Source organism: Pseudomonas sp. LBUM1666, from assembly GCF_059695775.1.
Window position 1 is genome coordinate 1,221,374 of the sequence record NZ_CP166789.1, and the last position, 56,665, is coordinate 1,278,038.

Sequence of the window (56,665 nt, forward strand, 5' to 3'; positions counted from 1 at the left end):
GTTTTGCGGCAGCAGGTCTGGCACCAGGAAGTACCAGATGAACAGCTGAACCAGCAGCGGCACATTACGGAAGAGCTCGACGTAGCAGGTCGCGATGCCCGATACGATGCGATTCGGTACGGTGCGCATGACACCCAGAATCGAGCCCAGCAGCAGCGCGATGATCCAGGCGGCGATGGCGATGGCGATGGTCCAGCCCAAACCGGAGAGGTACCAGTCGAAATAAATCTCGCTGCCCACGCCGGTGGACTTGAAGAACACGCCCCAGTCCCAGTTGTAATTCATTAGGGTCTCCCCTCAGATCGTTCGATGTACAAATGCCCGCCTGGGGAAGCTCCGTTCCCGCCAGATCCGAAGATCAGGCACACACGAACGGCTCGACAACCACCGGTTCGAGTGTTTCCAAAAATGCCAGCAGGGAGTGACAACCTCCTGAAAGGGCATGGGCCCTGTCAGGAGATAAGGTTAGTCAGAATTCAGGACTTTTTTTCTACAGGCTTGTCGTCAGCCGCTTTATCGGTCGGATTGGCGATCAGGGCCTTGAGCTCGTCGCTCATCGGGAAGTTCAGGTTCAAGCCCTTTGGCGGGATTGGCGACATGAACCATTTTTCGTAGATCTTGTTGATCTCGCCCGACTTGTAGGTCGCCACGATAGCGTCGTCGACAGCCTTCTTGAACGGCTCGTCGCCCTTGCGAACCATGCAGCCGTAGATTTCGTAGGACTGTGGAGTGCCGGTCACCGCCCAGTCATCCGCCTTCTTAGCCTTGGCTGCTTCACCGGCCAGCAGGGCGTCGTCCATCATGAAAGCCACTGCGCGGCCGGTTTCCAGCATCTGGAACGACTCGCCGTGGTCTTTGGCGGAGATGACGTTCATGCCCATCTGCTTGTCGGCGTTCATCGACTTGAGGATGCGCTCGGACGTGGTGCCCGCGGTGGTCACGACGTTCTTGCCTTTCAGGTCGTCGAAGTCCTTGTACGCGGAGTCTTTCTTGGACAGAAGACGAGTACCAATTTCGAAAATGCCGACAGAAAAGGCAACTTGCTGCTGACGTTCCACGTTGTTGGTGGTGGAGCCGCACTCGACGTCCACGGTGCCGTTCTGCACCAGCGGGATACGGGTTTGCGAGGTCACCAGGTTGTATTTGACCTGGAGGTTCGGCATGTCCAGGTCTTTTTTGATGGCTTCGACGATTTTCAGCTGGATATCGTGGGAGTAGCCAACCGGTTTGCCGGAAGCGTCCGCGATATAGGAAAACGGAATGGAAGCGTCACGATGCCCGAGGGTGATAACGCCGGACTCTTTGATCTTCTTCAGGGTGCCGGTGAGCTCGGCGGCGAAAACTGGAGTGCTGATCAGAGCGGCAGCAATGGCTGCGCCCAGGAGATGGGGAACGATGCGCATCAAATTTTCCTCGACATTGTTTTTATATGGAGCCAGTTCATCGGCCCTTTTTGTGCTTCGAATGCTTGCCGGCTCCTGAAGGGTTGGCACAGCGATCATTCGTCCAAGAGTGTAGAGCATGACTCGTGCCAGGCCAGGCTGAATAGATCAACTTATTGATTTATAAGGGGATTAAATATTTATGGCGAGGTTTTAGATCTTGGAGAATCCGGTTAACCGAATCGACCGACAGGTCGCGTTCGGAAAACCGAATGAAATCTAGAGAGCACCGAAATCCCTTGTGGGAGCGAGCAAGCTCGCTCCCACAAGGGATTGGTGGTGTGTTGCAGAATGCAAAAAGCCCCTGAATCTTTCGATTCAGGGGCTTTGCTTTAACCGGATTGCCGATCAGGCCGCTTCGATCTTGCTGCGGTTCTGCTCGACCTTGTTCAGGTAATCCTTGAGCTTTTCCTGTTCCTCCGGGGTAGTGAACAGCCCCAGCTTGCTACGACGCCACAGGATGTCGTGCGCGGCGGTCGCCCACTCATCGCTGCACAGGTAATCGACTTCACGGGTGTAGAGCCCGCCGCCGATGTGTTCGCCCATATCGCTGAGATTCTGCACGCCTTCCAGCATGCGCCAGGTGCGGCTGCCGTAGGTGGTGGCCCAGCGGCGGGCGATTTCGGTCGGCACCCAGTCGAATTTGTCACGGATCAAGGCGCACAAGGCTTGCGGGGTGGTCATGTCTTCACCGCCCGGCAGGGTAGCGCTGGCGGTCCAGCTCGGCTTGATGTCTTTGAAGTACGGAGCCAGTTGCGCCAGCGCCGACTCGGCCAGTTTGCGGTAGGTGGTCAGCTTGCCGCCGAACACCGACAACAGCGGCGCTTCTTCGCCAGTGCCCGACAGCGCCAGGGTGTAGTCGCGGGTAACGGCTGACGGGTTGTCGGATTCGTCGTTACACAGCGGGCGAACGCCGGAATAGCTGTGCAGGATATCGTCGCGGCTGATGCGTTTCTTGAAATGGGAGTTGACGACTTTCAACAGGTAATCGGTTTCGCCTTCAGTGATCGCAACTGCAGCCGGATCGCCGGTGTACTCGCGGTCGGTGGTGCCGATCAGGGTGAAGTGGTTCAGGTACGGAATGGTGAACACGATGCGCTGATCTTCGTTTTGCAGAATATGCGCGTGTTCGCCTTCGTACAGTTTCGGCACGATCAGGTGGCTGCCCTGGATCAGGCGGATGCCGTACGGCGATTCCATCTTCAGGTCGTCACGAATGAACTTGGCGACCCAAGGGCCGGCAGCGTTTACCAGTGCCTTGGCGCGGATCGAAAACAGACTGCCATCGGCGCGTTCCAGATGCAGGTGCCACATTCCCTTGGTGCGACGGGCGCTGACGCAGCGGGTCTGGGTGTGAACGTGGGCGCCTTTTTCGCGGGCAGCCATGGCGTTCAGCACCACCAGACGCGCATCGTCGACCCAGCAATCGGAGTATTCGAAGCCTTTGGTGATTTCGCTTTTCAGCGGGCTGTCCGGGCCGAACTTCAGACTTTTCGAGCCTTCGAGTTTTTCCCGCTTACCGAGGTGGTCATAAAGGAACAGGCCGGCACGGATCATCCAGGCCGGACGCAGGTGCGGGCGGTGCGGCAGCACGAAGCGCATCTGCTTGACGATGTGCGGCGCCTTGGCCAGCAGCACTTCGCGTTCGGCCAGGGCTTCGCGCACCAGACGGAATTCGTAATGTTCAAGGTAGCGCAGGCCGCCGTGGATCAGCTTGCTGCTGGCTGACGAGGTGTGGCTGGCCAGGTCGTCTTTTTCGCAAAGAAACACCGAAAGACCGCGACCGGCGGCGTCCGCTGCGATCCCCACGCCATTGATCCCGCCACCGATGACGGCGATATCGTAGATCTCAGCGAGAGGGGGCGTAGGCAAGGTAGAAGTGGGCATCGGCTAGCCTCGGGCTTTTATGATTTTCGGTATTGGAATTCGAACATTAATGTTCATTTGCGAAAATGGTAGCCCATAAAGTCGCCCACAGCCAGTTAACTTCGATTGAAAATACTGATCGAAGGGCCGTGAAAGGAAAATTTTCGAACATTTAGAGGTGCGGTAAGCCGCGGAAGGTGTGCCGCATGGGCGGCCCTAATCGCGAGCAGGCTCGCTCCCACAAGGGTTGCGCGAAACCTGTGGGAGCGAGCCTGCTCGCGAAGGCGCCGGTACAGGCGCCGAAGATGGAGGGGCGGTTTAAACCACTTCGAGTCGAATCTTGTGCTGACTCAACAACTGCGCCAACGCCGGCACAGGTTGCTGATCGGTCACCAGGCAATCAATCAAACTGATCGGCCCCAGACGAATCATGGCGTTGCGCCCGAATTTGCTGGAGTCAGCCGCGAGGATGACCTGTCGGGCATTGGCAATGATCGCCTGGGACACCCGAACTTCCTGATAGTCGAAGTCCAGCAGACTGCCGTCTTCATCAATACCGCTGATGCCGACCAAGGCGAAATCAACCTTGAACTGGTTAATGAAGTCGACACTGGCCTGACCGACCACGCCACCGTCGCGCCGCACGTTGCCGCCAGTCAGCAGAACGTCGAAGTCGTCCTTGGCGCTGAGCATCGAGGCCACATGCAGGTTGTTGGTGATGATCTTCAGGTGATTGTGATTGAGCAACGCCCGGGCGATGGATTCGGTGGTGGTACCGATATTGATAAACAGCGAGGCGTGATCGGGGATTTGAGCCGCAATGGCTTCACCAATACGCTGTTTTTCATCGCGCATCTGATCCGCACGCATGGCGTAGGCGGTGTTTTCGACGCTGGAATCGTAAGCGGCGCCGCCGTGGTAGCGACGCAACAAATTAGCTTCCGCGAGCTGATTGATATCGCGGCGGATGGTTTGCGGTGTAACGACGAACAGCGTAGCCATTTCCTCGATGCTGACATAGCCGCGTTCGCGGACCAATTCGAGGATTTGCTGCTGACGGGGAGGCAGATTCATGGGGCTTCCTTTGGGCTGCCGTGCAAAATTTGCCCATGATGCCGCAGGAATCTGCTCCCTACCAGTTACATACAGATACGAGTACTCAGCTTGGCTTATTCAGCGCCTTCATGCGGTTCCCAATCGCGGGTGCGGCTGACGGCTTTTTTCCAGCCGGCGTAGAGTTTTTCCTTCGCGGTTTCGTCCAGGGTCGGTTCGAATTCGCGCTCGATCACTGCCTTGCCACGCAAGTCGTCCAGGCTGCCCCAGAAGCCACACGCCAGACCGGCCAGGTAAGCCGCGCCCAGTGCGGTGGTTTCGCGCATTTGCGGACGTTCGACCTGAGTACCGAGGATGTCGGCCTGGAACTGCATCAGGAAGTTGTTCGCGACTGCGCCGCCGTCTACACGCAGGGATTTCAAGCGTTCGCCGGAGTCCTGTTGCATGGCGTCGAGAACGTCGCGGGTCTGGTAGGCAATCGACTCCAGGGCTGCACGAATGATGTGATCCACGCGTACGCCGCGAGTCAGACCGAACAATGCACCACGGGCATACGGGTCCCAGTACGGCGCGCCCAGACCGGTAAAGGCGGGTACCAGGTACACGCCGTTGCTGTCCTTGACCTTGTTGGCGAAGTATTCGGTGTCGTGGGCGTCGTTGATGATCTTCAGTTCGTCACGCAGCCACTGAACAGTAGAACCGCCGTTGAACACAGCCCCTTCCAGTGCGTAAGCCACTTCGCCGCGCGGGCCGCACGCGATGGTGGTCAACATGCCGTGCTTGGATTTCACCGCTTTGTCGCCGGTGTTCATCAGCAGGAAGCAGCCGGTGCCGTAGGTGTTTTTCGCCTGGCCTGGCTCGACGCACATCTGGCCGAACAGGGCCGCTTGCTGGTCACCCGCGATACCGCCGATGGCGATGCCGCTTTTGGTGTGGCCGTAGATTTCGGACGAGGATTTAACTTCCGGCAGCATCTCGCGCGGAATATCCAGCACCTCCAGCATCTTCGCGTCCCACTCCAGTGTGTGGATGTTGAAGAGCATGGTGCGCGAGGCGTTGGTGTAATCGGTGACGTGCACTTTGCCGCCGGTAAATTTCCAGATCAGCCAGCTGTCGATGGTGCCGAACAACAGTTCGCCTTTGCGTGCACGTTCGCGGCTGCCTTCGACGTTGTCGAGGATCCACTTGAGCTTGGTGCCGGAGAAGTACGGGTCGGTGACCAGGCCGGTGGTGTCGCTGATGTATTGCTCATGGCCATCGCGCTTGAGCTGCTGGCAGATCTCGGTGCTGCGGCGGCACTGCCAGACGATCGCGTTGTAGATCGGGCGGCCGGTGGTCTTGTCCCAGACCACGGTGGTTTCGCGCTGGTTGGTGATGCCGATGGCTGCGACCTGGTCGTGATGCAGGCCGGCTTGAGCCAAGGCCTCGACCATCACGGCGCTTTGGGTGGCGAAAATTTCCATCGGGTCATGTTCGACCCAGCCGGCTTGCGGGTAATGCTGTGCGAATTCGCGCTGGGCGGTGCAGACCACGTTCGCGTCGCGGTCGAAAATGATCGCGCGGGAGCTGGTCGTACCCTGATCGAGGGCAATGATGTAGTTCTTATTCTGAGTGTCGGTCATGTCGATTGCCTTGGACGAAAAAAGGGAGTGAGGTCCGGCGCGCGATCTTATGGGCAGGATCACACGCCAACGGTATCAAGAAGTTCTTGGTTTGCCGTCAATGGCCGGTGCTGAGTCCTTTGTAGCAGGTAGGGCGCTGGGCAGATGACGGGCAATCAGCCCGCGATACGCTGCAGCACCGAGGCAGGCACCGACAATCGGTGCAAAAATCGGAATCAGGAAATACGGAATATCACGCCCGCCGGTGAAGGAAATTTCACCCCAGCCAGCGAAGAAAGTCATCAGTTTAGGACCGAAGTCGCGCGCCGGGTTCATTGCAAAACCGGTCAGCGGCCCCATCGAACTACCAATCACGGCAATCAGCAGGCCGATCAGCAGCGGAGCGAGCGGACCCTTTGGCAAGCCATTGTTGTCGTCGGTCAGGGACATGATCACGCCCATCAGGATGGCAGTAATGATCACCTCAACCAGGAAGGCTTGTGCCGTGGACAAGACCGGGTTGGGGAAGGTGGAAAACACCGACGCCAATTCGAGGCTGGCCTGAGTACCACGAACCATATGGTGAGTTTGTTCGTAATCGAAGAATAAATTGCTGTACAGCGTGTAAACCAACAACGCTCCACAGAAGGCACCAGCGATCTGGGCGAGAATATAAAAAGGCAGTTTGCGCTTTTCGAAGTCAGCGAAAATGCTCAGGGCAATGCTGACAGCGGGATTGAGATGAGCCCCGGAAACGCCGGCGGTCAGGTAGATCGCCATACTCACGCCGACCCCCCAGATGATGCTGATTTCCCAAAGGCCGAAGCTGGCACCCGCGACCTTGAGCGCGGCAACACAGCCTGTACCAAAAAAGATCAGCAGCGCAGTACCCAAGAATTCGGCCATGCATTGGCTTGAGAGCGACGGTTGTTGTAAAGCAGTTGTCATTGAAAACCTCGTTTTTGTTGTTGTCTGGCGCTTTTGCATCATGGTCAAAAGCGCGATTTTCACCGAGACAGGATCCCCATCCTGTTCTCGGTCTACTGCTGGGTGCTGCGATAGGAACATTCGTACAGTATTCAGATTCGAAAAAATATAGACAAGAAACGCTGCTGTCAAAGGTCGAAAGTGAACCATCGGTCACAATCGAACTATTAGTCACATGAATGACCGCATCGTTCACGCGGCAGGCCGAAGGTGGACGAACGGCATAAGGCGCCGCCAAGCCTTTGAAATAGCGCCGCAATAGAGCCTTTTATTGATCAATGACCTAGAATCCAGCGCAGTATTTTTCTACTGCCGCCCAGTCTGGAGCTGCCATGACCCCCGCATTGGATTTGTTGAAAAAAGTTCGTGCCGAACATCGCGTGCACAGTTACGAACATGATCCGAAGGCAGCGTCCTACGGGCTGGAGGCCGCGGAGAAGTTGGGGCTGGATCCGGCGCAGGTGTTCAAGACCTTGCTGGCGGCCAGCGAGAAAGGTGAATTGCTGGTGGCCGTGGTGCCGGTCGTCGGAAGTCTGGACTTAAAGGGCCTGGCGCATGCTGCGGGCGTGAAAAAAGTCGAAATGGCCGATCCTGCCGCTGCGCAACGATCCACCGGTTACCTCTTGGGCGGCATCAGTCCGCTGGGACAGAAAAAGCGCTTGCGCACCTTTATCGATAATTCAGCTCAGCCCTTCGCCAGCATTTTTGTCAGTGCGGGGCGACGAGGGCTGGAAGTCGAATTGGCGCCCACGGTGCTGGCCGAACATACCCAGGCGAAGTTCGCTGATATCGGCCGTGCCTGACGCGGACTATCAGCCCGGCGCTGTATGGCGCAAATTAATCGGCTCTGTCACTGGCGCCGCGCTGTCGGCAGCTTCATGCTCGGTGGTCTGACAAAGGGAGAAGGTTATGCAGCTTGAGTTTCATCAGGTCGATGCGTTCAGTGATCGGCCGTTCAGTGGCAACCCGGCGATGGTCTATCGACTGGATGCGTGGCTTGCCGATGAGCTGATGCAGAAGATCGCCGCCGAGCACAACCTCGCCGAAACGGCCTTCGTGGTGCGCGAAGGGCAGGGCTGGCACATCCGCTGGTTTACCCCAACCACCGAGGTGCCGTTGTGCGGTCATGCGACCCTGGCCAGCGCTTACGTTCTGTTTGAAATCTACAAAGAGCCGGTCGAGCGTCTGGACTTCGTCTGCAAGTCCGGCCTGCTGAGTGTGAGTCGTGAGGGTGAGCGCTTGTGGCTGGACTTCCCGGCGCTCATTCCGTCGGAAGTGGGCGTGACCCTGGATGTCGAGCGCGCGCTGGGTGTGGAGGCGGTTGATGTGCTGGGGGCGAACGAGTTGTTCGTGGTGCTGGAATCCGAGCAGGCGGTACTCGAATGTCAGCCGGACATGGCGGCGCTGGCGAAACTGCCGTGGCCGGGGGCCATTGTCACGGCCAGGGGCAGCCAGCATGATTTTGTTTCCCGCTACTTCGCGCCGGCGATCGGCATCAACGAAGACCCGGTGACCGGTTCCACCCATTGCAGCCTGATCCCGTACTGGTCGGAACGTCTGGGCAAGTCGAGCCTGACGGCTTATCAGCGCTCGGCTCGAGGCGGGGAGTTGTTCTGTCGGCTGGAAGGGGATCGGGTGAAAATCGGCGGGAATGCGACGCTCGTTGCAAGCGGAACCCTAATGCTCGGCTAATTCAAAATCAATGTGGGAGCGAGCTTGCTCGCTTCCACATTGGTTCGTGTTTCTCAGTGGGCGTTGCTGTAGCGGCGGACGCCGGACTCTACGACCGGAATCTGCGCCGCGATGCTGCCAGTGGCCTGAAACAGCACCAGGTGTTCAGCCGCGACACGAATGCCGACCTCTGAACCCACCTGATGATCGGCATGGCTCGGGAAAATCGATTCCAGCTGCGCTCCGGTCGGTAACTGCAAGCGATACAAGGTGGACGCACCCTGGAAAGACTTGCCGACAATCCGGACCTTCAACGTGCTGTCCGGTGCATAAACGATATCGTCCGGACGCAGCAATACATCCACTGCACCGCCAACCGGCCAGGTGTAGGCACGATTACCGCGTAACTCACCCAGTTCGGTCTGCACTGATTCGGGGCTGCTCAGCTGACCGCGAATGAAATAACCCTGGCCGATGAAACTGGCCACATAGGGCGTCAGCGGTTCGTGATACAGGTTGTAGGGCGTATCCCACTGCTCCAGGCGACCTTCCTTGAAAACCCCCACATGATCACTCACCGCGAAGGCCTCTTCCTGGTCGTGGGTCACCAGAATCGCGCTGGTACCACGGGCCTTGAGGATATCGCGCACCTCATGGCTGAGCTTGCGTCGCAGCTCGCCATCAAGGTTGGAAAAGGGTTCGTCGAGCAGCAGCAATTGCGGTTCCGGCGCCAGGGCACGGGCCAGTGCGACACGCTGCTGTTGACCACCGGACAGCTCATGCGGGAAGCGCTTGCCGAGGTTTTTCAGGTTGACCAGTTCCAGCAACTCTTCGGTGACGCGATCCTTTTGCGGGTGCTTGCGGATCCCGAAGGCGATGTTCTCGGCCACGCTCAAATGCGGAAACAGTGCGTAGTCCTGGAACACCATGCCGATCCGGCGTTTCTCCGGGGCGAGGGTGAAGCCGGCGCGGGAGATCGTCTCGCCCGCCAACTGGATTTCACCTTCGTGTACCGGTTCGAAACCGGCAATGGCCCGTAGCGTTGTGGTTTTACCGCAACCCGAAGAGCCCAGCAGGCAACCGATGTCGCCGGCATTCAAATGCAGGTTGAGGTTCTGCACGACGCGCTGGTCTTGATAGCCGCAGGCGAGGTTGCGCAGGTTCAGCAGTAATGGATGGCTCATGCGTGGTGGTACGCCGGCTCGACGAGAAACTCGAGCAGGGCCTTTTGTGCGTGAAGACGGTTTTCGGCTTGATCCCACGCGACGGAGCGCTGGTCATCGAGCAGGTCGACGCTGATCTCTTCGCCACGGTGGGCCGGCAGGCAGTGCATGAACAGCACGTCCGGGGCGGCCAGGTCGAGCAGGGCACGGTTGACCTGGAACGGCGCGAACAGCTTCAGGCGTTTGGCGGTTTCCTCTTCCTGGCCCATGGAGGTCCAGACGTCGGTGCTGACCAGGTGGGCGCCGCGTACGGCATCCTTCGGATCGCGGACGATGGTGACCCGATCGCCGGCCTTGGCCACGAACTCAGGGTTGGGTTCAAAGCCTTCCGGGCACGCGATGCGCAACTGGAAGTCGAACTGGATCGCCGCTTCTATATAGCTGTTGCACATGTTGTTGCCGTCGCCGATCCAGGCCACGGTTTTGCCCTGGATCGAACCGCGGTGTTCGAGGAACGTCTGCATGTCGGCCAGCAACTGGCATGGGTGCAGGTCATCGGACAGGCCGTTGATCACCGGCACGCGGGAGTTGGCGGCGAATTCGGTCAGGGTGCTGTGGGCAAAGGTACGGATCATCACGGCGTCGAGCATGCTCGACATGACGATCGCGCAGTCGCCGATCGGCTCGCCACGGCCCAGTTGGGTGTCGCGCGGCGACAGGAAGATCGCCTGGCCACCGAGCTGGATCATGCCGGCTTCGAACGAAATACGGGTGCGGGTCGAGGACTTCTCGAAAATCATCCCGAGCACGCGGTTTTTCAGAGGCTCGAACAGTACGCCGCGGTTACGCAGGTCTTTGAGCTCAACGCCTCGACGGATCACGCTGACCAGCTCTTCGGGCGTGCAATCCATCAGGGAGAGAAAGTGCCTTGCGCTCATCATTGACTACCTTTTTGCAACAGACCGCAGATACTCAAAGCCTTGTTTAACTGAAAAACGGGCGAGACCTGCGGCGTAAGCCGCACGGGGCGACGAAATAGGGGAAGGCGCGATCTTATAATTAAATGTCGCGTCTTACCAATAGGGCTACGGTTTTTAGGGGATTTCAGAGGGGCTACGGGATGACCGCAGTAGCGCTTATGAAGCCTGTTTCCTGACAGCAGCCCGTCATTTGTACACTGGGGTCGCGGGGCTTTGCAATCAAACGGGGCGGGGAAGGCGTAGCAACGGTCGGTTTCTGACCTGTCATTCGAAACATTTGTACTCAGGATTGAGGGATGTGTCTGGTCTGAAACATTTGCTAATGCAAAGTGGCGGGTTATAACTAACGCACGAACGACGCAGGAAGCCTTCGGAATGGAATCGAAAGAACGACAGTTAATGGAATTACTCGGCCTCACGGCTCGCTCGCTGACCCACCTCACCGCGTCCATGACCTCGATGTCCTTCGAGTTGATGCGCAGTGAAGACGAAGTCACCAAGGCGGCCGGCCGGCGGATGATCGACCGCATGGCAACCATCAGCACCGGGCTCGACGAGCACTGGCGGCTGATCGGTGAGCTCACCGGTGTTCATGTCGCTCAAGAGCAGGTCGAAACCATCCAGGAGATCCAGTTGCAGGCGCCGCCGAGGCTGCCGCCGAACTGATCCCCAGCGGTCATCGGCTGGCCTGATAGCCGCCGATTCACAAGACGAACGTCGCTGGCGCAGCAGTGGATCAGGCGCCATAGTTTTGTTCCCGCGGCCGATATTGCCCGCCCAGAACAAGACAGAGACTGGCCATGACCAAGACTCTCCATCACCGTGCGTGCCACCTGTGTGAAGCCATCTGCGGCCTGACCATCGAAACCACCGAGGTCCAAGGCTCGGTGCAGATCACTTCGATCAAGGGTGACGCTCAGGATACATTCAGCCGCGGGCACATCTGCCCCAAGGCCGTCGCCCTGCAAGATATTCAGAACGATCCGGATCGTTTGCGTCAGCCGATGCTACGTGTCGGCAGTGAATGGCAACCCATCGAGTGGGAAGACGCCTTCAACCTTGTAGCCGAACGTCTGGCGGCGATTCAGGAGCGTCACGGACAGAACGCGGTGGCGGTCTATCAAGGCAACCCCAGCGTGCACAACTATGGGTTGATGACCCACAGCAATTACTTTCTCGGCCTGTTGAAAACCCGCAACCGGTTTTCCGCGACCTCAGTCGACCAGTTGCCCCATCACCTGACCAGTCATTTGATGTACGGCCACGGTTTGCTGTTGCCGATCCCGGACATCGATCACACCGATTTCATGCTGATCCTCGGCGGCAATCCGCTGGCCTCCAACGGCAGCATCATGACCGTGCCGGATGTGGAGAAGCGCTTGAAGGCCATTCAGGCCCGCGGCGGCAAAGTGGTGGTGGTCGATCCGCGCCGCAGCGAAACCGCGGCGATTGCCGACCAGCATCTGTTCGTGCGCCCCGGTGGCGATGCGGCGTTGTTGTTCGGGCTGCTCAACACCTTGTTCGCTGAAGGCCTGACCCGAGACAGTCATTTGCCGGTGGACGGTCTAAATGAGGTGCGAGAGGCGGTCGCGAATTTCACCGCCGAGGCCATGAGCCCACTATGCGCGGTGCCCGCCGAACAGATCCGCCAACTGGCGCGGGACTTTGCGGCGGCGCCGACAGCGGTCTGTTACGGTCGTATGGGTGTCTCGACCCAGGTGTTCGGCACCTTGTGTCATTGGGTTGTGCAGTTGATCAACCTGCTCACCGGTAATCTCGATCGCGTCGGAGGGGCGTTGTGCACCGAACCTGCGGTGGACCTGGTGGCGTCCACCTCGGGCGGGCATTTCAATCTGTGGCAGAGCCGGGTGTCCGGGCGTCCCGAATACGGTGGAGAACTGCCGGTGTCGGCACTGGCCGAAGAGATGCTCACTGAAGGAGAAGGGCAGGTCCGCGCGCTGATTACCGTGGCGGGCAATCCGGTGCTGTCGACGCCCAATGGCCGGCAACTGGAACAGGCTCTGGACGGTTTGGAGTTCATGGTCAGCATCGACCTGTACATCAATGAAACCACGCGTTATGCCGACCTGATTCTGCCGTCCACATCGGCCCTGGAAAACGATCACTACGACACCACATTCAACATGTTTGCGGTGCGTAACGTCAGTCGGTTCAATCGCGCGATCCTGGCCAAGCCCGAAGGCGCATTGCATGACTGGGAGATTTTCGTGGGACTGGCCAAGGCCTTTGCTGCGAAGACTGGCAAGGAACTGAAACCGACGATCCCGCCAGCGCAGATGATCGACCGTGGCTTGCGGATGGGGTTGTATGGCGATGCTTCGGAACAGAAGTTGTCGCTGGCGACCTTGTTCGATCACCCGCATGGTGTCGATCTCGGGGCGCTGAAATCCAACCTGACGCCACGCCTGAAAACCGCCAATCAGCGCGTCCAGGCTGCGCCACCAGCGATCCTTGCCGACCTGGCACGCTTTGCAGCCTTGCAAGCACCAGCGGCCGATGAGCTGCTGATGATTGGCCGCCGTCATGTGCGTAGCAACAATTCGTGGATGCACAACTATCACCGCCTGGTGAAGGGCAAGCCGCGCCATCAATTGCTGATGCACCCGGATGACCTGGCCAGCCGTGGGCTCAACGACGGGCAGCGAGTGCGGGTCAGTTCGCGGGTCGGTGTGATTGAAGTTGAAGTGCTCGGCAGTCTGGATATGATGAAAGGCGTGGTCAGCCTTCCGCACGGTTGGGGCCATGCGCGGCCGGGTGTGCAGATGACCATTGCCAGTTGTCAGCCGGGCTCCAGCGCCAATGACTTGACCGACGAGTGTCAGCTCGATGAGTTGTCGGGCAATGCGGCATTGAACGGTGTGCCAGTGACCGTGGTGGCGGCTTGATCAAGTCTGTCGGGGAGACCGAGCAGGGTGCTCGGGTTTCCGTTACAATGCGCCACCGTGCCGACCCCTGAGTCGGAAAGTTCAGCCGAGGTGCTCCATGGATATCATCGAAACGATTAAAGAGCAGATTGCTAACAACACCATTCTGCTTTACATGAAAGGCTCGCCGAATGCCCCGCAGTGCGGCTTCTCCGCGAAAGCCGCGCAGGCCGTGATGGCGTGTGGTGAAAAATTTGCTTACGTGGACATCCTGCAGAACCCGGAAATCCGCGCCAACCTGCCAAAATACGCCAACTGGCCAACCTTCCCGCAACTGTGGGTTGGCGGTGAGCTGGTCGGCGGTAGCGACATCATGACCGAGATGGCTGCAGACGGTTCGCTGCAAACCACCATCAAAGCTGCTGTCGAAGCTGCTGCTGCCAACAAGTCCGAGGCCTAAAACGATTGGCTCCTCCCGTAGGAGCTGTCGAGTGCAACGAGGCTGCGATCTTTTGATCTTCAGCAACTAAAAAGCCCCGTCTCTTTAAAGAGAGCGGGGCTTTTTAATGTCTCGAGTTTAGCGGGCGCTAACTTACTCTTCGCCCATCTGCGATTGCAGGTAGTTCTCAAGACCGACTTTATCGATCAGACCCAGTTGGGTTTCCAGCCAGTCGATATGTTCTTCTTCGGATTCAAGAATATCTTCAAGCAGTTCACGGCTACCAAAGTCGCCAACGGTTTCGCAATGAGCGATAGCCACTTTGAGATCCGCATGACCGGTGCGTTCGATACGCAGGTCGCACTCAAGCATTTCCTTGGTGTGTTCGCCGATCTGCAGCTTGCCCAGGTCCTGGACGTTCGGCAGGCCTTCAAGGAACAGAATGCGCTTGATCAGTTTGTCCGCGTGTTTCATCTCGTCGATGGATTCGTGGTATTCGTGCTTACCGAGCTTGTTCAGGCCCCAATCTTCGTACATGCGTGCATGCAGGAAGTATTGATTGATCGCGACCAGCTCATTGGCAAGGATCTTGTTGAGATGCTGGATGACTGTAACGTCGCCTTTCATGATGGGGTCCTGCCCTAAGTAGCTGTCTATAAGGCAGAGTTTGAGCCGCGTAATTAAGGGTGTCAAACCTAAGTTATTGAAACTTAAGTGAAAATTAATCGGAATAAGAATGTTTGTGTTCCGCGTCTAGAGCGTAAGCGATTGATTTTCAGACATAAAAAAACCGGACATCAAGTCCGGTTCTTTGAAATACGTTATTTACGCGGCAGTAAATTCTACAGGGTAGGGAATCGCGGCCTGGGCCGATTGCAATTTGGTCAGGGTTTCGCGGACCACTTCCTTGGCAAGGCAGGCACATTTGCCGCATTGGCTGGCTACGCCGGTGGCCTGACGGACTTCCTTATAGCTGCAGCAACCTTCATAGATCGCTTCGCGGATTTGACCGTCGGTGACGCCAGTGCAGAGGCAAACATACATAAGTGAAAACCGTCGCTGGTTGTGACTCAATTGCGATGGATCTTAATGTTAACGAGAATGATTGTCAAAGTGGTTTCTGAAAGCTTTGATCAGGGCTGACGAACGGTTTCCTCTCCGCATCGATCACGAGGAAAACCCGTCGACTGCATTTCCCCTGACAAAAAAACCGTTAAGGACAGGGCAAAAACGCAGTGTATGATGGCCGGTCCTTATGAAGCGGGTTCGTGTCACAGGGCTGTCGCCTGAAGGTGGCAGGCTGGCGCAAACCCGGAACTTCACGTTTTTACACCAGGAGATATCCAATGAGCGTACTCGTAGGCAAACAAGCCCCAGACTTCACCGTACCGGCCGTACTCGGCAATGGCGAAATCGTAGACAGCTTCACCCTGTCGTCGGCCATCAAAGGCAAATACGGCCTGGTGTTCTTCTACCCACTGGACTTCACCTTCGTTTGCCCGTCCGAGCTGATCGCTCTGGACAACCGCATGTCTGACTTCAAGGCACGCAACGTTGAAGTGATCGCCGTTTCGATCGACTCGCACTTCACCCACAACGCCTGGCGCAACACCCCGGTCAACAATGGTGGTATCGGCGAAGTTCGTTACACCATGGCTGCCGACCTGAAGCACGAAATCGCCAAGGCCTACGACGTTGAGTCCGAAGGTGGCGTGGCTTTCCGTGGCGCGTTCCTGATCGACGACAAGGGCGTTGTTCGTTCGCAGATCATCAACGACCTGCCGCTGGGCCGTAACATTGAAGAGCTGATCCGTCTGGTCGACGCTCTGCAATTCCACGAAGAGCACGGCGAAGTTTGCCCTGCCAACTGGAAAAAAGGCGACAAAGGCATGACCGCTTCGACCGAAGGCGTCGCGGCTTACCTGACCGAGAACGCTGCTGCGCTGTAAGGCACGTTTGAGGCATAAAAAAACCGGCCGTTGAGGCCGGTTTTTTTATGGGCGGGGTAAACCTGACGACGGCTCAGTCGTTGTAGTCTTCCCAGCCGCCCATTTGTTTCCAGCGATTGACGATGCCGCAGAACAGCTCGGCCGTCTTCTCGGTGTCGTAGCGAGCCGAGTGGGCCTCACGACCGTCGAAGTCGATGTCGGCTGCCGAACAGGCCTTGGCCAGTACGGTTTGGCCGTAAGCCAGACCGGCCAGGGTCGCGGTATCGAAGCTCGAGAACGGATGAAACGGGTTACGCTTCATGTCCAGGCGTGCGACAGCGGCGTTGAGGAAACCCAGATCGAAGCTGCTGTTGTGCCCGACCAGAATCGCCCGTTTGCAGCCATTGGCTTTCAGTGCCTTGCGGATGCCGCGGAAGATGTCGGTCAGCGCTGCTTCTTCACTCACTGCCATGCGCAGCGGGTGATCGAGTTTGATCCCGGTAAATTCCAGAGCGGCCGCTTCGATGTTCGCGCCTTCAAAAGGCTCTACGCGAAAGAAGTAGGTGTGGTCGGGGTACACAAACCCTTTTTCGTCCATGCCAATGGTGGTGGCGGCAATTTCCAGCAAGGCGTCAGTGGCAGAGTTGAAACCACCGGTTTCAACGTCGACAACGACTGGCAGGTATCCACGGAAGCGCTCAGCCATCGGGTGGCGCGAACCACCTCCGCCGCCTTGACCGTCCTGTTCGTCGTCGAAATGGTCTTCACTCACGCGTGTTCCTCCAGCAGGCGCCAGCGCAGTTTTTCACCGGCGCGCAGCGGGATTACGGTCAGCTCGCCAAATGGCAGGCTGGTTGGGGCGGTCCACTCTTCGCGGACCAGGGTGATGCGATCGGTGTTCACTGGCAGGCCGTAGAAACGCGGGCCGTTCAGGCTGGCGAAGGCTTCGAGTTTGTCCAGCGCGTTGCGCTGTTCGAAGGCTTCGGCATACATCTCGATCGCTGCATAAGCGGTGTAGCAACCGGCACAGCCGCAAGCGGCTTCTTTGGCGTGCTGGGCATGAGGCGCCGAGTCGGTGCCGAGGAAGAACTTGTCGCTGCCGCTGGTGGCGGCATCGAGCAGGGCTTCCTGATGGGTGTTGCGCTTCAGGATCGGCAGGCAATAGAAGTGCGGCCGAATCCCGCCCACCAGCATGTGGTTGCGGTTGTACAGCAGGTGATGCGCGGTGATGGTCGCGCCAACATTGGCCGAAGCCTCGTTGACGAACTGCACGGCGTCGGCGGTAGTGATGTGCTCGAACACCACTTTGAGGCTCGGGAAGCGCTCGACCACACGACGCATGTGCTCATCGATGAAGATTTTTTCGCGATCGAACACGTCGACATCGCCACGGGTGACTTCACCGTGAACCAGCAAGGGCATCCCGACTTCGGCCATTGCCTCAAGTGCAGGGAAAATCTTATCGATGCTGGTGACACCAGAGTCCGAGTTGGTGGTCGCGCCGGCCGGGTACAGCTTGGCGGCGTGAATGAAGCCGCTGGCCTTGGCCTCGCGAATTTCTTCGGGCTGGGTGCGGTCGGTCAGGTACAGCACCATCAACGGTTCGAAGCGGCTGCCAGCCGGGCGTGCAGCGAGAATCCGCTGGCGATAGCCGTCGGCTTCAGCGGTGTTACGCACCGGAGGTACCAGGTTGGGCATGATGATGGCGCGACCAAAGGTGCGCGCGACATCCGCGACTGTATTGGGCAACACAGCACCATCGCGAAGATGAATATGCCAGTCGTCGGGACGCAGCAGGGTCAGGCGGTCGGACATGAGGGGATTCCAGGCGGGTCAAACTGAGGGGAATGCTACCGGAAAAGACTCTTCCAGGCACTCGCTATCAAGTTTTGCAGGAAGCTTCCGATATCCAACAGGTATGCCGTAAACATCTGTGTGTCGGTCTTTTTGTTGTAGAAGCCAGTGGAGCCTCCCGTGCGCCAGCGTTATTTAGCCTTGCTCAGCGTGTTTGCCAGCCTTCCTGCGATGGCGCTCACTTTCCAGACCCGTCTGGAGAGCATCGAGTGGACGGTCGAAGGTGACAAGTTCGAATGTCGCCTGACTCAGCCGATCACCGATTTTGGTTCGGGCGAATTCGTGCGACGCGCTGGCGAGCAAGCGACGTTTCGTCTGAAGGCCTATAACTCGATGATCGGCGGCGGATCGGCCACCTTGCTGGCGGCCGCTGCACCCTGGCAGCCGGGGCGTGGCGACATCAACCTCGGTTCTGTGCGAATCGGCAGCGGCAATGTGTTGTTCAACAGTTCGCAAGTTCAGGCTGGCCGCTTGATCAGTGGCCTGATGGATGGCCGCAGTCCGGTCGTTCGACAATACTCGGGCGATGGCCGGGTATCGGAAGTGCGTCTGTTGCCAGTCAAGTTCAGCAAGGCATTTAACGACTATCAGGGCTGCGTGGCGAAGCTGCTGCCGAAGAATTTCGAGCAGGTTAAGCAATCGCAGATCGGCTTCCCTGGCGAAGGCATCGATCTCGACGCGCAGGCCAAGGCGCAATTACAAGTGATGCTGGAGTTCATGAAGGCCGACCCGACGGTCAACCACATTGAACTCGATGGCCATTCTGACAACGGCGGCAACCGCCTGACGAACCGTGATCTGTCGCGGCGTCGGGCCCTGGCAGTCATGGAGTTCTTCAAGGCCAATGGCGTTCAGGAATCGCAGATTACTGTGCGCTTTCACGGCGAGCGTTATCCGTTGGCGCCCAATACCAATTCCGCCAACCGGGCGAAGAATCGTCGGGTCAATGTGCACCTCGCGCGTGTTGCGCCCACCGAAAAGCCGGCCCCTCAGGCCACTGCATCGGCGAGCGCCGCATCGACCTCCTGAACCCGCTGTAATCGTCGCTCACTCGACATAATCTGTCGCTTCGTCGTCATAAGCTGTCGCGCCTCTGTAAATTATCCTGCATGACCGGTAGACTTGACGGCTTTCCGTAGAACCCCGTGGAGTGATGGCATGGCGGACGTAAACAAGGTCGTTCTGGCGTATTCCGGCGGCCTGGACACTTCGGTGATCCTCAAGTGGCTGCAGGATACTTATAACTGTGAAGTCGTGACCTTCACCGCTGACCTGGGTCAGGGCGAAGAGGTCGAACCTGCACGCGCCAAGGCACAGGCCATGGGCGTGAAAGAGATCTACATCGACGACTTGCGCGAAGAGTTCGTGCGCGATTTCGTTTTCCCGATGTTCCGCGCCAACACCGTTTACGAAGGCGAGTACCTGCTGGGTACTTCCATCGCTCGTCCGTTGATCGCCAAACGCCTGATCGAAATCGCCAACGAAACCGGCGCTGACGCCATTTCCCACGGTGCCACCGGCAAGGGCAACGACCAGGTTCGTTTCGAACTGGGCGCCTACGCCTTGAAGCCAGGCGTAAAAGTGATTGCTCCGTGGCGCGAATGGGACCTGCTCTCCCGTGAAAAGCTGATGGATTATGCTGAAAAGCACAACATCCCGATCGAGCGTCACGGCAAGAAGAAATCCCCGTACTCGATGGATGCCAACCTGCTGCACATCTCCTATGAAGGCGGCGTGCTGGAAGACACCTGGACCGAGCACGAAGAAGACATGTGGAAATGGACCGTCTCCCCGGAGAAGGCTCCAGATAAAGCGCAATACCTGGAACTGACCTACCGCAACGGCGACATCGTTGCACTGGACGGCGTCGAAATGACCCCGGCTACCGTGCTGGCGACCCTGAACCGTATCGGTGGCGAACACGGTATCGGCCGTCTCGACATCGTCGAGAACCGTTACGTGGGCATGAAGTCCCGTGGCTGCTACGAAACCCCAGGCGGCACCATCATGCTGCGCGCCCACCGTGCGATCGAATCGATCACCCTGGACCGCGAAGTAGCTCACCTCAAAGACGAGCTGATGCCTAAATACGCCAGCCTGATCTACACCGGTTACTGGTGGAGCCCTGAGCGTCTGATGCTGCAACAGATGATCGACGCGTCCCAGGCCCACGTGAACGGCGTTGTGCGCCTGAAGCTGTACAAGGGCAACGTGATCGTCACCGGTCGCAAGTCCGACGAATCGTTGTTCGATGCCAACATCGCGACCTTCGAAGAAGATGGCGGCGCCTACAACCAGGCCGACGCGGCGGGCTTCATCAAGCTCAACGCGTTGCGCATGCGTATTGCGGCGAACAAAGGCCGGAAGCTTTTCTGAGATTTTTGAAGCCGTAGTGGAACGACCGTAGTGGAACGAGAGTTGTGGCCTTGTCGGTGACAAGGCCACAATTTTCAGAATAGGGGGGAGTTTTCCTGCCGGACATCGTGTTATCAGCGCTCTTTTTGTATCTGTAATACCTTCCTTCTGTTTCCTCTCTCTGAATGCTCTTCAAGCGTTACCTGCTGTGTGTCAGGTAAAAAGAGTGATCAAGAATCGTCAGACCGTGTGAATTCAAATTGTAAGCAATGCAAAGCGTTGGGCCGCTGCGTTTCTTTGCCTGTTTTGATTGCTTGCTTGCGCTTTCCTTCAGTAATGCCTCCGAATCGGTACAGGTGAGAAATACGATCACTTGTGCAGGGCTTCCCTGTGGGTGCCGGTTTTTTTCAATCCAGGCACCGAATTCCATTTTCTTGTTTAGCCACCGCGCATCGACGATGTGCAGGTTTTTTAGCGGCTCGGCCAGGCAAACGTGCTGTAGAGCCGAGAGGCCCGTCTGAATACCGATCCGGACGGGAGGGTCCTTCAGGTTATCGGGCCGCTGACCGCGTTCAGCGTTGTCCATCACTTTTATAAAATGCTTTCCCTTGCCGAAATCGGATGGCGCGTACAGCGACCGGTAGTTGAAGTTGAGTGTGGCAAAGAAAAGGAAAAGCAAATAAAAAGGGAAACTGATCAGGAACCAGACATAGAGCTCCCGCTCCTTATTGTCGAGAAAGGGCAGTGAGACGGCGGCTGATGTTTCAGAAATAGCGGCAAATATTGCAATAACTGTCATGGGGTTGATGATTTTTTTCTTTGATTTGGTCATGTTTTTTGCTCATTGGAATATTGTCTTTTCTCGGTTGATTGGTTTTTTTGGTTTTAATTTTAATAACGAAGTGGTCGGTGTTTATATTGGTGCAGCACTCCTTTTAAGTCTTGGATTTCGAAGGTTTGATAGTAACGGTATTGAACGTGCGGCGGGTACCTCTGTTGTTGGGTTTTAGGCGGTGTTGGGTTGAGTTTGTTGTTGAAGTGTTGCCTGGTGTGATTTTTTGTTACATTCTTGAAATTCGGTGTTTGTGGTATGGGGTTTAAAGTGGTAAATATCAGTTACTTTTAAGGGTAGCTCAATAGTCGGTATTCGTTGGATCGTCTTGCGACGAACCCTGTTATTTGGTTTTCTGGTTGTAAACAGAAACAAAAAAACTGCGAATAATCGAAATGTTTTCAGGTTGATAAAATTTTTAACCCCACGGTATTTTTGGGGATTTTGTAAGACTATTCTTTAATGTTTGTAGGGAATGTCTCTCGGTGTGGGTGGCCGAGGGGGGCGGCATGCCATGGGTGAAACGACTAGGCTATCGTGCGGGCTCTAAAAATTCGAACAGCGAAAATTGGACTTGCCCATGAATAAAGTGCTGATCGTGGATGATCACCCCGTCATTCGTCTTGCGGTACGTATGCTAATGGAGCGTCACGGCTACGAAGTTATTGCAGAGACAGATAATGGCGTGGATGCGTTGCAACTTGCCCGTGAGCATATGCCGGATATTGTTATCCTGGATATTGGAATACCAAAACTTGATGGGCTGGAAGTCATTGCGCGTCTGACATCGACAGCAATGCCCATGAAAGTACTGATACTAACTTCCCAGGCGCCCGGGCATTTCTCTATGCGTTGCATGCAATCGGGTGCTGCAGGGTATGTCTGCAAACAACAGGATCTCACTGAGTTGCTCAGTGCAATAAAGGCAGTATTGTCAGGCTACAGTTACTTTCCGAATCAAGCCTTGCATACCGTACGTTCCAGTTTGGGGAACGCCAGTGAAGCCGATATGGTGGATCGACTGTCGGGACGGGAAATGATGGTCTTGCAACAATTGGCCCGAGGAAAGACCAACAAGGAGATCGCCGACGGAATGTTCCTCAGCAATAAAACTGTCAGTACTTACAAGACTCGTCTGTTGTTGAAACTCAATGCCCGCTCCCTGGTCGACCTGATCGAATTGGCTCAACGCAATGGTCTGGTGTGACTGCCCAAGCGTTTGACGAGGCGCGATGAGCGGGGGGGGATCAGGGGTCGGCACTTAGTAAAAAGCCTCCGTTTCGGGAGGCTTTTAGGTGTCATAGGTCAAAATCGTAATCGGCCAATTGCTTTTGCAGTCGGCGCTCCTCCAGCAGATTGTCGATGGTACGGCGTTTGCTCAGGTTGGTCTTCGCCACTTCAACCACCGGTTCAGCATCATCAGCCTCAACAGGGGTGAAGTCGTCTTCTACATCCAATTGCTCTTTGCCAGTGCTCATAGTGTTACTCCAGGCTAAGGCTGCCTTTGGCGCTCCTTATATCGATAATCTCCCGGCGGGTAAAAAAGATTTTTTCAATCGATAAATCAAAAAACCTAATAGCGCCTCAATCGTCCGAAGTCTTTTGCTTGTATTCGCACAAGTCTTCGATCCGGCAACTGCCGCAGCGAGGCTTACGGGCCAGGCAAACGTAGCGTCCGTGGAGGATCAGCCAGTGATGGGAATCCAGCAGATATTCCTTCGGCACGAACTTCATCAGTTTTTGCTCAACCTCGACCACATTTTTGCCTGGAGCAATGCCGGTACGGTTGCTGACCCGAAAAATATGCGTATCCACGGCCATGGTCAGCTGACGGAATGCGGTATTGAGCACTACGTTGGCGGTCTTGCGGCCGACGCCGGGTAACGCTTCCAGTTCTTCACGGGTTTGCGGCACTTCACCTCCATGACGTTCCATCAGTAAGCGACAGGTCTCGATCACGTTTTTCGCTTTGCTGTTGAACAGGCCGATGGTCTTGATGTATTCCGACAAACCTTCGACACCCAAGGCATAAATCGCCACCGGTGTATTGGCCACCGGGTAGAGCTTGGCGGTGGCCTTGTTGACGCCGACATCGGTCGACTGCGCCGAGAGAATCACGGATATCAGCAATTCGAACGGGGAGGAATAGGCCAGTTCGGTCTTCGGTTCCGGGTTGTCTTCGTGAAATCGGCGGAAAATTTCCAGTCTTTTTGCGGCATTCATGGGCAGTGCGTTTCCTCGAAGGCGGTCAGTGTTGGGGCGTCGAGCGGGTCCAGGCCTGATGTGCGGCGATCAGCAGTCCCAGCAGTATGAATCCGCCAGGGGCCAGGGTGGCCAGGTGCAAGCCACCGTCGGCGGTCAGTAACCAGCCTTGCCAGTCGGCTTGCGCAGTGCCAGTCAGCCATGGCAGATGGCTGCCAAATGTTCCGTTGCCGATGAATTCGCGCAGCACGCCTAGGCCCGCCATCAACGCGCCGAACAGGCCACACAGGCGCAGGCGATCACGCCAGGCGCTCTGGAAAAAACCGGTGTGTTCCAGCACAACGCATTGCAAGGCAATCAATCCTGCATAGAACCCTAGATGTTGGTGCCATTGCAGCGACCAGACTTGCGCGGCGAGTTCCGCGCAGCTGGTCAGTGTGGCCGCCAGCAGGACACTGGCAAGCAAGCGTGTCGCAGGGACAAGTCGGGACCGCAAGGCGCCCATGCTCATTCCAAAGGCACTGATCACCACGATGAACATCAGCCACAAGCCCAGAGCGGACACCAATGAATCCGTGGCACCGATCAGTGGTGCAAGCATCAGTGAATTCTGCAGCGTCGATGACTTATTCATGAGCGCTGCTCCCGATCAACTGTTGCTGATGTTCGTCGAAATAGCGCAACGCGTCATGGATGGCGTTGATGACCGCTCTCGAAGTAATGGTTGCCCCCGCCATTTGATCGAATTGCCCCTGATCCTTTTTCAAGGCCCAGCCATTGTCGGCAGGTTCGGTTCGGGACTTTCCGGAAAAAGCTTGAAGCCAGGCATTGGGCCAGTCGGCGAGTCGACCGCCCAGCCCCGGAGTTTCCGATTGCTTGAGCGTTTTTACGCCCAGCACCTTGCCGTTTGCGCCGATGGCGATCAGCAATTCGATGGAACCCTCGTAACCCAGGGTTTGGCTGCGCAGCAACACGGCGCTAGTCTGGCCGGACTTGGTTGCCAGGTAGCCACCTAGCAGCGTGCTGTTGGCCAACCCAGTGTTTTCCAGGATGAGCGGCTGTTCCAGCGGCTGATTGTCGTAGCTTTCAGCAGGGAGTAGGTCCAGCAGGTTACGACTGTCGATCAGGCGCTGTTCGGCCGCAATGCGCGGCGCGCTGGTGTGCTGCACGAGGTAAGTCGCACCAATCCCCAGGGCTGCCAACAACACCAGGATCACAACGCTCGACGCTTGGCTCATGGCGCACCCCGTTCCAGTCTGGAGGCGGCAAACCGCTCCAGCGCCGGCACACAGAGGTTCATCAACAGCACGGCAAAGGCTACGCCGTCCGGATAACCACCCCAGGTACGAATCAGGTACGTCAGCAGCCCGACGCCCGCGCCGAACAGCAGTCGCGCGCCGGGGCTTTTTGCGCCGGACACCGGTTCCGTGACGATGAAGAATGCACCCAGCATGCTCGCGCCAGTGAGCAGATGAAACAGCGGCGAACCATGGGAGTCGGAGCCCGAGCCGTTCCAGCACAGCAGGCTGATGATGAACAGGCTGGCGAGCATGCCGACCGGCGCATGCCAGCTAAACACCCGTCTTTGCAGCAGAAACGCGCCGCCCGCCAGAAAGGCCAGGTTGACCCATTCCATGCCTCGGCCACCGAAATGACCGAACGCTGGGTTAGCGGTAAACAGTTCATCCATGGTTAGGCTTTTGTTAATCCGCAGGCTGTCCAGCGCCGTGGCCTGGACCCAGGCATCTGGCGTCTGGCTGAGACTGAAGCCGAACACCTGCTGCAAACCGCCGATCAGATCCAGCCCATGGGATGACGGCCAGTGGGTCATCTGTTGGGGAAAGGTCACCAGCACCAGGGCGAAGCCCAGCATTGCCGGGTTGAACGGGTTCTTGCTAACGCCGCCATACAGGTGTTTGCCGAACACGATCGCGGACGCCGCGGCACAGACCGTCAGCCACCACGGGCAATAAGGCGGCAAGGCCAGCGCCAACAGCGTCGCGCTGACCAGCGCACTGCCGTCGCTCAAGGTCGGCTTGAGCGCAAGCTTGCGCAAGCGCAACACGGTCGCTTCAACGGCCAGTGCGGTAACACCCGTCAGAATCAGGTTGATCAACACGCCCCAGCCATACAGCCAGAAAAACACCAGCATTCCCGGCACGGTGGCCAGCAATACCAGCTTCATGGCCTGCTGAAGGCGCTCGTCGACCGATTCAAGGGGCGGCATAGGCATCCACCTGACGCTCGGCTTCATTCACCGCGAGTTCCAGGGCTTGGATCTGCTCAGTCGGCGCTTCGCTGGTTTGGGCTTTCTTGAGTTCGGCGCGGCGCATGGCCAACTGGATCTTTGCCCGATTCAGCTGCGCATTTTTCGCCGGAGCGACGGGCGTCGGGGCGGGCGGTGCAGTGCTTTCCAGTTTCGCCAAAGCCTGTTCGGCAACCTCGAACTGCTGTTGCAAGACGATCAGTTGCGACTGCTGTTCGAAGGTCGGCGGATGCCCGAACGCCTTGAGTGACTTGTTCAGTTGCGCCCGACTCATCGCCAGATCGATCTTGGCCTTTTTCAGCGCGGCATCCGCGTTCGCTGCCTTCTGTGCGCGGACTCGCTCAAGAGCGGCCTGAACCGGATCGAGCGTCGCTACCTCACTGTGCTGGACGGCGCGCTGGGCTCGGGCCTGACGTTCGGCGATTTTCTGTACTTCTTCGCGATGCAGGCGAGCGTTGCGCTGTTCAAATCGGCGTCGCGCGTGATTGCGCTTGGCCGTCCGGGCACGTTGTTCTTCAAGGCTGAACGCCAGGCCGCCGACAATCGGCAGCACCGTGGCCAGCGGCAATGGCCGCATTTCGATGCAATCCACCGGGCAGGGCGCTACGCACAGGTCGCAACCGGTGCATTCATCGACGATCACCGTGTGCATCAATTTCGCCGCGCCGACAATGGCATCCACCGGGCAGGCCTGGATGCACTTGGTGCAACCAATACACTCCGCTTCACGAATATAGGCGATCTGCGCCGGGGCAGTACCGCGACTGACGTCCAGTTCCAGCACCGGCACTTTCAACAGCTCGGCCAGGGCGGCGATGGTCTCGCTGCCGCCCGGCGGACATTTGTTGATCGGTTCGCCGCTGGCAATGCCTTCGGCGTACGGTTTGCATCCGGGGTGGCCGCACTTGCCGCATTGGGTCTGCGGCAACAGGGCGTCGATGCGTTGAATCAGACTCATGTTTTGATCAGTCCGCTGAATCCGAGAAAGGCCACTGCAATCAGTCCAGCGCCGATCAGGTCGATGGGCAGGCCGCGAAAGGGCAGGGGGATATCATTTTCGAGTGTGCGTTGGCGCAAGTCGCTGAACAGGCTCAGTACCAGCCAGAAACCCAGCCCGGCACCCAGGCTCAGGGCCAGGGCGTGGAAGAAGCCTTTGTCGTCCTGAGCGTTGAGCAGCGTCAGGCCGAGTACGCCAGCATTGCCCAACAGCAGGGGCCAGAGGCCAATGAACGCAAGCTTTGGAAGTGACCGGGAAAGCAATTTCAGCAGCGGGCCAATCAGCAGAACGCTTAATGGCAGGAACACGAAAAGGCGTAGCGACGTCAGCTCCAGCGGAATCAGCAACCAACGGTAGGCCGAATAGCCCAGCGTGCCGACGATCAGCATCAAACACGTCGTCGCAAGGCCCAACGCGTGGACTTGCCGATGCTCGTTGCCCAGCAGTGGATCGACGCCCAGCGGCCAGTGCAACACGAGGTTGTTGATCAGGGCAGTGCTGATAAGCGTAAGAACAATTTCGGTCATGATCGTGCCGGAAAGAGCAGGCCTGTGTAACAAGGTTAGGCATTATCCGGCAAGGACGGAGGGTGGGCCAGACATGAAAATCCCACAGTCGCGCCTGGCACGACTGTGGGATCGGTTTACAGCAGAGCCTTACTTGATGCGCTGACCTGGCTTGGCGCCGCTGTCAGGGCTGAGCAGGTAGATTTCTTCACCGCCAGGGCCGGCCGCCATCACCATGCCTTCGGAGATGCCGAACTTCATTTTCCGTGGCTTGAGGTTGGCGATCATCATGGTCAGACGACCATTGAGCTTGGATGGATCCGGATAAGCGCTCTTGATCCCGGAGAACACGTTGCGTTGCTCGTCACCGATGTCCAGGGTCAGGCGCAGCAGTTTGTCGGCGCCTTCCACGTGTTCGGCCTTGAGGATCAGGGCGACGCGCAGGTCGACAGCGGCAAAGGCATCGAACTCGATTTCCGGCGACAGCGGATCCTTGGCCAGTTCGCCATTGCCGGCAGGCGCAGCATCGCCGGTGTCGGTTGCGCTGGCGGTCAGGTCTTCTTTCGACGCGTCGCTCATGGCTTGCACTTTTACCGGGTCGATACGGGTCATCAGTGGCTTGAACTCGTTCAACTGATGGTTGGCGAGCAAGGTCGCGTGGTCGTTCCAGGTCAGCGGCGCGACGTTAAGGAACGCCTCGGCATCGGCGGCCAGCAGCGGCAGCACCGGTTTGAGGAAGATCACCAGTTGGCGGAACAGGTTCACGCCCAAGGCGCAGATGGCCTGGACTTCGTCCTGCTTGCCTTCCTGTTTGTTCAGCGACCACGGCGCCTTGTCGGCGATCCAGGCGTTGGCACGGTCGGCCAGGCCCATGATCTCGCGCATGGCACGGGCGAAGTCGCGAGCCTCGTAGGCTTCGGCGATGCTCGGCGCTGCGGCGAGGAACGCTTCGGTCAGTTCCGGCGCGGCATTGCCCGCCACCAGTACACCGGCGTTGCCTTTATGGATGAAACCGGCGCAACGGCTGGCGATGTTGACGACTTTGCCGACCAGGTCGGAGTTGACCTTTTGCACGAAGTCTTCGAGGTTCAGGTCCAGGTCATCGACGCCACGGCTCAGCTTCGCCGCGTAGTAATAGCGCAGGTATTCCGGCGACAGATGGTCCAGATAGGTCCGGGCCTTGATGAAGGTGCCGCGGGATTTGGACATTTTCTGACCGTTGACGGTCAGGTAGCCGTGCACGTTGATACCGGTCGGTTTACGGAAACCGGCGCCTTCGAGCATGGCTGGCCAGAACAGGGCGTGGAAGTTGACGATGTCCTTGCCGATGAAATGGTACAGCTCGGCGGTGGAATCCTTGCCCCAGAACGCGTCGAAATCAAGTGTAGGCGTGCGGTCGCAGAGGTTCTTGAAGCTGGCCATGTAGCCGATCGGCGCGTCGAGCCAGACGTAGAAGTATTTGCCTGGCTCGTCAGGAATTTCGAAGCCGAAGTACGGCGCATCGCGGGAGATGTCCCACTGTTGCAGGCCAGCATCCAGCCATTCGGCGATCTTGTTCGCCACGGCTTCTTGCAGGGTGCCACTGCGGGTCCAGGCTTGCAGCATTTCCTGGAAGTCCGGCAGCTTGAAGAAGAAGTGCTGGGAATCCTTGAGCACCGGAGTGGCGCCAGAGATCGCCGACTTCGGATCCTTCAGGTCGGTCGGTGCGTAGGTTGCACCGCATTTTTCGCAGTTGTCGCCGTACTGGTCTTCAGTGCCGCATTTCGGGCAGGTGCCCTTGATGAAGCGGTCGGCCAGGAACATTTTCTTTTCCGGGTCGAAATACTGAGTGATCGAGCGCTGGGCAATGTGCCCGGCGTCGCGCAGCTTGAGGTAGATCTGGCTCGACAGCTCACGGTTTTCTTCGGCGTGAGTGGAGTGGAAGTTGTCGAAGTCCACCAGGAACTCGGCAAAGTCGGCGCTGTGTTCAGCCTGGACGTTGGCGATCAATTGTTCCGGGGTGATGCCTTCCTTTTCCGCGCGCAGCATGATGGCCGAACCGTGGGCGTCGTCGGCGCAGACATAAATGCATTGATTGCCGCGGTGCTTCTGGAAGCGCACCCACATATCGGTCTGGATATATTCCAGCATGTGGCCAAGATGGATCGAACCATTGGCATAGGGCAGGGCGCTGGTGACGAGGATCTTGCGTGGCTCGGACATGGGGCTCGGCTACTTGATGAAACGGAGGTCGGCCACTATAAAGCGCCGGCGCATATTTTTCACCCCGTGAGCCTGTTTCGATCTACGACAACTGCTAACCGGCGTCGGGCTCCCTCGCCACAAATGTGTGTCCGGCGTAGGATACCCGCCTGATTTTCCAGTCTTGCTATCGGAGTTGCCCATGAGCGCCGTCAATCGCGCAGCGGTGGAAGCCGTCCTTCGCCAATACACCGACCCTTACCTGAACCAGGACCCGGTCAGCGCCGGGTGCGTACGCGGCATCGACATTCAGGGTGATCGCGTCAGCGTCCAGCTGGAGCTGGGTTACGCCGCCGGTCTGTTCAAGAGTGGCTGGGCGCAGTTGCTGCAAATGGCCATTGAAGGGCTGGACGGCGTGACCATCGCCCGCGTCGAGATCACCAGTGTCATTGCCGCGCACAAGGCTCAAGCGCAGATCCCGGGGCTGGCCAACGTCAAGAACGTGGTGGCCGTGGCGTCCGGCAAGGGCGGTGTGGGCAAATCGACCACCGCCGCCAACCTGGCTCTGGCTCTGGCCCGCGAAGGCGCCAAGGTCGGGATTCTCGACGCGGACATTTACGGACCGAGCCAGGGCATCATGTTTGGCATCCCCGAAGGCACCCGACCCAAGGTCAAGGATCAGAAGTGGTTTATTCCGATCGAGTCCCACGGTGTCGAAGTCATGTCCATGGCGTTCCTGACCGACGACAACACGCCGATGGTCTGGCGCGGACCGATGGTTTCCGGCGCCTTGTTGCAACTGGTCACTCAAACTGCCTGGGGCGATCTGGATTACCTGGTCATCGACATGCCACCAGGCACCGGCGACATCCAGCTGACCCTGGCGCAGAAAGTGCCGGTGGCCGGTGCGGTGATCGTAACCACGCCACAAGATCTGGCATTGCTGGACGCGCGCAAGGGTGTGGAAATGTTCCGCAAGGTCAACATTCCGGTGCTGGGCGTGGTGGAAAACATGGCCGTGCACATCTGCTCCAACTGTGGCCATGCCGAGCATCTGTTCGGTGAGGGCGGTGGTGTGAAGCTGGCCAACCAGTACGGCGTCGAGCTGCTGGCTTCGTTGCCGCTGGCGATGGCCATCCGCGAACAGGCCGACGGCGGCAAGCCAACGGTGATCGCCGAGCCTGACAGCCCGATTGCGATGGTTTACCAGGAACTGGCCCGCCATGTCGGCGCGCGGATCGTGTTGCAGGAAGCGGCGACACCGGCTATGCCGAATATCACGATCAGCGACGATTAATGACCTGAAATACGATCCCCTGTGGGAGCGAGCCTGCTCGCGAAAGCGGTGTAACAGTCAGCATATTTGTTGAATGTTAAACAGCCTTCGCGAGCAGGCTCGCTCCCACATTTGTTTTGTGTGTTGCTTTAGATCCGCAACCCGCCATCCAACTCCAGAATTCGACCGGTGAAGTAGTCGTTCTCGAAAATGTACGCCGCCGAATGGGCGATCTCTTCAGGCTTGCCCATGCACTTGAGTGGTATCGCGGACGTTATTTTCTCCAGCGCCTCAGGCTTCATGCTCAGCGTCATTTCGGTTTCGATAAAGCCCGGTGCAATGCCTGCCACACGAATGCCGTAGCGTGCCAATTCCTTCGCCCAGGTCACGGTCGCCGCGGCGACACCAGCCTTGGCGGCGGAGTAGTTGGTCTGGCCGGCGTTGCCAGCGCGGGAGATCGACGAGATATTAATGATCGCGCCGCTGTTGTTCAGCTCGATCATTTTGGCCGCGACTTCACGGGTGCACAGGAATACGCCGGTCAGGTTGACGTCGATGACCGACTGCCACTGGGCCATGCTCATCTTGGTCATCTCGCCGTCCTTGACCTTGATAAGCAAGCCATCGCGCAGGATCCCTGCGTTGTTGATCAGGCCATGGATCGCCCCGAAGTCTTCGGCCACCTGGGCGACCATGTGGGTCACTTGCTCTTCATTGGCAACATTGCACAGATAAGCGCGAGCCTCGACGCCTTTAGCCTTGCAAGCGGCGACGGTGTCGTCGAGCTTTTCCTGGTTCAGGTCCACCAGCGCCAGCTTCGCGCCTTTACCGGCGAAATACTCGGCCATGGAGCGGCCTAAACCCTGGCAACCGCCCGTGATAATGATTACTTTGTCAGTGAGTTGCATTCGCATGCCCCAATAGCAGGTCAGAGGAGTGGTTTCCTTTTAGAGAGTAGCCTCTCGATCTGCACCTGATGCGGCCTGGCTGCACATGAGAGCTGCCCCCGATGGCGAACTGGAACTTATCCCCAGGCGCCTGTCCGTTTTTTTGACGGATTCTATATAAGGAGTCATAAATTGAGCGTTGAAGCGGCCAAGAATGCCCGAGAATTGCTTCTCAAGGAATACCGTGGAGTACTCTCGACACACTCCAAGGCGATGCCCGGTTTCCCGTTTGGCTCCGTGGTTCCGTACTGTCTGGATGAACAGGGCCGGCCGCTGATCCTTATCAGCCGCATCGCCCAGCACACCCACAACCTGCAGAAAGATCCAAAATGCTCACTGTTTGTGGGCGAGCGCGGGGCCGAAGATGTGCAAGCCGTTGGTCGCCTGACCTACCTCGCCGAAGCGGAAAAGCTCGAGGACGAGGCTGCCATCGAAGCGGCGGCTGAGCGTTACTACCGCTATTTCCCGGATTCGCAGAGCTACCACAAGGCCCACGATTTCGATTTCTGGGTGCTCAAACCGGTTCGTCACCGTTACATCGGCGGCTTCGGTGCGATTCACTGGGTCGATCAGTTAACGCTGGCCAACCCGTTCGCCGGAAAGGCCGAAGCGAGCATGGTCGAGCACATGAATGCCGATCACGCCAAAGCCATCGCCCACTACGTCGAACTGGCGGGCCTGCCGAAAACCGAGCCGGCGCAACTGGCGGGTATCGACACCGAAGGCATGCACCTACGCATTGGTCAGGGGCTCTATTGGTTGCCGTTTCAAGCGCCGTGTAATACGCCGACACAAGTGCGCGAAGCCTTGGTTTTCCTGGCTCACGCCGAACATTGGCCGAAAAATGAAGTGGCCGACGCTTGAATTCACGAAACGGCGACGTCATCTAGGGATTACTGGCAAGGCATTCTTGCGTTGAGGAACCATTTGATGCGCCCTTTTTTATTGCTCTTTGTACTGTTTCCGGTGTTGGAGCTGTTCGTATTCGTCAAGGTCAGCGGGGCGATCGGGTTTTTCCCGGCCCTGCTCCTGGTCATTCTCGGCTCGATGCTCGGCGTGTTCGTGCTGCGTATCGCTGGTCTGGCAACCGCATTGCGTGCTCGTGAAAGCCTGAACCGCGGCGAGTTGCCGGCCCAGACCATGCTCGAAGGTTTGATGCTGGCGCTGGCGGGTGGTCTGTTGATCCTGCCGGGCTTCGTCACTGACGTGCTGGGTCTGATCATGTTGCTGCCGATCTCTCGTCGACTGTTGGCCAATAAAATGCGCCAGCGTGCCGAAGAGGCGGCAATCCGTCAGCGTGCGTTCGCCGACGACCTTCAGCCACGTGGCGGTCCTGTTCCCCGCGAGCCTTTGGGCCGTGAGCCGAACGTGATCGAAGGCGAGTTCGAACACCGCGACTCCAAGTAAATCGTTTCACCTGCACGGCACCTTCGGGTGCCGTGTTCGTTTTCGGGTCATCGATGTAAAAAATTTCGATCCCCACCCTTGTAATAAGCTTATGCGCCCTTATGTAACGGTCACCGCAAGGTTTCTGGCGATCACGCCAGACAGACTTCCGCGGTTCGCTCGACGAACCGCACCCGGCACCGCCGGATTTGTTAAACCCGCCGGGAATACACCGGCCGATGAAAACCACAATTAGGAGAGATCGACAATGAAGCTTCGTCCTCTGCATGACCGCGTCGTCATCCGTCGCAGCGAAGAAGAAAAGAAAACCGCTGGCGGTATCGTCCTGCCAGGTTCGGCTGCTGAAAAAGCCAACAGCGGCGAGATCCTCGCTGTCGGTACCGGCCGCGTGCTGGACAACGGTGAAGTGCGTGCACTGGCCGTTAAAGTGGGTGACAAGGTTGTGTTCGGCCCGTACTCCGGCAGCAACACCGTGAAAGTCGACGGCGAAGACCTGCTGGTAATGAGCGAGAACGAAATCCTCGCTGTTATCGAAGGCTGATTCCCCGCTCATTTTCCCGCTACTACAAAGTATTTAAGGAATATCGATCATGGCTGCTAAAGAAGTTAAATTCGGCGATTCCGCCCGCAAGAAAATGCTCGCCGGTGTCAACGTCCTGGCTGACGCAGTAAAAGCGACCCTGGGCCCTAAAGGCCGTAACGTGATCATCGAGAAGAGCTTCGGCGCTCCGACCATCACCAAGGACGGCGTGTCCGTTGCCAAAGAAATCGAGCTGAAAGATCGCTTCGAAAACATGGGCGCGCAGCTGGTCAAAGACGTTGCCTCCCGTGCCAACGATGACGCAGGCGACGGCACAACCACCGCTACCGTTCTGGCTCAATCGATCGTCAACGAAGGCCTGAAAGCCGTCGCTGCCGGCATGAACCCGATGGACCTCAAGCGCGGTATCGACAAAGCGACCATCGCTATTGTCAAAGAGCTGAAAGCCCTGTCCAAGCCTTGCGCTGACACCAAGGCCATCGCTCAGGTCGGCACCATCTCGGCCAACTCCGACAGCTCCATCGGCGACATCATTGCCGAAGCCATGGAAAAAGTCGGTAAAGAAGGCGTGATCACTGTTGAAGAAGGCTCGGGCCTGGAAAACGAACTGTCGGTTGTTGAAGGCATGCAGTTCGACCGTGGCTACCTGTCCCCGTACTTCGTCAACAAGCCAGAGACCATGACTGCCGAGCTGGACGGTCCGCTGATCCTGCTGGTCGACAAAAAGATCTCGAACATCCGCGAACTGCTGCCAGTGCTGGAAGCTGTTGCCAAAGCCGGCCGCCCACTGCTGATCGTGAGCGAAGACGTTGAAGGCGAAGCCCTGGCGACTCTGGTTGTGAACAACATGCGCGGTATCGTTAAAGTGGTTGCCGTCAAGGCGCCAGGTTTCGGCGATCGTCGCAAGGCCATGCTGCAGGACATCGCTGTTCTGACCGGCGGTACCGTTATCTCCGAAGAGATCGGTCTGAGCCTGGAAAGCGCTACCCTGGAACACCTGGGTAATGCCAAGCGCGTCACCGTGACCAAGGAAAACACCACCGTGATCGACGGTGCCGGCGTTGAAGCTGATATCCAGTCTCGCGTTCTGCAGATCCGTCAGCAAGTGGCCGACACTTCGTCCGACTATGACCGTGAAAAACTGCAAGAGCGTCTGGCCAAACTGTCCGGCGGCGTTGCAGTGATCAAGGTTGGCGCAGGTTCCGAAGTTGAAATGAAAGAGAAGAAAGCCCGCGTTGAAGACGCCCTGCACGCTACCCGTGCAGCCGTTGAAGAAGGCGTGGTACCTGGCGGCGGCGTGGCACTGGTTCGCGCTCTGCAGGCTATCTCCGAGCTGAAAGGCGACAACGATGACCAGAACGTTGGCATCCAGTTGCTGCGTCGCGCTGTTGAAGCACCACTGCGTCAGATCGTTGCCAACTCCGGCGACGAGCCAAGCGTAGTTGTCGACAAGGTCAAGCAGGGTTCGGGTAACTACGGTTACAACGCTGCTACCGGCGAATACGGCGACATGATTGAAATGGGTATCCTGGACCCGGCCAAAGTGACTCGTTCGGCTCTGCAAGCGGCTTCGTCGATTGCCAGCCTGATGATCACCACCGAAGCCATGATCGCTGAGATCAAGGAAGACGGTCCAGCTGGCGGCGGCATGCCAGACATGGGTGGTATGGGCGGTATGGGCGGCATGATGTAAGCCAGCCTTACCCCTATAAAAAACCCCGCCTGCGCTAAGCAGGCGGGGTTTTTTATTGCCTGGATTTCGAGGGTCACATCGGTCCATTGTGGGAGCGAGCCTGCTCGCGAAAGCGTTTTAACATTCAACAAAGATGTTGGCTGAAACTCCGCCTTCGCGAGCAGGCTCGCTCCCACATTTGGATCTGTGTATCAGACGCGGACCGGTTCCACCTTGGTCGCTCGCTCAGCCTTCGAGGCTGGCCGATAAAGGATGTAGTAATACGACCCCAGACAAATCAGCCAGCAGAAAATCGCCGTCCACACATTGTGCGAAAAGAAGTGCGCTCCCTGCATCATCCGGCTGATGGAAAACACCGTGCCCAACGCGAAAGCGAACACAAACGCCTTGCGCGCCAGGCGCGGACGACGGTCACGCAGGACAAAGAACAGCGCAAACAGTGTGAAACCCGTCGCCGCATGACCGCCGGGCCAGCAACGGCCAGGTTTATCGGTGTGCGGGCGAGGGCTGAGCAGTTCGCTATAGGTTTCGTGACCGCCGAACTGCTCAAGGCTCCACGGGCATTGAACGGCCGTCACCGCTTTGACTGGGGTGACGAAGGATGTTGCCAGCGCCAGAGACAGCACCAGGCAGCCCAGTTCCCGTTTGATCGGTTTGAGCCTGTCCATGAAAAAGGAGGCGATGAAGCCGAAAATGGCCAACACCGAGAAGGCGATGACCACTTGCTTGGCACGGTCATGCAGGATCTCTTCCAGGAAGTAACTGTGCCGCCCGATGAAATCACCCGCGATCGGGTCATAGAATAGTTTGGCAAGGTCCATGTCCAGTGACGTCAGTTCGAGCAACACCAGAGTGATCGCCGCGATGGCGGGAACGCCCAGGCACACCCAGAAATTGAGCGGGCGGGGGGCGGGGCGGACAGCAGTCGAAACCATGGCAGTTCCTTGGTCGGTGAAATGTTCTGAAAGCGCAGCCGCGCGGAGTTTGAGCCTGATCCTGTCGTCGGCGTGTGAATCGATAGTGAAAAAGTCGTTAAAGTCGCTCCGGGTTTATGGTGTGGATTTACAACTGCACGCAGTCCTAGCCCTCAGCCACACTTGGCCTTAAGCTGCGCGGGCCGAGACGGCCGTTACTGTGTACGCAGGAGATACCCATGCGAATTCTATTGGTTGAAGACAACCGCGATATCCTGGCCAATCTGGCCGATTACCTGGGGCTCAAAGGTTATACCGTGGATTGCGCGCAGGACGGTTTGTCAGGCTTGCACCTGGCGGCCACCGAGCATTACGACTTGATCGTGCTCGACATCATGTTGCCTGGCATCGACGGTTACACACTGTGCAAACGTCTGCGTGAAGACGCGCGCCGCGACACGCCGGTGATCATGCTCACCGCTCGCGATCAATTGGACGACCGGCTGCAAGGCTTCAAATCCGGCGCCGATGACTACCTGATCAAACCCTTTGCGCTATCTGAATTGGCGGCGCGCATCGAGGCGGTCATGCGTCGCTCTCAGGGGGGCGGCCGTCGCACCTTGCAGGTCAGCGATCTGATCTACGACCTCGATACCCTGGAAGTGACCCGCGAGGGGCGACTGCTGAAGCTCAACCCGGTGGGCCTGAAGTTGCTGGCCGTGTTGATGCAGAAAAGTCCGCACGTACTGCGCCGCGAAATTCTCGAAGAGGCGCTGTGGGGGGATGACTGTCCGGACAGCGACAGCCTGCGCAGCCACGTCCATCAATTGCGCCAGGTGATCGACAAGCCGTTCGCCAAACCGTTGCTGCAAACCGTGCACGGTGTGGGTTACCGCTTGGCCGAGGGCCGTGATGGAGTTTAAACAGAGCCTTGCTCAACGGATCATCATCGCCTTTGCGCTGATGAGCGCATTGGTGGCAGGAGCCTTCGCCATGGGCATTGTGGCGACCGTGCACCTGGTGGAAGAAAAACTGATTTCGGCAGGTCTGGGCGGCGATTTACAACGGCTGTTGCTGATGGACAGTGTCACGGACTGGAGCCATCGTCCCGAGCCGGACCAGCTGTTCTATTTCAGCGGCGGGCCGGGCGACTTCGAGCTTCCCAAGGACCTGCGGCACCTGGACCCGGGTTTTCACGAAGTGTTTCGCGAACAGCTGTCGTATCACGCGATGGTCGAAGTCGTCGACGGTCGGCATTATGTGCTGTTGCAGGATCAGAGCGATTTCGAAGAGCGTGAACGGGTGCTGTTTGCCGTGGTGCTGGTAGGCTTCGTCCTGAGTCTGGCGTTGGCGGTGTTTCTTGGCTGGGTACTGGCGCGCAAAGTGATGGCGCCCGTGGTGCGACTGGCTCGCCAGGTCCGTCACCGTGATCAATTATTAGGTCTCGCGCCACCGTTGGCGCCGGATTACGCCGCTGATGAGGTGGGCGAGTTGGCCGTGGCCTTCGACGCCACCCTCGGGCGCTTGCGCCAGGCGTTGACCCGCGAACGGTTGTTCACCAGTGACGTCAGCCACGAGCTGCGTACACCATTGATGGTGCTGGCCAGTTCCTGCGAGCTGCTGCTGGAAAACGCCGGCATCGATCAGCGTGGACGTGCACAGGTCCAGCGAATCGCCCGCGCCTGTGAAGAGATGCGCGAGCTGGTGCAAACCTTCCTGATGTTGGCCCGCGCACAACGCGAAGACGCCAGCATGTCACCCCAGCAGACCTTGAGCCAGGTTGCCGATGGACTGCTCAATCAGTGGCGCGAGCCGATCGAGGCCAAGGGGCTGGCGCTGATCTTTGAACCGGGCAATCCGGCCAACACGTGCTACAACGCAACCCTTCTGCACGCGGTCATGGGCAACCTGTTGCGTAACGCGCTGCATTACACCGAGCGCGGGTTCATCCGCCTGACCCTGACGGCAACGGGTTTCATGGTCGAGGACAGCGGCGTGGGTATTCCCGAGGAAAAACGCGAGGCGATGTTCGAGCCGTTCGTGCGGGGCAACGAGAAGCGCGGTGAGGGCTTGGGGCTTGGGCTGTCACTGGTGCAGCGGATCTGTGAAAACCAAGGGTGGGACGTCAGCCTGACGAACATGGAGCCCAATGGTTGTCGTTTTGAGGTGGAGCTGTATCCGTCGCATATGAATTGATCGGCCTATTGCAGCGCCGTAGCCCGGAGCAGTTGTTAGCAACCTGCAAAGCCTCGAAATAATTTGGGGTTTACATGACGTTTTTTTCACAAAGGAATGACCTGTCTCTGACACGGCGCTACCTATCGTGGGTGCCATCAGCAGCTAAGGAGACCTTGGTGATGGCCGGCCCGATCAAACTTGATTTTTCCGAAAAATATGACGATCAACACGCTCAACGATACCTGCGCAAGCATAAGGATGGCCTTGGCCGCCGCCTGTCTCACTGGCGTGACGAGCAACTGGCACGCAAGGCGCTGGCACTGGTCGGTGAGCCGGGGCTGATTCTCGATTTGCCCTGCGGTGCGGGGCGCTTTTGGCCATTGCTGGCGGAAAAAACCAATCGAGCCATCATCGGGGCCGACAACTCTGAATCAATGCTGAAAGTTGCCATGCAGGCGCAACCTGCCGAGGTGGTGAAACGGGTACAACCCTTGCACACTTCTGCATTCGACATTGCCTTGCCTGATAACGCCGTCGACAGCATTTTCTGCATGCGTTTGCTCCATCACATCGGTGAAGCCGAGCATCGACTGGCCATTTTGCGTGAATTCGAGCGCGTCACGCGGGATAGCGTGATCCTTTCTCTGTGGGTGGACGGCAATTTCAAAGCGTGGAAACGCAAGCGCCTCGAGAAAACCCGTGAGCAGGAAGGTTACCAAAATCGATTTGTGTTACCGGCTGCTACGGTTGAAAAGGAATTTGAGCAGGCGGGTTTTCGTATCCAGGAACAACTGGACTTTTTACCGCTCTATGCCATGTGGCGGGTCTACGTATTACGCAAGAGGTAACAGAATGGCAGTGCAATGTGCAGCAGAAACGGACGTCGCTCCTCAGGAACGCTTCGACTATTTCTGGAATCAGCGCGGTGAGTGGGTAGAAGAACCCAACGTTCGTCGCGGTGGAGAAAGTGGCGTGCAGCGCGTCGTGAGCAGCAATGGACAGTTGCTTTACGTTAAACGTCAGACCGGGCATATCCATCGCAGCTTGCTGCACCCGTTCGGTCGGCCGACGGTGTTGCGCGAGCGCGATGCGCTCATCGGCCTGCACCTGCTCGACGTTTGCGTTCCGGAAATCGTTTTCTGCGGTGCACAGCGCGATCCGGTGCATAAATGGCGCGCATTGCTGGTGACCAAATCGCTGGACGGCTTCGAGGAAATCGAACACTGGTACGCTGGCGGCGGTCGAGAGCATCACGGTGAGGCCGTGCATGATCGAGTGTTGAAGGAACTGGCCGAGAACCTGGCCCGGATGCACAAGGGCCGCTGGCAGCACAGCTGCCTCTACATCAAGCACGTATTCGTGCGCGTCACCGGCGAAGGCGAGGCTGCCAAAGTTGAAGTGGCCTTGATCGATCTGGAGAAATGTCGGCAGCGTTTGACCGCCCGGCAAGCGGCTACTCATGACATGAAGCAACTGCGTCGCCACTCGTCGTTCAGCACGACGGACTGGCAGAAACTCGTCTACTTTTATAAGACGGCGTTTGGCAGCGCTATCAAGGGTTTATAGCAATGAAACTCGAAATTGCACGAGGTGTATTTTTAATAGGAGCCTTGGCAGTTGCTTCACTAGCGGTGGCGGCTTGGGAGCAGCCCCGCACGCAAGTCCTCAGTTCAGTGAACGGCGACGCACACTGTCCATTGCCACGCGTTGCGAAGGCATCCGTGGCATCCCAACCCGATCATGATTTATTGCTGTTCATGTTCGGACTTTCTCAAGGATTGAGGCCACAAAGTTGAACAGATTGAAGCCAAAATAAAAGGCCTCGCTAATGCGAGGCCTTTTTTGTTCCTGACGCTCAGGTCGTGATGCCGAACCAATGTGGGAGCGAGCCTGTGTGGCGAGGGGATTTATCCCCGTTGGGCTGCGAAGCGGCCCCAAAATCGAAAACCGCGGCGTATTAGGTACACCGCACTTAATGGTTTTACGACTGCTTCGCAGCCGAACGGGGATAAATCCCCTCGCCACACAGGCTCACTCCCACAGGGTTGTGCTGCGTTCCCTAGGGTTTATCGGGTTTAGCCAGCAACGTGTACACGCACGGCAGCACAAACAACGTAAACAACGTTCCGATCGACATCCCTGTGGCGATCACCATGCCGATGTCGAACCGGCTGACGGCGCCCGCCCCCGTGGCGATGATCAACGGCACCATGCCGAACACCATCGCGGCAGTGGTCATCAACACCGGACGCAGACGAATGGCCGCCGCTTCCTCCACGGCCTCGCGCGGTGTCAGGCCTTTGTCCTTGCGTAACTGGTTGGCAAATTCGACGATCAGGATTCCGTGCTTGCTGATCAGCCCGATCAACGTCACCAGGCCGACCTGGGTGTAGATATTCATGCTCGACCAACCCAGGAACAGCGGGATCAACGCGCCACAGATCGACAGCGGCACGGTCACCAGAATCACCAGCGGATCGCGGAAGCTTTCGAACTGGGCGGCCAGTACCAGGAAAATGATCGCCAGCGCCAGGGCGAAGGTGACCCACAGCGCACTGCCTTCCTGGACGTATTGCCGTGATGCGCCGGCATAGTCGAAGGCGTAACCCACCGGTGCCTCTTCCCGAGCGATCTGGCGCACGGCGTCGATGGCTTCACCCATGCTGACCAGCGGCACCCCGGACAGGATGGCCGAGTTGAGTTGCTGGAACTGGTTCAACTGCCGTGGACGCGCCCGGTCGGTCACGGTGATCAGGGTCGACAGGGCCAGCAGTTCGCCTTGGGTGTTCTTGACGTAATAATTGTTCAGCCAGTCGGGGTTATCCCGGAAGGGCCGTTCGACCTGAGCGATGACTTTGTAGCTGCGACCTTCAATAGTGAAGCGGTTGATCTCCGCCTCACCCAGCAATGTCGCGAGCGTCCCGCCCAGGTCCTGCATGGAAACACCCATCTGTGCGGCCTTGGCGCGATCGATATCCACCACTACTTCAGGTTTGTCGAACGCCAGGTCAAGGTCGACGAAGGCGAACTTGCCGGACTCCATTGCCCTCTTTTTGACTCGGTCGGCCACTTGCAGCAGCGACTCGTAATCGTTGGCGGAGTTGATGACGAACTGAAACGGCAGCCCCTCGCCGGTACCGGGCAGGGAAGGCAGGTTGAAGCCGAAGATCTGCAGCCCGGAAATGCTCTCCAGTTTGGCCTGTACCTCGGGCAGGATTTGCATTTGCGTGCGGCTGCGTTCGTTCCACGGCTTGAGCAGGAAGCCGCCGATGCCCGATTGCACGCCGTTGAAGCCATTGATCTGGAACGACGAGTAGTACTCGGGAAACGTCTTGAAGATCGTGACGAACTCGTCGGTGTACGCGCTCAGGTAGTCGAGGTTGGCCGGTTGCGGGGCGTTGGCCATCATGAAAATGATGCCCTGGTCCTCGTCCGGCGCCAGTTCCGACTTGGTGAACATGAGCAGCACCGGAATCAGGCACAGCACGATCACCGCGAACACCAGCACCACCGGCCGGGTGTTGAGGGTGCCGTGGAGCATGCTTTGGTAACGGCGCTTGAGGCCTTCGAAAATCAGGTCCAGGCGATGGGCCAGGCCGCTGGGATTTTCGTCGTGGCGCAGCAAGAAGGCGCACATCATTGGCGACAGGGTCAGGGCGACGATGCCGGAGATCACCACTGCGCCGGCCAGAGTCAGGGCGAACTCCTTGAACAGCGCCCCCGTGAGCCCCGTCAGGAAGCCGATCGGCGCATAGACCGCCGCCAGGGTGATGGTCATCGAGACCACCGGCATGGCGATTTCCCGGGCGCCTTCGATGGCCGCATCCAGCGGCGTCTTGCCTTCTTCGATGTGCCGGTGGATGTTTTCCACCACGACGATGGCGTCGTCCACCACCAGGCCGATGGCCAATACCATCGCCAGCAACGTCAGCAGGTTGATCGAGTAGCCCATCATCTGCATGAAGAACATCACGCCGATCATCGACAACGGGATGGTGACCACCGGGATCACCACCGAACGCAGTGCGCCGAGGAACAGGAACACCACCACAATGACGATCAGCACCGCTTCGAACAGGGTTTTCACCACTTCGTCGATCGAGGCCTGGATGAACAGCGTGGCGTCGTAGGCGATTTCACCTTTGAGGTTCGGCGGCAGCTGGGCTTCCAGGTCCGGCATGATCTTGCGCACTTCCTTGATCACGTCCAGCGGGTTGGCGCCGGGCGTGGCCTTGATGCCGATGTACACCGAGGGTGTGCCGCCGAAGGAGCTGATCGAGTCGTAGTTTTCCGCACCCATTTCAACCCGCGCCACATCGCTGAGCAGCACGCGACTGTCGCCCTCGACCTTGAGCGGAATCGCGGCAAAGGCTTCGGCGGACTTGAGCTCGGTATTGGCGTTGATGCTGGTGACGACGTACTCGCCTTTCACTTCGCCGGCGGCGGAGAGAAAGTTGTATTTGCGCACGGCATCGGTCACGTCGCTGGCACTCAGGCCGAAACCGGCGAGCTTGACCGGGTCCAGCCACAGACGCATGGCAAATACCTGGTTGCCAAGAATCTCGGCTTCAGCCATGCCCGGCAGGGTCGCCAGTTTCGGCTGGATCACCCGCGACAGGTAGTCGGTAATCTGCGGGTTGCTCAGCTCCTTGCTGAAGAAGCTGATGTACATCAGTGCCGAGGCGTCGGCGGCTTCCTTGCTCAGTACCGGGTCTTCGGCGTCCTGGGGCAGTTGGTTCTTCACCTCGTTGGCCTTGGCCAGCAATTCGGTGAACAAGCGGTCGCTGTTGGAGCCGATGCGCGCGTAGATAGAGATCACCGAGAAGTTCTGGCGACTGACCGAGGTCATGTAGTCGATACCCTCGGCACTGGCCAGACTTTGCTGCATCGGTTGGGTGATGTAGCCCTGAATGGTTTCGGCGTTGGCCCCGGGATAAGCGGTGGTCACCGTGATCAGGGCGTTTTCCATTTGTGGATACTGGCGCAGCGGCAACTTGCTCCAGGCCTGGAAGCCCAGCAGCACAATCAACAGGCTGACCACGGTGGCGAGCACCGGGCGGCGGATGAACGGGTCGGTAAAAGCCATGGGGATTCCTTGATCAGTCCGCGCGCGGCGGGCTGTTCTTCTCGGCTAAGGTCTTGTCGTCGCTGATCGCAATGTGTGCGCCGTTGTCCAGTTTGATCTGGCCGGCCGTGACCACTTTTTCGCCGTTCTGCACGCCTTTGGTGATCATCACCTGCCCGTCGCGGCGCTCGCCGGTTTCGATGAAACGCCGTTCGGCGATCAGGATCGGTTGGCCCTTGTCGTCTTTTTCCAGGCTGCCGTCTTCGGTTTTTTTCTGCGCGACGACATAGAGCGAGTTGCCGTACAGCGTGTAAGTGATCGCGCTTTCCGGCACGACGATGCGCGGCTGCGGGTCGGGCAACAACACTTGCAGGCTGGCGAACATCCCCGGCAGCAAGGTGCCGTCGGGATTGGCCAGGGTCGCGCGGACCTGCACGTTGCGCGTGCTGTTTTCGACTTTCGGGTTGATCGCGCTGATGGTGCCGGGGAAGGTTTGTGTCGGGTAGGCCGCGACAATGATCTGTACCGGTTGGCCAAGGGCGATCTTCGGTACCGACTGCTCGGGCACGAAGAAGTCTACATAGAGGCTGCTGAGGTCTTGCAAGGTGGCAATCATGGTGCCGCTGGCGAGATAGTCACCGATGTCCACCTGACGAATGCCGATGGTCCCGCTGAACGGTGCGAGCAAGCGTTTTTTGGCCAGCGCCGCCTTGAGCTGATTCACCGTGGCCCGGCTCTTTTTCAACACCGCCGAGAGCCGGTCGAATTCGCCTTTGGAAATGGCCTGGCTGCCCACCAATTGGCTGCCGCGACCGTAATCGAGCTGCGCCAGACCCAGGTCAGCCTGAGCGGTTTCGAGCAGGGCGGTTTCCACAATGCTATCTAGTTGCAGCAGCGGTTGGCCGACCTTGACCTTCTGACCTGACTCGAACTGCAAATCGATGACGGTGCCGTCGGTCTCCAGGCTCAGGTCCACGCCTTGCAGCGCCTTGAGCGTGCCGACGGTGGGCAGGCGGGCTTGCCACGGCCGTTCGGTGGCCGTGGCCACGGCGACACTGATCGCCGGTTTCGGCGCAGCAAAGCCCTGAATCATCGTATAGATGGAGAAGGCTTTGTAACCGGCCAGGACCAGCACGATCAGCAAAACAACACCCAACATGATCAGCATGCGGCGACGCAGCATATTTCCACTTCCTTGGAGAAAATCAGGTGAGACAGTCGGGCACATTACTCCGAGTGGGAGGGGGTTTCCAACTGGCAGAACTTACAGGTAGGCCAGCCAGTTAAGGAAAGATGTGGCGAATACAAAACCTGTGGCCAGGGGGCTTGCCCCCGTTGAGTCGCGAAGCGGCCCCAAAACTTACAATCGAGGTGTATCAGGTACACCGCGTGCAATGGTTTTACGACTGCTTCGCAGCCGAACGGGGCGGTGCGGCGTTCCGACAAGCCCCCTCGCCACAGTCAGATCAAATGCAGGTGGTTGTCCCAGAGCCCTGCGGGTAGATCGAGAGGTTTTGCAACAAGGCTTGTCTGGCGGCAATCGTAGAACCGGCAGCGCCCCTGACCCGAGGTCACGACAAAGCCATCGGCTACCGCGCCGACCCCGGCGCAATCGGGAAGCGGCGCGTCCAGGCGCACTTCACCGCTGTTCAGGTCCCAGATGAAAAAGCGGTTGCCCCGTGGTGCGGTCAACGCCACCAGGCGCAGTTCGCTGTGTACCGCGACGCTCGCGGTGTAATGCCCCATGGCCTGCAACTGATGTTCAGGCACCGGGAAGGCCACGAACGGCTGGCCGGGACGCTTGATCGCCAGCAGTTCCGACGACTCGTGAGACGGCCCCATGAACTGCTGACCGGCGACGATGGTGCCGTCGCTGGCAATCCCCAAATGACGCACGCTGTTCATCTGCTGGGCCAGGGTTTCCTTGCTCAGCAGGGTGCCGTCCCGTTGCATCAGCACCAGGCTCGGTTCCATGGCGTTGAGGTTCATCTCGACGCGGCTTTCGGCCTCGGTGCGAATGCCGCCGTTGGCCACCACCAGGGTTTCGCCATCGGGCATCCACGACACCTGATGCGGGCCGACGCCGTGGGTCGGAATCTCACCGCTGTGCACCAGCCGCTCGCCTTCGAACTTATACACACCGAGCAAGCCACGACCCGGATCGGAGGTGTCGTTCTCGGTGGCGTACAGCCAGTCGCCGCTCTGGTGAATCACCGCGTGACCGTAGAAGTGCCGGTTCGGCCGTGAGACCACGGTTTGCAGCAGCATGCCGTCGCGCAGGTCGATCAGGTAACTCTCGGTGCCAGGACGACGGGCGACGAACAGCGCAATCGGCAGCGTCGGATGGTTGATGATGTCGTGGCAACGCTGGCCGACCTGGGTGGCAAACACCCGGGTGCCGTCCAGCCGGTAACCGACGGCGTAGTGTTTGCCGTCGGTATCGTCCCGCGCCGACAGCAGCAGCGGACTTTTGTCCTTCTGCTTGAACAGCGTCCAGCCGCCCAGTGTCACCGCACCCAGCAGCAAACTACCTAACGTCAGAGCCTGGCGTCGCAGCATGGAACTTGCCCTCATCAGTCACCGTCGTTGGCGTTGAAGCCCAGTTGAATGCCCAGCGCCTTGGCCAGTTCGCCTTCGTGCAGGCGGTGGACGACGTTGAGGCTGTCGTAGATGTTGTTGAGTTGCTGGCGCCCGGCATCGTCGTTGAGCATCTCGGTCAGAGAACGCTGGTTGCTGGCGAACAGTTTCAGGGACACGGCGTAAGCGGCGTCGATCTTGTCGGCCAAAGGTTTCTGCTCGTTCGGCAACAGACCACGCAGGCCTTTGTTGTCGACGCCTTCCCACACCGTTTTGGCGGCGGCGAGGCTGGCTTCGAGGCCGGTCAGGGACGACTGGCTGCGCCATGCATCGGCCTGGAACGGTTGCGGCACACCCTTCGTCTGACGACCCATCGGCGTGCCGAGTTTTTTCTTCAGGCTGTCGAGGGCGGTGACTTGCACACGCAGGAGATCGGCGATGGCTTCGTGGGAATCGGCGTAGCGCTGGTTCGGGAATTTGCTCATCTGCGCGAGCATGCCGTCGGTGTTGTTCCAGCTTTTCAGAATCTCTTCGGCCAGTTGTTTCTGACGCTCGCCAATCGCGATCAGCAGCGGGCAGTACTTGGCTTTCTGTTCAGCGTTGGCCACATCAGGCTTGCTGTCGAACAGGATGTATTCGTAGGCGGAAAGGCCTTGAACGACAACGCTGGACGTGGCCAATGCAGCGGCATCGATCTGCGGCTGTGCGGTGACCAGTTGCTCGACCTGACGGCCGACGAGGTTTTTCTTGTCCGGCCAGAACTGTACCTGCCAGGCGCGATTGCCTTCGGCCAACGGCCCGATCAGCAGCGGCTGCAGCTCGGCCCAGGCTTTCTGCGCATGCAGGAAGTCGGCGCGGGCGGTGTCGAGGTTTTCCTTGCCTTCGCAGTAGGCCAACGCACTGACGGCCAGTTGGCGGTCGGCTTCAACCCAGCGCGTGTAGGTCGGCAGGATCACCGACTTGGCGATGGCCGCCGACGTGACGGCCTGCGGATCCTGAGGCGAACAGGCGCCCAAGGCTAGCGCGGCAAGGCTGGTGAACAACAATTTGGGACGGAACATGTCGGGCTCCCACTATGGAATACGTATTAAAGGGAATTCAAGAACGCCAGCAACGCAGCGCGCTGCTCGGCATTGAAAGACAAAACCTGTTGCTGCGCCGCCGTGGCTTCGCCGCCATGCCAGAGCACGGCTTCGAGCAGATTGCGGGCGCGGCCATCGTGCAAAAACTGGGTGTGCCCACTGACCGCCTGCGTCAGGCCGATGCCCCACAACGGCGGGGTGCGCCAATCGCGGCCACTGGCCTGGAATTCAGTACGGTTGTCGGCCAGGCCGTCGCCCATGTCATGCAGCAGCAGATCGCTGTAAGGGCGAATCACTTGATTGGCCAGTTCAGGTTCGGCGGCGTTGGCGGCGGTGGTGTATTTCGGTGTGTGGCAGGACTGGCATCCGGCCTGGAAAAACAGCGTCTTGCCGGCCAGCACCTCGGGGGCGCTGACATCGCGGCGGGCCGGTACGGCGAGGTTACGGCTGTAGAACAGCACCAGGCGCAGGATGTTATCGCTGACTTCCGGCTCGCCATCCGGGCCATTGCCGTTGGGCGCTTGCTTGCAAGCGGTTTGCGCATCGGTGCAGTCATCAACGGGTCTCAGACTGGTGGTGAGGCCCATGTCACCGGAAAACGCGTGGACGTTCTGCTGATTGAGGTTCGGTTGCCCGGCTTTCCAGCCGAACCGGCCGAGAACGGTCTTCTGCTGCGCATCGTCCCAGACCCGGTTCGGACGTCCGGCAATGCCGTTTTTGTCTTTTGCCTGAGCCTCGGCATTGGCCAGGATCGCCTCGTCAGGAATCGCTTCGAGCAGCCCCAGACCAATCATTGGCGGTGCAACCCTGGCCGAGAAACGCGTGTCAGGGTGCATCGGACCGTAGCCGAGCTGGGTGATCTGCAACGTCGGTTTGCGCAACTCGACTTCGGTGCCGTCCTTGAAACGAATCGGAACGGGCGTGTAATCGACGCGCACTTTGCCTTCCGGCACGACACCCGGCACGGACATGTCCTGGAATTGTCCGCCGTAGACCGGCTCCGGGACGACACCGAGTTGCTCGATGACGTTGGCATAGGCCGGTGAATCGGGAATCGACAGGCGCACCAGCATCGACACGGCGTTCTGCGCATCAGGCGTGGGCGGATGACCGCGTCCGTCCTTGATGTGGCAGTTCTGGCAGGCGTTGGTGTTGAACAACGGCCCGAGGCCATCCCGGGCGGTGGTGGTCGACGGGGCGATCACCCAGGGATTACGGAAAAAGCTGTTGCCGACACTGAAGTCCACGCGCCGTGACGGCGGCAGGTTGGCGGACGGCAGGGAAAATGAGTTCTGATCGGTCTTGCGCACGGTTGCGCTGCCACCGGACCGGGCTTCACCGGGTTCGGCTTTGGTAAAACGCGGGGCGTCATCGCAGGCACTCAGGCCCAAGGCCAGAAACAGTGCGGACAAGCGAAGAGGCAGCGAGGGCATCAGACATCCTGCAAGACGAGCAAAACAAGGGGCGCAAAGTCTAACAGGGCAGGGGAGATTGAATAAGAGGAATTATCGTTTGGTTGATGTGGGGCAAGGATTATTTGGTAAACACAATCCCCTGTAGGAGTGAGCCTGCTCGCGATGGCTGTGTGTCAGTCGCCAGCGATTTCGACTGACACACAGCCATCGCGAGCAGGCTCACTCCTACAATGGATCTGTGGTTGGCGGGCATGAAAAAGGCGACCCGAAGATCGCCTTTTTATTCAGCCAGCGTTGATCAGAATTCGTGATCAGCGTTGTCCGGGTTCAGGTCACTGATGCCCAGTTTGCCAGCGGCGGCTTCGATCGAACCGGTCTGCTTGACCAGGGAAGCGATAGCGTCGCGGACGATCTGGTTGCCAGCAGTGTTGCCGGCGGCGATCAGCTGGTCGTAGTGCTCACCTTTGTTGGCGTGATCGACGATGACCTGCATCTTGGCTTCGGTCGCAGCCAGGTCGGCTTTCAGCGCGGTGTCGGCCGCCGGGTCAGCCTTGGCCACCAGGGACGACAGGCTGGCGCCGGTCATTTTGGTGCCGTCGACGCGGGTGTACTCGCCCAGGTACACGTTACGAACGCCTTTGGCATCGTAGAATTGCGAGTTGTGGGTGTTGTCGCTGAAGCAGTCGTGTTCGTCTTCCGGCGAGTTGGCTTCCAGGGAAACCTTCATGCGCTCGCCCGCCAGTTCGCCCAGGGACAGGCTGCCCATGCCGAACAGCATTTTGCGCAGACCGGATTCAGCTGGCTCGGCTTCCAGAGTGGCGCGGTAGTTGTCGGCCACGTTCGGCTTCCAGTTACCGACCATTTCTTCCAGGTCGCTGACCAGCAGTTGGGTCACGGACTTCAGGTAAGCGCGACGACGATCGTTGTGACCGCCGGTTGCGCCTTTGCCTTCGAGGTAGTCGGAAGCTGGACGGTTACCGGCGCCAGGGCCGGTGCCGTTCAAGTCCTGGCCCCAGAGCAGGAATTCGATGGCGTGGTAGCCGGTGGCAACGTTGGCCTCGGAACCGCCCAGCTCGTTCAGGCTGGCGAGTTTGGCCGGGGTGATGTCTTTCACGTCGATCTTGTCTTCGCCGACCTGAACCTGGGTGTTGGCGATGATGTTGGCCGTGGCGCCCGGGTTACCCAGTGCGTGCTCGTAGGATTTGTCGACGTAGTCGATCAGGCCTTCGTCCAGTGGCCAGGCGTTCACCTGACCTTCCCAGTCGTCGATGATGGTGTTGCCGAAGCGGAACACTTCGCTCTGCAGGTAAGGAACGCGGGAAGCGATCCAGGCAGCCTTGGCAGCTTTCAGGGTGTCGGCGTTTGGCTTGGCGAGGAAGGCGTCGACGGTGGCTTGCAGGGTCTTCGCGGTGGATTCGGCATCGCTGTAAACGGCGAAGACGATGTCGGCGTAATGCGCGACAACGGCTTTGGCGGCGGCTTCGTCGACTTTACTGGCTGCGGCAGGTGCAACCGCAGGGGCCGTGGTGCTGGCGGCCGGAGTCGGTGCTTGCGCAGCAACAGCTTTGTCTTTGCCTTCGCCACAACCGGCGAGGGAAATAGCGATGGCCAACAGACTGGCGGTAGCCAGAGGCATACGAATCATGGCGAACATCCTGCTTCGAGAGGGGGTGGAGGCGCAGCAAGCGCGCAAAACTGCGACATAATGCAAATCTTTCGCATTATCTGTAAAGGGTTGTACCTGGAAATATTTCTTATTCAGGCGGGAGTTGTGTCGTGGATCAAGAGATCGCAGCCTCGTTTCACTCTGTAGCAGCTGTCGAGTGAAACGAGGCTGCGATCTCTTGATTTTCTACAAAATAGCCGCGTTGCTGCGCTGGGCCTGTTTCAGATACGCGCTCAATTCCCGCGCCGGCAGCGGCTTGCTGTAGAGATAGCCCTGACCTTCGTGACAGCCCTCGGAGATGATGTAGGCCTCTTGCTCGGCGGTTTCCACGCCTTCGGCAATCACCTGCATGCCCAGGCTCTTGCCCAGCTGGATGATGGCCCGGACGATGGTCGCATCGTCGTCGTCATCGAGCAGGTCCTGAACGAAGCTCTTGTCGATCTTGATCTTGTCCAGCGGCAGGCTTTTCAGATAACTCAATGACGAGTAACCGGTGCCGAAGTCGTCAATCGCGATCAGCGCACCGGAGCGGCGCAGGCTCAGCAGATGCTGGGCGGCCGTGCTGATGTCTTCCATCAGGCCGGTTTCGGTGACTTCCAGCTCCAGGCTGCGCGGTGGCAGGCGGTACATCTGCAGCAGGTTGTTGACCACCCGTGGCAACTCGGCGTGGTGCAGCTGCACCGTGGACAGATTCACCGCCATGCGCAAGTCGACGAAACCCTGGTCATGCCAGTCGCGCAATTGCTTGCACGACTGATCCAGCACCCATTCGCCGATGGCGATGATGGTGCCGTTCTGCTCGGCCAAGGGGATGAACAAGTCCGGCGGAACCAGCCCGTGCTCGGGATGCTGCCAGCGAATCAGCGCCTCGACACCCACCACCCGGTGATCGCGATAGCTGATCTGCGGCTGGTAGACGAGGTAGAACTGGCCACGGGCCAAGGCCTCGCGCAGGTCTTTTTCCAGCTCGCGACGGCGGCGCATCTCGGTGTCGACGCTGGCGATATAGAACTGATAACGGTTGCGCGAGCGAGTCTTGGCCAGGGTCATGGTCTGCTCGGCTTTTTGCAGCAGTTTCTCGGTGCTGTCACCGTCCTCGGGGAACAGGGTGATGCCGATGGTGGCGCGCAGGCGAATCTCTTGATGATCGAGAGCAAATGCTGCTTCCAGGTCATCGAGAATGCTTTGGGCCAGTTCGGCCGCTTCGTAGGGTTGTTCGATATCGGCCTGAACCAGGGCGAACTGGTCGCCGCCGAGGCGGGCGAGGGCGCCGAGGCGTCCGCTGTGAGCTCGCAGGCGATCGGCCAGGGCCAGCAGCAGTTGGTCGCCGGTCTGGTAGCTGAATTGTTCGTTGATGCCCTTGAAGTCGTCCAGGCCGACCACCAATACCGCGACCCGACGTTGCAACCTGCCGGCGTCTACCAGGATTTTGTCCAGTTGCTGCTGTAATTGCTGGCGGTTCGGCAGGCCGGTGAGGAAGTCGTACTGGGCCATGCGTAGCAGGCTGTTTTCCGCTTCGTGGCGCAAATGGGTATTGCGCTCGATGGACTCGAGCAACTGGTTGGCGGTGTTGATCCAGATTCCCAATTCGTTCTTTTCATGCCCCTTGAGCAGCGGGATTTTGTGTGCGCTGGGGCGATCCGGATTGATTTCCGTGAGGTGTTCGATGATCCGCGACAGCGGTTTGGTCAGCAGCCAGTGATAGACCAGGTACAGCACCAGCCCCATGGCCATCGCACGCAACACGCCGGAGATGAAGATGATCACCGAACTGACGATGAATCCCTGGCCGTAGGTGGCGGTGTCGAGGGTGATGCTCAAGTCGCCGTAATACTCGCTGTAAGGGCCGCGACCCACCAGCTGGGTGGTGAAGGTGCGTTCCTTGCCGAGGATCAGGTCGGTCAGCCAGCGACTGTCGGAATGCTGCAGCTCGCGAGACTTTTGCGCGAGCATGGCTTCGTTGGGATGGCCAATGGAGGCCTTGCGCACAGCGTCGTCCTGAAACAGGCCTTCGATCACCTGCATGCCCATTTCCCGGTCCAGGCTGTAGACGGCCTGGGTCGAGGGGTCGCGGAACATGTCGAGGATGCGTTGGGCATCGCTGGCCACGGCCTGGCGTGTTTTATAGGCATCGAAAACGATCTGCGCGCAGCTCAAGACCACGCCGACGATCAATGCCGACAGGAGCACGACCCGAAGCAACTTCACCGACAAGCTGTTCTTGAGTTCCAGCTTCAAAGAGTCATTCCTTGTTCCGTGCGGGTAGCGTCAAGTTGCCATGAGTATTGGCAATCCGGTGATGGCAGTCAAAGGGACAATCAATCACATGGGGTTTTGCCTGTAGCTTGGCCGAAATACTGTCGTTTGGACTATTTGCGCTATTTGTACTGTGTCGGTTGTTGGGGCCTTCAACTTGAGGGGGATTGGGACATATTTTCCGTTTGGTTGATGTTAGACGGCTGTGGCGTTGGGGCAAGGGGCTGAAGGCTGGTTTCATCGTGGGAAATCGTCCTGGTTTCTTCGGATGTACACGTTTTGAATGTGGGAGCGAGCTTGCTCGCGATGGCGGCCTGTCAGCCGACCAATCTGTTGGTTGATCGGGTACATATCCATTTCTGCGGTAATGGCCACTTAGGGTTTCGCCCTTACGGCGACTCACTTTTTTTACAAGCCGGTACGTGTCAAGGTACCTGTCACCTTGTTCCAACTGTTGTTAGCCAGCTGCACCCTTAACCTCAGGGCGCTCTGGGTTTAAATACACCGCATCTGCCAGCTTCCAGTTGCGTGTCCGAGTACTCCAGCGGCTCGGATTAGCGTCCCTGGCGTCTTCATAAAGCACTGCTCTAGCTTGTAATAGAACCGTCGCCTTGCCTTCGTGGCGTTCGTTCGGCGTGACGTATTTCAAGGCGCTGTGGCGGTGATCTTCGTTGTACCACTCGATAAATTTCTGCACCCAAAGCCTTGCTTCAGTGACCGTATCAAATGGTTGATCCGGCCAGAGTGGGCAGTACTTGGCGGTACGGAAAAGCGCCTCGGCATAAGCGTTGTCATTGCTCACCCTCGGCCGGCTGAAGGACGGCTCGACGCCCAGGGCGATCATGCTTTCACGTAATAAAGAGCCTCTCATAACGTGGCCGTTATCCGAGTGCAACACCAACGGACGACCCGCTGTGTGCTCCCGCAAGCATCCCTTTCTGAGCAACTCACACGCGTGTTCGGCACATTCCACCTCATGCACTTCATTAGCGACCAGCTTGCGGCTGTAGACATCCTTGACCATGTACCAGTAGAAAAAACGGCCTTTGACGGTGCTGGGCAGCCAGGTGATATCCCAGCACCACACCTGATTGGGTGCGTCAGCACGGTGCGTCGTCAGTACTCTGCGTTTCGGGGTCTTGGTACGACCACGGCGCACGTTTTGATTGGCGGCTTTTAACACACGGTAAAACGTCGACTCCGAAGCCAGATAAATGCCTTCATCCGCTAGTTTTGGAACGATTTGGTGCGGGGTGAGGCTGGCGTAGCCAGCCTGATTGGCAGCATCAAGCACCGCTTGGCGTTCTGTCTCACTGAGCTTATTAGCCGGAGCTGCCCGTTGAGCCAGCCGTCGTCCGTCACAGTCAGCGTGTCGCCAGCGCTGGACTGTGCGCAGGCTCAGCCCCAACTCATTGCAGGCTCGATATCGACGAGCGCCATTGAGTACCGCGTCTGCAATCAACTTCATGGCTTGCGTACGATCAGAGGCGTCGATCAGTCTTCCTTGTCCTTGCCCCAGATCGCATTGGCTTTTTTTCTGAGATCCAGCAAGGCCACCGCCTCCGCACGTCCGGCATCAGACTGAATCAATTGACGCTCAAGTATTTTGATACGCCGTTGCTCGGCCGTCTTAGAGGTTCGAGAGTTGAGATCAACGACCGGATTGGCGTTTTGGCATGCCATTCGCCACTGTTGGATTTGCTCAGGGTAAATGCCTTTGATTCGGCAATACTGAGAGATCTCCACCTCGCTCAACGGCGCGGTTTCCATGACAGCATTGAATTTATCGGCGCTAGACCATTGGTCACTGGTCTTGCCGTTTCCCGGAACGATCAAGCCTTTATCTCTAGCCATTTGTCTCCAATTTCGCAGTGACTGTGGCGTGAGATTGAGCGCAACGGCAAGTTCTGCCACTGATCGATTGAGGGGCGGCATCATTTGCAAAACGACCCAGTCTTTGAAGTCGTTGTCGTTGTCGTAGCGTTTGCCTAGCTTGGACATCGATATGTACCTTCGCCCTCTTGAATGAACGAGTCAATCAACAAGGGCGACAGGTAGCCTGACACGGAGGGAAGCGCCTAAAAAAAGTAAGCAAAAAAACGCTCGCCCCAAGCGTCCGGCCCCTCGCTTAGGCTCGGCGTTCCTTCGTTCCGGCATTCATCTGGGGGCATCGCCTCCGGTCGGCTTCGCTTCGACCTCCTCTCGATGTGTTCGACTTCGTCGAACGGCGCTGCGCGCCTCCCCCCAGATGAACACCTCCACTCAGCCTCCCGATGGGGCGGGTGGATCAAGATCAAGAGCTGCAGGCGAGCTAACGCTCGGCCTGTTGAGTGGTGAGGAGCGAAAGGCGTGCCCGATCCATTGTGGGAGCGAGCCTGCTCGCGATGGCGGCCTGACAGCCGACCTGTTTCTTCCTGTAACACATCAATTCACTGTGGGAGCGAGCCTGCTCGCGAAGATGGCGGCGCATCCAATACCAATATGGCTGACTTGCCGCCATCGCGAGCAGGCTCGCTCCCACAGGGTTTTTTGTTGTGTAGGAAGTCGGTAGAACCTTCCCACGAGGTTTTCAGGTTGCCCGTAGGAAGCGGGTTCAATAACCTTTGGCTGTCGCTGAAAACTCAGCGATCGGGTGTGAGAACCCGGCTAGTCATAGTCATCCAGCGCCAGTATCCGCATAATTGCCGCCTGCTTATCTGCTGCAAATGCGTTATGGCGGCTGTGTGCGGGCGGACTTCGGTCCGGCCGGGTGTCTATGACCGGTTTCTCACCTCGCACATAGCTGCCACCTCTTCGTCGCGTGAGAAACGGCAAGGGATTGGCACCCAACGCATAGGCATTCCCTTGGATAAATTAATCCCAGACCCACCCTACAAACCCAATCCCATGTTCATGATTTCCCCGGACATGAACACCGAAACTCTCCTGGCCCACGCCTGTGAGTCATTGGCCTCGGCAAGTGTCATGGCCAGCGACTTCGCCACCTACCTGACCGGCTCCCAGCGCAGTACGGCGTTGGCCATCGCGCAGATCGTCATGTTGGCGGACTTAGCCGTTAATCGGGCGTTGGATATCGTCGACCCGCAGGAATAGGCGTTCAGTCAGTTCTACCGCGTTATCGTTCTTCGCGAGCAGGCTCGCTCCTACAGGTACAGTGGTGTCCTTGTGGGAGCGAGCCTGCTCGCGAAGGCGGTCAAACTGCCGCCCCAAGACTTTCCCGAGCGCATAAAAAAACCCGGCAAAAGCCGGGTTTTTTGACTGGCATCGATCTTAAGCGGTGAAGGTTTTGCCTTCGAACTGCTCAGCAACGAATTTCCAGTTGACCAGGTTCCAGAACGCTTCGACGTATTTTGGACGAAGGTTGCGGTAGTCGATGTAGTAAGCGTGTTCCCAGACGTCGCAGGTCAGCAGCGGGGTGTCGCCGTTGGTCAGCGGGTTGCCGGCGCCGATGGTGCTGGCCAGGGCCAGGGAACCGTCAGCCTTTTTCACCAGCCAGCCCCAACCGGAACCGAAGGTGCCGATGGAAGTCTTGCTGAACTCTTCCTTGAACTTGTCGAACGAACCGAAGGCTGCGTTGATCGCTTCAGACAGTGCGCCGGTTGGTTGACCGCCGGCGTTTGGCGCCAGGCAGTTCCAGTAGAAAGTGTGGTTCCAGACCTGAGCGGCGTTGTTGAAGATACCGCCCGAAGAAGATTTAACGATTTCTTCCAGGGTCTTGCCTTCGAACTCGGTGCCTGGCACCAGGTTGTTCAGGTTCACGACGTAGGTGTTGTGGTGCTTGTCGTGGTGAAATTCCAGAGTTTCCTTGGAAATGTGCGGCTGCAGGGCATCGTGTGCGTAAGGCAGCGGCGGCAATTCGAAAGCCATGATGATTCTCCTAATCAGGTCAGTTGCGGTGAGCGCAAGGCCGATCACGGGCGGCCAGACAAGCGCCGGGGAGTTTGTACTCTTTGCGGCGCATCGGACCGGATCATAGCACCGGGGGGGCGGCATAACCACGCAACAACTGTGTGGGATAGAGGTTCCAGAGCCTTTTGGAATAATCAGCCGGCGGTGATTAATTGAAAGGCCACGGTGAACATCATGACCGCCACCAACAGATCAAGGATTCGCCAAGTACTTGGCCGAGCCAACCATGGCGCCAACCACGCCGCGCCGAGCGCCAAGGTGAAAAACCACAGCAATGACGCACTGGCCGCGCCCACGACATAAGCGCCAGGCTCTGTTTGTTGTGCGCCGAGGGAGCCGATCAGCAACACAGTGTCCAGATAAACGTGCGGGTTCAGCAGCGTTACAGCCAAAGCACTGAGCATCACCGCGCGCAGCGAGCGCACGGTCTGGTTTTCACCTTGTTGCAGGCTCTGTTTCGAGCAGGCTCGACGCAACGCCAGGCTGCCGTACCAAATCAGAAACACCGCGCCGCCCCAACGGGCCACCGCC

The 56,665-nt window shown here is 58.3% G+C and carries 53 protein-coding genes (2 of these 53 cut by a window edge); 20 read left to right on the plus strand and 33 right to left on the minus strand.

Annotated elements, in window-relative coordinates:
- The 6 genes from ACA056_RS05410 to ACA056_RS05435 all read right to left on the minus strand — a co-directional run.
- Positions 1–285: the 5' portion of an amino acid ABC transporter permease gene (locus ACA056_RS05410; RefSeq protein WP_497271056.1), read on the minus strand. The gene continues 462 nt to the left of window position 1, outside the view; the window shows 285 of its 747 coding nt (coding positions 1–285); it begins with the start codon at positions 283–285; the stop codon falls past the left edge of the window.
- 191 nt (positions 286–476) lie between these two features.
- A complete protein-coding gene (locus ACA056_RS05415; RefSeq protein WP_497271058.1) occupies positions 477–1,403 on the minus strand; it encodes a glutamate/aspartate ABC transporter substrate-binding protein in 927 nt (308 codons plus the stop codon).
- A gap of 387 nt (positions 1,404–1,790) precedes the next feature.
- Positions 1,791–3,329, minus strand: coding sequence for a glycerol-3-phosphate dehydrogenase (glpD, locus tag ACA056_RS05420; protein ID WP_497271060.1), 1,539 nt, complete (start codon positions 3,327–3,329; stop codon positions 1,791–1,793).
- A gap of 297 nt (positions 3,330–3,626) precedes the next feature.
- A complete protein-coding gene (locus tag ACA056_RS05425) occupies positions 3,627–4,382 on the minus strand; it encodes a DeoR/GlpR family transcriptional regulator (protein ID WP_007916700.1) in 756 nt (251 codons plus the stop codon).
- 95 nt (positions 4,383–4,477) lie between these two features.
- Complete coding sequence (gene glpK, locus ACA056_RS05430) at positions 4,478–5,983, minus strand: glycerol kinase GlpK (RefSeq protein ID WP_497271062.1); 1,506 nt, start codon at positions 5,981–5,983, stop codon at positions 4,478–4,480.
- A gap of 75 nt (positions 5,984–6,058) precedes the next feature.
- On the minus strand, positions 6,059–6,910 hold the full coding sequence (locus tag ACA056_RS05435) for an MIP/aquaporin family protein (protein WP_497273494.1): 852 nt from the start codon (positions 6,908–6,910) through the stop codon (positions 6,059–6,061).
- Positions 6,911–7,281: 371 nt separating this feature from the next.
- Here ACA056_RS05435 and ybaK point away from each other — a divergent pair, with 371 nt between their 5' ends.
- Together ybaK and ACA056_RS05445 are read left to right on the plus strand one after the other, a co-directional pair.
- Positions 7,282–7,752 carry a Cys-tRNA(Pro) deacylase gene (gene ybaK, locus ACA056_RS05440; RefSeq protein ID WP_497271064.1) on the plus strand — a complete coding sequence of 157 codons (471 nt, stop codon included), beginning with the start codon at positions 7,282–7,284 and terminating at the stop codon, positions 7,750–7,752.
- 106 nt (positions 7,753–7,858) lie between these two features.
- The gene (locus ACA056_RS05445) at positions 7,859–8,641 is read left to right on the plus strand and encodes a PhzF family phenazine biosynthesis protein (protein WP_497271066.1); all 783 of its coding nucleotides are present in this window, start codon (positions 7,859–7,861) and stop codon (positions 8,639–8,641) included.
- Positions 8,642–8,694: 53 nt separating this feature from the next.
- Here ACA056_RS05445 and ACA056_RS05450 read toward each other — a convergent pair whose 3' ends face one another.
- Together ACA056_RS05450 and argF are read right to left on the minus strand one after the other, a co-directional pair.
- The gene (locus ACA056_RS05450; RefSeq protein WP_497271068.1) at positions 8,695–9,804 is read right to left on the minus strand and encodes an ABC transporter ATP-binding protein; all 1,110 of its coding nucleotides are present in this window, start codon (positions 9,802–9,804) and stop codon (positions 8,695–8,697) included.
- On the minus strand, positions 9,801–10,721 hold the full coding sequence (gene argF / locus ACA056_RS05455; RefSeq protein WP_140677003.1) for an ornithine carbamoyltransferase: 921 nt from the start codon (positions 10,719–10,721) through the stop codon (positions 9,801–9,803). The genes ACA056_RS05450 and argF overlap by 4 nt, the downstream gene beginning before the upstream one ends.
- A gap of 417 nt (positions 10,722–11,138) precedes the next feature.
- Here argF and plzR point away from each other — a divergent pair, with 417 nt between their 5' ends.
- The 3 genes from plzR to grxD all read left to right on the plus strand — a co-directional run bounded on the left by plzR (position 11,139) and on the right by grxD (position 14,108).
- Complete coding sequence (gene plzR, locus ACA056_RS05460) at positions 11,139–11,429, plus strand: PlzR type 4 pili assembly inhibitor (protein WP_497271070.1); 291 nt, start codon at positions 11,139–11,141, stop codon at positions 11,427–11,429.
- A 134-nt stretch (positions 11,430–11,563) separates the two neighbouring features.
- Positions 11,564–13,669 (plus strand): molybdopterin oxidoreductase family protein, encoded by a 2,106-nt coding sequence (locus ACA056_RS05465; protein ID WP_497271072.1) that lies wholly within the window; start codon positions 11,564–11,566, stop codon positions 13,667–13,669.
- A gap of 97 nt (positions 13,670–13,766) precedes the next feature.
- The gene (grxD, locus tag ACA056_RS05470) at positions 13,767–14,108 is read left to right on the plus strand and encodes a Grx4 family monothiol glutaredoxin (protein WP_034149018.1); all 342 of its coding nucleotides are present in this window, start codon (positions 13,767–13,769) and stop codon (positions 14,106–14,108) included.
- A gap of 132 nt (positions 14,109–14,240) precedes the next feature.
- On the opposite strand, the gene bfr is transcribed toward grxD, so the two are convergent.
- Together bfr and ACA056_RS05480 are read right to left on the minus strand one after the other, a co-directional pair.
- The gene (gene bfr, locus ACA056_RS05475) at positions 14,241–14,714 is read right to left on the minus strand and encodes a bacterioferritin (protein WP_056742015.1); all 474 of its coding nucleotides are present in this window, start codon (positions 14,712–14,714) and stop codon (positions 14,241–14,243) included.
- Between the two features lie 198 nt (positions 14,715–14,912).
- Positions 14,913–15,131 carry a bacterioferritin-associated ferredoxin gene (locus ACA056_RS05480; protein ID WP_008155585.1) on the minus strand — a complete coding sequence of 73 codons (219 nt, stop codon included), beginning with the start codon at positions 15,129–15,131 and terminating at the stop codon, positions 14,913–14,915.
- 302 nt (positions 15,132–15,433) lie between these two features.
- Between ACA056_RS05480 and ACA056_RS05485 the strand changes: the two genes are divergently transcribed.
- Complete coding sequence (locus ACA056_RS05485) at positions 15,434–16,036, plus strand: peroxiredoxin (protein WP_064679479.1); 603 nt, start codon at positions 15,434–15,436, stop codon at positions 16,034–16,036.
- A gap of 73 nt (positions 16,037–16,109) precedes the next feature.
- On the opposite strand, the gene rnt is transcribed toward ACA056_RS05485, so the two are convergent.
- Both rnt and pyrC read right to left on the minus strand, forming a co-directional pair.
- Entirely contained in the window at positions 16,110–16,787 is a 678-nt protein-coding gene (gene rnt / locus ACA056_RS05490; RefSeq protein ID WP_046047091.1) for a ribonuclease T, read from the minus strand.
- The gene (gene pyrC / locus ACA056_RS05495) at positions 16,784–17,830 is read right to left on the minus strand and encodes a dihydroorotase (protein WP_008155578.1); all 1,047 of its coding nucleotides are present in this window, start codon (positions 17,828–17,830) and stop codon (positions 16,784–16,786) included. Before pyrC ends, rnt begins: the two co-directional genes overlap by 4 nt.
- Positions 17,831–17,989: 159 nt before the next feature.
- Here pyrC and ACA056_RS05500 point away from each other — a divergent pair, with 159 nt between their 5' ends.
- Positions 17,990–18,898, plus strand: a complete 909-nt coding sequence (locus ACA056_RS05500) for a flagellar protein MotY (protein ID WP_497271076.1) — start codon at positions 17,990–17,992, stop codon at positions 18,896–18,898.
- 129 nt (positions 18,899–19,027) lie between these two features.
- Positions 19,028–20,245 (plus strand): argininosuccinate synthase, encoded by a 1,218-nt coding sequence (locus tag ACA056_RS05505; protein WP_007898502.1) that lies wholly within the window; start codon positions 19,028–19,030, stop codon positions 20,243–20,245.
- 178 nt (positions 20,246–20,423) lie between these two features.
- Here ACA056_RS05505 and ACA056_RS05510 read toward each other — a convergent pair whose 3' ends face one another.
- Complete coding sequence (locus ACA056_RS05510; RefSeq protein ID WP_497271078.1) at positions 20,424–21,056, minus strand: hypothetical protein; 633 nt, start codon at positions 21,054–21,056, stop codon at positions 20,424–20,426.
- A 580-nt stretch (positions 21,057–21,636) separates the two neighbouring features.
- On the opposite strand from ACA056_RS05510, the gene ACA056_RS05515 reads away from it, so the two are divergent.
- Positions 21,637–22,263 carry a response regulator transcription factor gene (locus tag ACA056_RS05515; protein ID WP_008155570.1) on the plus strand — a complete coding sequence of 209 codons (627 nt, stop codon included), beginning with the start codon at positions 21,637–21,639 and terminating at the stop codon, positions 22,261–22,263.
- Positions 22,264–22,354: 91 nt separating this feature from the next.
- On the opposite strand, the gene ACA056_RS05520 is transcribed toward ACA056_RS05515, so the two are convergent.
- The 8 genes from ACA056_RS05520 to metG all read right to left on the minus strand — a co-directional run bounded on the left by ACA056_RS05520 (position 22,355) and on the right by metG (position 29,229).
- Positions 22,355–22,534 carry a PA3496 family putative envelope integrity protein gene (locus ACA056_RS05520; protein WP_007898493.1) on the minus strand — a complete coding sequence of 60 codons (180 nt, stop codon included), beginning with the start codon at positions 22,532–22,534 and terminating at the stop codon, positions 22,355–22,357.
- A gap of 106 nt (positions 22,535–22,640) precedes the next feature.
- Positions 22,641–23,279, minus strand: a complete 639-nt coding sequence (gene nth / locus ACA056_RS05525) for an endonuclease III (RefSeq protein WP_497271081.1) — start codon at positions 23,277–23,279, stop codon at positions 22,641–22,643.
- Between the two features lie 25 nt (positions 23,280–23,304).
- Positions 23,305–23,892 carry an Rnf-Nqr domain containing protein gene (locus ACA056_RS05530; RefSeq protein ID WP_497271083.1) on the minus strand — a complete coding sequence of 196 codons (588 nt, stop codon included), beginning with the start codon at positions 23,890–23,892 and terminating at the stop codon, positions 23,305–23,307.
- A complete protein-coding gene (locus ACA056_RS05535) occupies positions 23,885–24,496 on the minus strand; it encodes an RnfABCDGE type electron transport complex subunit G (RefSeq protein ID WP_497271085.1) in 612 nt (203 codons plus the stop codon). The genes ACA056_RS05530 and ACA056_RS05535 overlap by 8 nt, the downstream gene beginning before the upstream one ends.
- Complete coding sequence (locus tag ACA056_RS05540; RefSeq protein WP_497271087.1) at positions 24,493–25,485, minus strand: RnfABCDGE type electron transport complex subunit D; 993 nt, start codon at positions 25,483–25,485, stop codon at positions 24,493–24,495. Before ACA056_RS05540 ends, ACA056_RS05535 begins: the two co-directional genes overlap by 4 nt.
- Positions 25,472–26,482: an electron transport complex subunit RsxB gene (gene rsxB, locus ACA056_RS05545; protein WP_497271089.1), complete on the minus strand. Its 1,011-nt coding sequence runs from the start codon at positions 26,480–26,482 to the stop codon at positions 25,472–25,474. Before rsxB ends, ACA056_RS05540 begins: the two co-directional genes overlap by 14 nt.
- Entirely contained in the window at positions 26,479–27,048 is a 570-nt protein-coding gene (locus ACA056_RS05550) for an electron transport complex protein RnfA (protein WP_497271091.1), read from the minus strand. Before ACA056_RS05550 ends, rsxB begins: the two co-directional genes overlap by 4 nt.
- 129 nt (positions 27,049–27,177) lie before the next feature.
- Positions 27,178–29,229 (minus strand): methionine--tRNA ligase, encoded by a 2,052-nt coding sequence (gene metG, locus ACA056_RS05555; protein ID WP_497271093.1) that lies wholly within the window; start codon positions 29,227–29,229, stop codon positions 27,178–27,180.
- Between the two features lie 181 nt (positions 29,230–29,410).
- Between metG and apbC the strand changes: the two genes are divergently transcribed.
- Complete coding sequence (gene apbC, locus ACA056_RS05560; RefSeq protein ID WP_046047101.1) at positions 29,411–30,505, plus strand: iron-sulfur cluster carrier protein ApbC; 1,095 nt, start codon at positions 29,411–29,413, stop codon at positions 30,503–30,505.
- A gap of 128 nt (positions 30,506–30,633) precedes the next feature.
- On the opposite strand, the gene ACA056_RS05565 is transcribed toward apbC, so the two are convergent.
- The gene (locus ACA056_RS05565; protein ID WP_497271095.1) at positions 30,634–31,392 is read right to left on the minus strand and encodes an SDR family oxidoreductase; all 759 of its coding nucleotides are present in this window, start codon (positions 31,390–31,392) and stop codon (positions 30,634–30,636) included.
- 171 nt (positions 31,393–31,563) lie between these two features.
- Here ACA056_RS05565 and ACA056_RS05570 point away from each other — a divergent pair, with 171 nt between their 5' ends.
- The 4 genes from ACA056_RS05570 (at position 31,564) to groL (ending at position 35,072) form a co-directional block, all read left to right on the plus strand.
- Positions 31,564–32,295, plus strand: coding sequence for a HugZ family pyridoxamine 5'-phosphate oxidase (locus ACA056_RS05570; protein WP_056742005.1), 732 nt, complete (start codon positions 31,564–31,566; stop codon positions 32,293–32,295).
- A 66-nt stretch (positions 32,296–32,361) separates the two neighbouring features.
- On the plus strand, positions 32,362–32,838 hold the full coding sequence (locus ACA056_RS05575; protein ID WP_497271097.1) for an FxsA family protein: 477 nt from the start codon (positions 32,362–32,364) through the stop codon (positions 32,836–32,838).
- A gap of 247 nt (positions 32,839–33,085) precedes the next feature.
- Positions 33,086–33,379: a co-chaperone GroES gene (locus ACA056_RS05580; RefSeq protein WP_047532658.1), complete on the plus strand. Its 294-nt coding sequence runs from the start codon at positions 33,086–33,088 to the stop codon at positions 33,377–33,379.
- Between the two features lie 49 nt (positions 33,380–33,428).
- On the plus strand, positions 33,429–35,072 hold the full coding sequence (groL, locus tag ACA056_RS05585; protein ID WP_415773471.1) for a chaperonin GroEL: 1,644 nt from the start codon (positions 33,429–33,431) through the stop codon (positions 35,070–35,072).
- 191 nt (positions 35,073–35,263) lie between these two features.
- On the opposite strand, the gene ACA056_RS05590 is transcribed toward groL, so the two are convergent.
- Entirely contained in the window at positions 35,264–36,007 is a 744-nt protein-coding gene (locus tag ACA056_RS05590) for a phosphatase PAP2 family protein (protein WP_497271100.1), read from the minus strand.
- Positions 36,008–36,225: 218 nt separating this feature from the next.
- Between ACA056_RS05590 and colR the strand changes: the two genes are divergently transcribed.
- The 5 genes from colR to ACA056_RS05615 all read left to right on the plus strand — a co-directional run bounded on the left by colR (position 36,226) and on the right by ACA056_RS05615 (position 39,960).
- A complete protein-coding gene (colR, locus tag ACA056_RS05595) occupies positions 36,226–36,909 on the plus strand; it encodes a two-component system response regulator ColR (protein WP_497271102.1) in 684 nt (227 codons plus the stop codon).
- Positions 36,899–38,182 (plus strand): sensor histidine kinase, encoded by a 1,284-nt coding sequence (locus ACA056_RS05600; protein WP_497271104.1) that lies wholly within the window; start codon positions 36,899–36,901, stop codon positions 38,180–38,182. The genes colR and ACA056_RS05600 overlap by 11 nt, the downstream gene beginning before the upstream one ends.
- Positions 38,183–38,343: 161 nt before the next feature.
- Positions 38,344–39,012 carry a class I SAM-dependent methyltransferase gene (locus ACA056_RS05605; protein ID WP_497271106.1) on the plus strand — a complete coding sequence of 223 codons (669 nt, stop codon included), beginning with the start codon at positions 38,344–38,346 and terminating at the stop codon, positions 39,010–39,012.
- 4 nt (positions 39,013–39,016) lie between these two features.
- Positions 39,017–39,730: a lipopolysaccharide kinase InaA family protein gene (locus ACA056_RS05610; protein ID WP_497271108.1), complete on the plus strand. Its 714-nt coding sequence runs from the start codon at positions 39,017–39,019 to the stop codon at positions 39,728–39,730.
- A gap of 2 nt (positions 39,731–39,732) precedes the next feature.
- Positions 39,733–39,960 carry a hypothetical protein gene (locus ACA056_RS05615; RefSeq protein WP_081757450.1) on the plus strand — a complete coding sequence of 76 codons (228 nt, stop codon included), beginning with the start codon at positions 39,733–39,735 and terminating at the stop codon, positions 39,958–39,960.
- Between the two features lie 263 nt (positions 39,961–40,223).
- Here ACA056_RS05615 and ACA056_RS05620 read toward each other — a convergent pair whose 3' ends face one another.
- The 8 genes from ACA056_RS05620 to ACA056_RS05655 all read right to left on the minus strand — a co-directional run bounded on the left by ACA056_RS05620 (position 40,224) and on the right by ACA056_RS05655 (position 54,226).
- Positions 40,224–43,250: a multidrug efflux RND transporter permease subunit gene (locus ACA056_RS05620; RefSeq protein WP_497271110.1), complete on the minus strand. Its 3,027-nt coding sequence runs from the start codon at positions 43,248–43,250 to the stop codon at positions 40,224–40,226.
- Between the two features lie 13 nt (positions 43,251–43,263).
- Positions 43,264–44,412 carry an efflux RND transporter periplasmic adaptor subunit gene (locus tag ACA056_RS05625; protein WP_497271112.1) on the minus strand — a complete coding sequence of 383 codons (1,149 nt, stop codon included), beginning with the start codon at positions 44,410–44,412 and terminating at the stop codon, positions 43,264–43,266.
- Between the two features lie 278 nt (positions 44,413–44,690).
- Positions 44,691–45,788, minus strand: a complete 1,098-nt coding sequence (locus tag ACA056_RS05630; protein ID WP_497271114.1) for a DUF1513 domain-containing protein — start codon at positions 45,786–45,788, stop codon at positions 44,691–44,693.
- A 14-nt stretch (positions 45,789–45,802) separates the two neighbouring features.
- A complete protein-coding gene (locus ACA056_RS05635; protein ID WP_497271116.1) occupies positions 45,803–46,867 on the minus strand; it encodes an imelysin family protein in 1,065 nt (354 codons plus the stop codon).
- Positions 46,868–46,893: 26 nt separating this feature from the next.
- A complete protein-coding gene (locus ACA056_RS05640) occupies positions 46,894–48,321 on the minus strand; it encodes a di-heme oxidoreductase family protein (protein ID WP_497271118.1) in 1,428 nt (475 codons plus the stop codon).
- A 280-nt stretch (positions 48,322–48,601) separates the two neighbouring features.
- Positions 48,602–49,948, minus strand: coding sequence for an imelysin family protein (locus ACA056_RS05645; RefSeq protein WP_497271120.1), 1,347 nt, complete (start codon positions 49,946–49,948; stop codon positions 48,602–48,604).
- A gap of 207 nt (positions 49,949–50,155) precedes the next feature.
- Positions 50,156–52,207: a putative bifunctional diguanylate cyclase/phosphodiesterase gene (locus ACA056_RS05650; protein ID WP_497271122.1), complete on the minus strand. Its 2,052-nt coding sequence runs from the start codon at positions 52,205–52,207 to the stop codon at positions 50,156–50,158.
- 475 nt (positions 52,208–52,682) lie between these two features.
- Positions 52,683–54,226, minus strand: a protein-coding gene (locus ACA056_RS05655; protein WP_497271124.1) for an IS3 family transposase whose coding sequence is annotated in 2 segments (ribosomal slippage) — positions 52,683–53,752 and positions 53,752–54,226 — 1,545 coding nt in all. Because the reading frame shifts where the segments join, the coding sequence is not laid out codon by codon here.
- Positions 54,227–55,069: 843 nt separating this feature from the next.
- Between ACA056_RS05655 and ACA056_RS05660 the strand changes: the two genes are divergently transcribed.
- A complete protein-coding gene (locus tag ACA056_RS05660) occupies positions 55,070–55,318 on the plus strand; it encodes a DUF6124 family protein (RefSeq protein WP_497271126.1) in 249 nt (82 codons plus the stop codon).
- Between the two features lie 177 nt (positions 55,319–55,495).
- Here ACA056_RS05660 and ACA056_RS05665 read toward each other — a convergent pair whose 3' ends face one another.
- Positions 55,496–56,092, minus strand: coding sequence for a superoxide dismutase (locus ACA056_RS05665; RefSeq protein WP_497271128.1), 597 nt, complete (start codon positions 56,090–56,092; stop codon positions 55,496–55,498).
- A 176-nt stretch (positions 56,093–56,268) separates the two neighbouring features.
- Positions 56,269–56,665: the 3' portion of a LysE/ArgO family amino acid transporter gene (locus ACA056_RS05670; RefSeq protein WP_497271130.1), read on the minus strand. Its footprint extends 206 nt past the window's final position; 397 of the gene's 603 nt are visible here — the last part of the coding sequence; its start codon lies off the right edge, out of view; its stop codon occupies positions 56,269–56,271.

Coding starts and splice junctions, on each gene's coding strand:
- ACA056_RS05415 (WP_497271058.1), bottom strand. CDS start 1,403: ATGCGCATCGTTCCCCATCTCCTGGGCGCAGCCATTGCTGCCGCTCTG.
- glpD (WP_497271060.1), bottom strand. CDS start 3,329: ATGCCCACTTCTACCTTGCCTACGCCCCCTCTCGCTGAGATCTACGAT.
- ACA056_RS05425 (WP_007916700.1), bottom strand. CDS start 4,382: ATGAATCTGCCTCCCCGTCAGCAGCAAATCCTCGAATTGGTCCGCGAA.
- glpK (WP_497271062.1), bottom strand. CDS start 5,983: ATGACCGACACTCAGAATAAGAACTACATCATTGCCCTCGATCAGGGT.
- ACA056_RS05435 (WP_497273494.1), bottom strand. CDS start 6,910: ATGACAACTGCTTTACAACAACCGTCGCTCTCAAGCCAATGCATGGCC.
- ybaK (WP_497271064.1), top strand. CDS start 7,282: ATGACCCCCGCATTGGATTTGTTGAAAAAAGTTCGTGCCGAACATCGC.
- ACA056_RS05445 (WP_497271066.1), top strand. CDS start 7,859: ATGCAGCTTGAGTTTCATCAGGTCGATGCGTTCAGTGATCGGCCGTTC.
- ACA056_RS05450 (WP_497271068.1), bottom strand. CDS start 9,804: ATGAGCCATCCATTACTGCTGAACCTGCGCAACCTCGCCTGCGGCTAT.
- argF (WP_140677003.1), bottom strand. CDS start 10,721: ATGAGCGCAAGGCACTTTCTCTCCCTGATGGATTGCACGCCCGAAGAG.
- plzR (WP_497271070.1), top strand. CDS start 11,139: ATGGAATCGAAAGAACGACAGTTAATGGAATTACTCGGCCTCACGGCT.
- ACA056_RS05465 (WP_497271072.1), top strand. CDS start 11,564: ATGACCAAGACTCTCCATCACCGTGCGTGCCACCTGTGTGAAGCCATC.
- grxD (WP_034149018.1), top strand. CDS start 13,767: ATGGATATCATCGAAACGATTAAAGAGCAGATTGCTAACAACACCATT.
- bfr (WP_056742015.1), bottom strand. CDS start 14,714: ATGAAAGGCGACGTTACAGTCATCCAGCATCTCAACAAGATCCTTGCC.
- ACA056_RS05480 (WP_008155585.1), bottom strand. CDS start 15,131: ATGTATGTTTGCCTCTGCACTGGCGTCACCGACGGTCAAATCCGCGAA.
- ACA056_RS05485 (WP_064679479.1), top strand. CDS start 15,434: ATGAGCGTACTCGTAGGCAAACAAGCCCCAGACTTCACCGTACCGGCC.
- pyrC (WP_008155578.1), bottom strand. CDS start 17,830: ATGTCCGACCGCCTGACCCTGCTGCGTCCCGACGACTGGCATATTCAT.
- ACA056_RS05505 (WP_007898502.1), top strand. CDS start 19,028: ATGGCGGACGTAAACAAGGTCGTTCTGGCGTATTCCGGCGGCCTGGAC.
- ACA056_RS05510 (WP_497271078.1), bottom strand. CDS start 21,056: ATGACCAAATCAAAGAAAAAAATCATCAACCCCATGACAGTTATTGCA.
- ACA056_RS05515 (WP_008155570.1), top strand. CDS start 21,637: ATGAATAAAGTGCTGATCGTGGATGATCACCCCGTCATTCGTCTTGCG.
- ACA056_RS05520 (WP_007898493.1), bottom strand. CDS start 22,534: ATGAGCACTGGCAAAGAGCAATTGGATGTAGAAGACGACTTCACCCCT.
- nth (WP_497271081.1), bottom strand. CDS start 23,279: ATGAATGCCGCAAAAAGACTGGAAATTTTCCGCCGATTTCACGAAGAC.
- ACA056_RS05530 (WP_497271083.1), bottom strand. CDS start 23,892: ATGAATAAGTCATCGACGCTGCAGAATTCACTGATGCTTGCACCACTG.
- ACA056_RS05535 (WP_497271085.1), bottom strand. CDS start 24,496: ATGAGCCAAGCGTCGAGCGTTGTGATCCTGGTGTTGTTGGCAGCCCTG.
- ACA056_RS05540 (WP_497271087.1), bottom strand. CDS start 25,485: ATGCCGCCCCTTGAATCGGTCGACGAGCGCCTTCAGCAGGCCATGAAG.
- rsxB (WP_497271089.1), bottom strand. CDS start 26,482: ATGAGTCTGATTCAACGCATCGACGCCCTGTTGCCGCAGACCCAATGC.
- ACA056_RS05550 (WP_497271091.1), bottom strand. CDS start 27,048: ATGACCGAAATTGTTCTTACGCTTATCAGCACTGCCCTGATCAACAAC.
- metG (WP_497271093.1), bottom strand. CDS start 29,229: ATGTCCGAGCCACGCAAGATCCTCGTCACCAGCGCCCTGCCCTATGCC.
- apbC (WP_046047101.1), top strand. CDS start 29,411: ATGAGCGCCGTCAATCGCGCAGCGGTGGAAGCCGTCCTTCGCCAATAC.
- ACA056_RS05565 (WP_497271095.1), bottom strand. CDS start 31,392: ATGCAACTCACTGACAAAGTAATCATTATCACGGGCGGTTGCCAGGGT.
- ACA056_RS05575 (WP_497271097.1), top strand. CDS start 32,362: ATGCGCCCTTTTTTATTGCTCTTTGTACTGTTTCCGGTGTTGGAGCTG.
- ACA056_RS05580 (WP_047532658.1), top strand. CDS start 33,086: ATGAAGCTTCGTCCTCTGCATGACCGCGTCGTCATCCGTCGCAGCGAA.
- groL (WP_415773471.1), top strand. CDS start 33,429: ATGGCTGCTAAAGAAGTTAAATTCGGCGATTCCGCCCGCAAGAAAATG.
- ACA056_RS05590 (WP_497271100.1), bottom strand. CDS start 36,007: ATGGTTTCGACTGCTGTCCGCCCCGCCCCCCGCCCGCTCAATTTCTGG.
- colR (WP_497271102.1), top strand. CDS start 36,226: ATGCGAATTCTATTGGTTGAAGACAACCGCGATATCCTGGCCAATCTG.
- ACA056_RS05600 (WP_497271104.1), top strand. CDS start 36,899: ATGGAGTTTAAACAGAGCCTTGCTCAACGGATCATCATCGCCTTTGCG.
- ACA056_RS05605 (WP_497271106.1), top strand. CDS start 38,344: ATGGCCGGCCCGATCAAACTTGATTTTTCCGAAAAATATGACGATCAA.
- ACA056_RS05610 (WP_497271108.1), top strand. CDS start 39,017: ATGGCAGTGCAATGTGCAGCAGAAACGGACGTCGCTCCTCAGGAACGC.
- ACA056_RS05615 (WP_081757450.1), top strand. CDS start 39,733: ATGAAACTCGAAATTGCACGAGGTGTATTTTTAATAGGAGCCTTGGCA.
- ACA056_RS05620 (WP_497271110.1), bottom strand. CDS start 43,250: ATGGCTTTTACCGACCCGTTCATCCGCCGCCCGGTGCTCGCCACCGTG.
- ACA056_RS05625 (WP_497271112.1), bottom strand. CDS start 44,412: ATGCTGCGTCGCCGCATGCTGATCATGTTGGGTGTTGTTTTGCTGATC.
- ACA056_RS05630 (WP_497271114.1), bottom strand. CDS start 45,788: ATGCTGCGACGCCAGGCTCTGACGTTAGGTAGTTTGCTGCTGGGTGCG.
- ACA056_RS05635 (WP_497271116.1), bottom strand. CDS start 46,867: ATGTTCCGTCCCAAATTGTTGTTCACCAGCCTTGCCGCGCTAGCCTTG.
- ACA056_RS05640 (WP_497271118.1), bottom strand. CDS start 48,321: ATGCCCTCGCTGCCTCTTCGCTTGTCCGCACTGTTTCTGGCCTTGGGC.
- ACA056_RS05645 (WP_497271120.1), bottom strand. CDS start 49,948: ATGATTCGTATGCCTCTGGCTACCGCCAGTCTGTTGGCCATCGCTATT.
- ACA056_RS05665 (WP_497271128.1), bottom strand. CDS start 56,092: ATGGCTTTCGAATTGCCGCCGCTGCCTTACGCACACGATGCCCTGCAG.